Genomic DNA, 57,671 nt, shown 5'->3' with positions numbered 1-57,671 from the left:
ATAACATGCTCGTCGGGCGTGCGCATCTGCTCCTTGGCGATCGAGGCGCGAATCAGGTCGCGCACGGCCTCGGAGCGGTTGGCCACGTCGCCGCGGCGCGCGATCTGTTCGTCAAAACGGCGCAGCAGGTCATCCGGTGCGGTAACCGAAAAACGGACCAGCTCGGAGCCGGAGCCACTACAGTGGCAGCCCGCGTCACCGTCCGCCCCGTGCGGATGCTCGTGCTCGTACCCGCAGCCGTGCTCGTGTTCGGCCACCTTACACCAGCTTCACGGAGCCGACGGAGTTGTGGTCGGCCTCGATGGCTTCCTCGTAGCCCTCGAGCGCGTCATGCGCCTCGTGCAACGCGGCCATGGCGGCCTCGAGCTTGGCGCCGATGCGCTCCATGTCAAAATTCTCGGTCGCATGCAGCAACTGATGGCTCCATTCGTGAGCGAGCTCGATGGTGTCGTCGACCTGTTTGACGCTCATGGCAAGCTGGCTCATGTTCATTCCAACATCATGCATGGGAAATCTCCTTTTGTATGGGGTAGTTCAGTGGTTCAGATTTTACTACGCCCGCTTTGCGCGCAGCTGCATAAGAAAACGGGTGCGAGTCTGTGCGACCCGCACCCGTTCACTGGGGGCTGTTTGTGACTACCATACTATCCGTGGTTGCACTCGGTGCATTCAGAAGTCCGGCGAGCGGCGTAAAAGCGCTCATGGACGGCAGGCAGACGGCAACATGTAACAAGCGTATTACAGATGTTTCTCCAGCAGCGCCTGCAGCCTCGCCTTGGGCAGAGCGCCAACCGAGCGGTCAATCTCCTCGCCGTTCTTAAACACAATCAGCGTGGGGATGCTCATGACGCCATACTTCATGGCCAGGTCCTGGTTGTCGTCGACGTTGCATTTGGCAACGGCAAGCTTGCCCGCCAGTTCATCGGCAACCTCGTCAACGATGGGCGAGAGGGATCGACAGGGCCCGCACCACGGTGCCCAAAAATCGACCAGCACGGGCAGGCTGTCGCTAACGACGGAATCGAAGTTCTCGGGGGTAATCTGCTTAATGTCAGCCATGGTGACCTCCATAATGTGACGCGGCTTGGCCGCGTAAAACTCAGTACGACCGTGCTTATACCCAGCCGCCCGCAAAGCAACCACTCGCAGGCGGCTCTTTTATATAATGGTGGGCACGCAAACGATTGGAGAGCGCATGTCCACGTCACAAAGCCAGAAAAAAGAAGCCATCGCCCAGGCGGCCGAGCAGGAGCTTGCATCGCTTGCGGTCCGTGGCGTGCGTATCGCGGGCAACGCGTGCTCGCCGATCGTGCTGGTCAAAGGCGATTTGGACGAGGCCGAGCGTTCGGGTGGCGAGCTTGCCGCTGGCCCGGATGGCGCGGCGTTGCGCAAGGCGCTTGGGGCCATCGGCTACGCGCCCGAGGATTTTTGCGTGCTGGCAAGCGTCGCCGGCGTGGGTGACGGAGCGGTCGCGGTGGGCGAGACGCTGCCGTGCGAGCTGTTCCGTGAGGCGCTTGAGGCTTTGGACCCCGAGGCGGTGCTACTGCTCGACAACAACGCGGCTGACGCCATGCGCGAGACCTACGCCGATATGCTCGTGGCGATCGATGACTTCGACACCGCCATGCTCAAGCCCGGCTTGGTCGCTCATGTGCAGGGTCGCCGCGTGCTCGCGCTCGACGGTTTTGAGGCGGCACTCACCGACAAGGCCGCTAAGCAGCGCATGTGGGCCTACATCAAGCAGCTGACTCCGGCGGCCGCTCCGCTGTAGCGAGCCCGCGTCGACAAACGACCCCGAGCGGGCGAGCCGTACCCGCGGAACGCAAATCCGTCGCGCCCGCGCCCTTACATCACAGCGCGCAGCTCAAACCGATCGCCGTTAATGCGGAACTGGCAGTTGCCGTTCATGCGCTCCACGGCGAGTTTAATGCTCTTGGTGCCAAAGCCGTGACCGGCGTGCTGAGCCACGGGCATGCCGTCGACCATGTGCGGCGCCCGTCCAAATGTGTTGGAAACCGAAAGCAGCAGCTGCCCGTCCTCAAACCGCAGATCAAGATCGACAAAGCGCTTGCCCTCGGGGGCGGTGCTCGCCGCGTCAATGGCGTTTTCCAGGGCATTCGAAAGCACGCTGAACAGGTCGACATCGGCCACATGCACGCTCTGGGGCACGGCGGCGCGCAAGTCGGCGGAAATGCCGCGCTTGCTGATATCCGAGCCAAACGACGAAAGCGCGATGTTGACGGTCTCGTTGGCGCTGTAGCGGCGCACGGCGGTGCGGTCGTTGGCCTCGCATAGCGTATCGATGCGATCGAGCGCCTCGTCGGTGCGGCCTTCTTCGATCAAGACGGCCAGACCGCGCAAGAAGTGCCGCATGTCGTGGCGCAGAATCGACAGCTCGCGTCCGGACTGGCGCCATGCATCGAGTTCCTTCATGGCCGAGCTATCGCGTGTCTCGAGCATCCAGCGTTCACGCTCGGCAGCCTCTTTTTCTTCGTATTCACGCAGGTAGACGGCGAGGAACATAAGGTAGAACGCACAGAGCGCAAAGGCCAAAAACTCAACCGTCACCACCGAGCCCGAGTGGAACAGCGTGGTGTAGACGTTGGTGGCGTAGTCAAAGATGTAATAGACGAGCGGCAGGATGAGCAGAATCTCGAGCTCGGTAGGGCTTTTGACCGCCAGACGGGGTCCAATGTCACGGGCCCAATGCAGCAGGATCGCAAAGACGGCGACCGTGGTGATAATGCGCGCCACGTAGTACGCGATTTGCGAGTCAGTGGCGGCGAGCGCGGCGATGCCCATCCAGTTGCTAAACTGGCAGCTCAGGTAGGCACTGGTAACGCCCAGGATGGCGAGCAGCGGACTCAGGCGATAGCGTACGCACAGGTAGACGACAAGCGGCAGATGCACGACGAGTGGATAGGCCTGTCGGGCGAAAAGCTCGCCGCCGACGGCATTGGCGAGGCCGAATGCGCATCCGGTTACGGCGCCGACCCCCACCAGCTTCCACCGTATGCCGAAAACACCCGGACGATGCCGTGCAGATCGCTTCGCTCTGCTATAGTCTCCCAAATTCACGTTTTCTATTGGGATGGTGGTTAATATGGGCGACATACTCGAATCGTTCCTGCGCGTGGCGATGGTGGTGTTCATCGTCGGTCCGCTCACTGCATGGGTCGCCCGTCGCGGCGCGCGCGAGCGCAGTGAGGCGACGGACAGCCTCGATCGCTTCACGGTGCGCATGCCCGCTGCCATTCGCACGATCATCGCCTGCTGCGCCGTCGCGTTCGAACTGCTCATGCTGGGTGTCTACGTCTGGCAGGGCGTCTCGTTGGGCGAGTGGGACCACGAACTTGTGTGGTTCGGTCACGCCATGGCGCTCGCGGGCATGGCCATCTGGGCCCTGCTGAGCATCCCGCGCATCGACGTGGACGGTGAGCGAATTCTCTCGCGTAACGCCTTCGGCATCCGCAAGGAGACGACGTTTGGCAACATCACCCGTGCAACGCTTCACACGCAGATGATGAGGATCGACCTGTTCGAGGGCGACCGGAAGTTCTGCTCGATAAGCCTCGAGGGGGTGTGCTCGCTCAACCTCCTCGCCCGTCTGGAGGAAGAGGGCATCGAGGTCTCGGACGCTGTTGACGGCCCGATGACCAAGGCGGGTCTGTGTTGGTCTGCCATCAAGCCGTTGACGATTGTTTTCAACGGTATGGCGCTCGTCTTCTCGCTCGTGATCGCCTTCATGGCTGTTTTCACCGACGCCGGTGCTCGTCTGCTCCTGCTCGTCCCATGCCTCTTCCTGTTCATAGGGGGACTCCTGCCTCTGCTCATGCTCAGCATGCCCGCCCGTGGTATCTACGAGATCGGCAGACAGGAGCGCGAACTCGGTTTCTCCTTCGCCGAGGAGATGGCGAGCCGAGGTGCCACGGGCACCTCGCTTGTCGACGACGATTGGTTCATCGAGATCAGCAACGCCCGCGTCGTGGCGTTCCGCCGCGATTATCTCAAGAAGGTCACGGCGCACGAGAACAGCGAGAGCGGCGACCGTTGCACGGTGACCACGAAAGGCGGTCGCAAAATCAAGGTGTATGCAGCGGGCAGCACGCTCGAGGACCTGCGCTCGTGGTTCAAACAGGGTGCCAAGGCCAGAAGCACGCTCGACCGTGCAGAGGACGCGCTCGAGACGACGTCTGATTGGGTTGTCTGACCTGTATCGTCTTTTCGGACACGCATGCTAGAGGCCCAATCCTTTAGAATGCATTCATCGACGACCGAGAGGACGGTATGCTATGTCCAACCCAGCCGCCAGGTACACCGACGAGTTCAGGCGCGAGACCGTCGACTACATCATCTCGACGGGCAGGCCGATAACGGAATGCTGCGCAGAACTGGGCCTGAATTCCAAGACCGTGAACAAGTGGGTGCAGAACCGCCGGCGCGAGCTTGCCGGCGGGCCCGACCCCAAGGCCGAGGACCGCGAGCTTCGCGAGGCGAAAAGGCGCATACGCGAGCTCGAGATGGAGAACGCCTTCTTGAAAAAAGCCGCGGCCTTCTTCGCCAAAAGCCAGGCGTAGCCGCATGCTACCGGATGATGTTGGCGGAGAAGGCCGAATTCCCGGTGAAAATGATGGCCCGCGTGCTCGGCGTGAGCCGATCGGGCTTCTACTCGTGGCTCTCCAACGGCTGCCCGCGAGAAGACTGGTCGGCCGAGCGCGAGGCGGTCCGGCGCGTGTGGCTGGAGTCGGACCGCAGGTTCGGCTTCCGGTTCGTGAAATGCTTCCTGCCCGGCGAGTTCTCCGGATTGACCCTGTACAGGGTGCGCAAGCTGATGCGCGAGCTGGGAATACGCGGCTGCACGCCCAACGCCAGGAAGCGCACCGCCATCCCCGACCCGAAGGCCAGGCCCCGGCCCGACCTGGTGCGCCGCGACTTCACCAGTCCCGTTCCAACCTACAAGCTCGTGGGCGACATCACCTACCTGCGCACCGGCGAGGGATGGCTGTACCTGTCGACGGTCATCGACCTCAACACCCGCATGGTGGTGGGCTGGTCGCTCTCCGAGCGCATGACCGCCGACATCGTGGTTTCGGCGCTGGCGTCGGCCAAATCGCGCGGCTACGTGGCCGGCAACGCGATATTCCACGCCGACCGCGGCGCCCAGTACACCAGCAGGCTTCTGGCCGAATGGGCGCGCGACAACGACGTGCGGCTGTCCTGCAGCCGCACCGGCAACTGCCACGACAACGCGGTGGCCGAGTCGTTCCTCGCCACGCTGAAGAACGAGATGTACTACAGGCGCAGCTTCCCGACCAGGGATTCCGCCAAGCACGCGGTGGTCGAGTTCATCGAGGCGTACTACAACCGCCGAAGGCCCCACTCGACGATCGGCTACAAGGTGCCGGCCGAGGCCATGGCGGCCTTCTTCGAGAGAACCGAGCCCAAGCCCGAGGCCATGCCTATGGCCGCTTGATTTCTCGAGCATGCGTGTCCGAAATCTTGACACAGGTCAGAAGGCCTCGATGCCAGCGCTGCGCCGATATGGGGCAGCGGCCCCCCGTTGGCCGCCATGGCCCTGACTTCCGAGCGTATGCTGGCGCCGCTCGTCTTAAGACGTTGACCTCCATCCGGAGCCTGCGGTTCTCGCGCTCGGGCTCCAGGATCCGGTTCTACTCGGGCGTGCGGTTGTCGGCGGCGCGCGGCGAGCCGGTCTCGTTTATCGACTTGACCCGCCTCTCCACGGTGCTCTTGTCGAGGTCGCACTCGTCCATGGCCTCGCGCCTGGGCTTTCCGGCGTTGTGGAGATCGACTATCTTCCTCTTGAACTCGTCGGTGAAATGCCTCGGTCTGGGGCCGGTCGAGGCCGAGCCCCCGGTCCGGCTGGGGTAGCATGTCGCTGCGGACCATTGTCTTTCCTCTCGTTGAATATCTAGGCGCTGACGATTCTAGGCGATGGCCCTCTCTTGCTTCTTACACCTCGATTGTGCTCGCTACCCCCAGCGGGCCCGGATCGAGCGATTCGGGCCCGCTTTTGGGGCCTGCCGGAAACCCGGTGGTCAAAAAGGGCCAAATATGAGTACTGTTACCAGTTTGGTGGCAGCCAAATGGCCTCAAAAATCGGTGCCAGAGGCCAAAAGTGCATCGATTTCGTTCTTCAGAGTCGCGATCGGGCTCCAAACAAGGCGATTTTGCTGCTCTGGACCGGAAAATCGATGCTACTAATTTGGTGACAGTACTCATATTTGGCCCTTTTTGACCACTGCCCCTTGGTCCAGGACAAAACGGGCTGCCCGAATCATGGGGCGGGTCCATTTTCGGCTGTCCTCAGCTTGCCAGTTCGAAAATGGACCTGCCGCATGATTGAATCTTTATTTCAACTTTACACCTAGGTTTACAGCTGTCTTGTCAGCTGTAAACCTAGGTGTCATACTAAAGCCCCAAGATTCGCCAAAAGAGAGGGGCCTTGATGGCACAGAGCGCGAACATGGATGCGTCGGAGCTTGCACGCGATATCGCGGCCGGCCTAGCATCGGCAACGACGGCAACGGAGCGCGCGGCACTGGTGCCCGCAGAGCTCGTCGAGGCCATTCAGCAACTTAAAACCCAACGTGACGCGGTGATCCTGGCACACTATTACGTGGCGCCCGAGGTCCAAGCCGTTGCCGATTACGTCGGCGACAGCTTCTACCTGGCAAAACTCGCCAAGAGCCTGCCGCAGCGGACCATCGTGCTGTGCGGCGTGGAGTTTATGGGCGAGAGTGCCAAGCTGCTCAACCCCACCAAGACCGTGCTGCTGCCCGAGCCGGGCGCGGACTGCCCCATGGCTCACATGGTCAAGCGCGAGACGGTCGACGCGGCGCGCACCGAGTACGGCGACGACCTGGCCGTGGTCTGCTACGTCAACTCCACGGTCGAGATCAAGAGCTGGAGCGACGTGTGCGTCACCAGCTCCAACGCCGTTAAGATCGTGTCCGAGCTGCCGCAGCAGCATATCCTGTTCATTCCCGACCAAAACCTGGGCCGTTTCGTAGCCGAGCAGGTGCCGCAAAAGCACGTCATCCTCAACAACGGCTACTGCCCGCGCCATCACATCATCACCGTCGAGCAGATCGTCGACGCGACGGAGGCCCACCCCGACGCGCTCGTGCTGGCGCATCCCGAGTGCAAGGCCGACGTCCTGGCCGAGGCCGACTACATCGGCTCCACCGCCGGCATTATCAAGTACGCCGAGGAGTCGGACGCGAGCGAGTTCATCATTGTGACGGTCCGCGGTGTGCTCTACGAGCTCGAGCGCCGCTGCCAGGGCACCGGCAAGAAGTTCTACTTCCCCGCGGTGCAGCCCACCTGCGTCAACATGGATCTCATCACGCTCGAAAAGCTCGTGCGCTGCCTGGAGACGGGTGAGGGCGAGGTGCAGATCGGCGTCTCGGACGAGGCGGCAGACCAGGCCAAGCTCACGCTCGACCGTATGCTCGAGTACGCAGCGCGCTAGAACAATGTGACGTGAGGGACAGTCCCGCATGTCACATTACAAGGGAGAGGATTCCTGTGGAAACCAAACAATACCCCGACATGGAGTGCGACGTCGTCATTGCCGGCTGTGGCGTGGCGGGCCTGTACGCGGCTCTCAACCTGCCGACGAGCACGCGCGTGATCATGCTCTCCAAGGGCGCTGTCGACGAGTGCGATTCGATGCTCGCGCAGGGCGGCATCTGCGTACTGCCCGAGGGCTCGGACTACGATGCCTTCTTTGAGGACACCATGCACGCCGGCCACTACGAGAATCGCCGCGAGAGCGTCGACATCATGATCCGTTCGAGCCGTTCGGTCATCAACGATCTGCTAGCGATGGGCGTGGATTTTGAGCGCAAGGCCGACGGCAGCCTCAACTTTACCCGCGAGGGCGCGCACAGCCGTCCGCGTATTGCCTTCCATGCCGACATTACGGGCAAGGAGATCACGACCAAGCTGCTCCAGGCCGTTCGCAAGCTGGATAACGTGCAGATTTTGGAGCACGTGGCCATGACCGACATCCTGACGGGCGAGCGTGACGGCGTCACGGTGTGTGTCGGTGTCGTCGCCGTTTCCGTGGACGAGGACAACTCGGTTCGTCCCGCCGACGAGCTGGCAAATGCCGCCGAGGGCGTGCATGCCGGCGAGCCGTTTAAGATTCATGCCCGCCGCACGCTGTGGGCGACAGGCGGTATCGGCGGCGTGTACGACCATTCGACTAACTACCCGCAGCTCACGGGCGATGCATGCTACATCGCTCAGGAGCATGGCATTAAGATGGAGCACCTGGACTACGTGCAGATTCACCCCACGGGGCTGTTCTCGCCGCAGCCGGGTCGCACCTTCCTGATCAGCGAGAGCTGCCGCGGCGAGGGCGCGATTTTGCTCAACGCCGCCGGCGAGCGCTTTACCGACGAGCTTCAGCCGCGCGATGTGGTCGCTGCCGCTATTCGCGAGCAGATGAAGCAGGACGGTACCGAGCACGAGTGGCTGAGTTTTGCCCCCGTCGAGCGCGATGTGGTGACCGGGCACTTTGCCAACATTCGCGCGCGCTGCCTGGAGGACGGCCGCGACATCTTGGACGAGCCCATCCCCGTTACGCCCACGCAGCACTACTTTATGGGTGGCGTATGGGTCGATAAGGACGGCCGCACCTCGATGCCCGAGCTCTACGCCGCGGGCGAGACGGCCTGCAACGGCGTTCACGGCAAGAATCGCCTGGCTTCCAACAGCCTGCTCGAGTCCCTGGTTTGGGGCCGCCGTGCCGCCTGGTGCATGCGCACCGGCGAGTCGCTCGCCGTGGAGCAGGCGGGCGAGCCCGCGCTTGACGGGCGTCATCGCGCCCTGGGCGCCGAGACCCTTGCAATCGATGATTTGGCCCGTGCGGCCGGCACGCAGGCCGTGGAGGAGTAGACCATGAATCCCATTACCATGAAGCTCGTCGTCGATGATCTGATTTTGCAGGCTCTGCGCGAGGACATCACGTTTGAGGACGTGAGTACGGCGAGCGTGTGCCCTACGGCGCGCCCCGCTACCGTTGAGCTCATCGCCAAGGCCGATGGCATCATCGCCGGCCTGGATGTGTTTGCTCGCACCTTTGAGCTGCTGGATTCGCAGAGCTCGGTGCTGTTTGATGTTGCCGACGGTGACGAGGTGCACGCCGGCGACCACGTGGGCCAGGTGCGCGGCGACGCGCGCGTGCTGCTTTCGGGCGAGCGCGTGGCGCTCAACTACCTGCAGCGCATGAGCGGCATCGCCACCTACACGCACAACATGGCAGCGGCGCTCGAAGGTACCAAGACCGTGCTTGTCGACACGCGCAAGACCACGCCGGGCATGCGTGTCTTCGAGAAGGCCGCGGTCGAGATCGGCGGCGGCAGCAACCACCGCTACAACCTGTCGACGGCTGTCATGCTCAAGGACAACCACATCGACGCCGCCGGTGGCGTGGCGCGCGCGATTGAGATGGCGCGCGCCCATGCGTCGTTTACCACGACGGTCGAGATTGAGTGCGAGAACCTGGACATGGTACGCGAGGCCGTGGAGGCCGGCGCCGACATCATCATGTTCGACAACATGACCCACGACGACATGGCTGCCGCGATTGAGCTTATCGCCGGTCGCGCCAAGACCGAGTGCTCGGGCAACGTAGACGCCGACAACATTCGCGCCCTGGCCGACCTGGGTGTTGACTTTATCAGCTCGGGGGCGTTGACGCACTCTGCGCCGATTCTCGACCTCTCGCTCAAGCACCTGCGTCTGCTGGACGGTAAATAATGGACGCCCGCGAGCGTCGCCGTGCCATCATGGCCGTGCTCGAGGGAGCCACGGAGCCCGTATCGGGCAGCGCGCTTGCCCGCGAGGTTGGCGTGAGCCGTCAGGTCGTGGTGCAGGACATTGCCTTGCTGCGTGCCGATGGGCACGATATCGTGGCGACCAACCGTGGTTATGTGCTGCAGGAGGCCCCCAGCAGCCCCGCCGTGCCCACGCGCTTGGTCAAGGTTCGCCACAGCGTGGAGCAGGCAGGCGACGAGCTCACGAGCATCGTCGACGCGGGCGGCGCCGTGCTCAATGTGATCGTCAATCACCGCGTGTACGGTAAGATCACGGCTGACCTGGACATTCGCAATCGTCGCGATGTCGAGCGCTACCAGCACGATATCGAGAGCGGCAAGAGCTTTCCACTACTGACGGTGACCAGCGGCTACCACTTCCATCGCATCGCCGCGGAGGACGAGCAGACCCTCGACGAGATCGAGGCCATACTCAAGGAGAAGGGCTACCTTGCCGATTTAATGCCCTACGAGGATGATTTGTCCTAACCCGATACTGTCTTTATAAGTTGCGGTGAAATAGTTCCTACAATCGGCACCTAAGCAATGAGCCAGGAACTATTCCACCGCAACTGCCAAGGTAGCCCCGTCCCCAATTAGCTGCCTGTACAAACAAAAGGAGGCCTCCGCGGCGATGCGGAAGCCTCCTTTTTGTGCACGGTGTACTTTTGAGTGTGCAAGTGGGGGAGTTGTTACTCCTCGACGATCTCGGTGATCGCGCCAGCGGGGCAAGCGTCCTGGCAAGCGCCACAGGCGACGCAGGAGTCCTCGTCGGCGACGGTAGCGACGTCCTGGAGCTCCAGAACGCCAGCGGGGCAGGAGTCGACGCAAACGCCACAAGCGATGCACTCGTCGGCATCAATTACGGGATGAGCCATGGTAGTTTCCTCTCTGTTGACCGACGCTACAGGCGATGCGCGCCGGTTTGATTCGGGCAAAAACATACCACGGGAGCGACCGTTTGCAATACCCTCTGGCCGGCATCTTCATACCGTTCGCCGAGTATGCCAAGGTTTACTAAAAAACGCGCAGGTGGGGCCGTTGAGCTGCGCAAATGTTAGCTATAGGTGACTTGAAATATAGGGCGATTGAGTGTGCTTGTGGAAAGCGCATCCCATTATTTGGCCGAAAAACGGGTCGAACTTTCCCCAGGGAAGCCCGGGGCCGCCATGTGCGCTCCCAAGCCCAAACCTCAGCCATCTCTACATAGATCTCAATAGATCTGCCGAGAACTCAAACAGTGCATCTACCTGCGCATTTGAGAACCTAAACTCTCAGAGATAAGAAATCTTATATGAATTGACTTAGATTTTGTATATTCCGGCCCATAAGGGGATACACTACATCCTGAAAGACAAGCCGAAACACCGCGCGGCAGACCGCCGAGTCGGTGCAAACGCACAAGAGAGAGGGAATTTCTAATGAGTAAGATTCTTGGTATCGACCTTGGTACTACTAACTCCGCTATGGCCGTCCTCGAGGGCGGTTCTCCGACCATTATCGTGAACGCCGAGGGCGACCGTACCACCCCGTCTGTCGTGGGCTTCCGTGCTGACGGCGACCGCGTCGTGGGCAAGGCCGCTAAGAACCAGGCGGTCACCAACCCCAAGAACACCGTGTTCTCCATCAAGCGCTTCATGGGCCGCAAGTACTCCGAGTGCACCTCCGAGATCAAGACCGTGCCGTACGAGGTCAAGGAGGGCCAGGGTGGTCGTGCCGTCGTCGACATCGAGGGCAAGGATTACACCGCCGAGCAGGTGAGCGCCATGACGCTCGCAAAGATGAAGGCCGACGCCGAGAAGTATCTGGGCGAGACCGTCACCGACGCCGTCATCACCGTCCCGGCCTACTTCAACGACGCCCAGCGTCAGGCCACCAAGGATGCCGGTAAGATCGCCGGCCTCAACGTCAAGCGTATCGTCAACGAGCCGACCGCTGCTGCTCTGGCCTATGGCCTGGACAAGCAGGGCACCGACCAGCGCATTCTGGTCTTCGACCTGGGCGGCGGCACCTTCGACGTCTCCATCCTCGACCTCGCCGACGGCGTGTTTGAGGTTCTGTCCACCTCGGGCGACAACCACCTGGGCGGCGACGACTGGGATCAGCGCGTCATCGACTGGATGGCCGACAAGTTCCAGCAGGAGAACGGCGTCGACCTGCGTCAGGACCCCATGGCCCTGCAGCGTCTGAAGGAGGCCGCCGAGAACGCCAAGAAGGAGCTCTCCGCCGCCCAGCAGACCACCATCAACCTGCCGTTCATTACCATGAACCAGTCCGGCCCGCTGCACCTCAACTACACGCTGACCCGCGCCGAGTTCGAGAAGATCACCCGCGACCTGCTCGAGCGCTGCAAGCAGCCTGTCACCAACGCCCTGCGTGACGCCAAGCTTAAGCTCTCCGATTTGACCGAGGTCATCCTCGTCGGCGGCTCCACCCGTATGCCCGCCGTCCAGGAGCTCGTCAAGACCATGACCGGCAAGCAGCCCAACATGTCCGTGAACCCCGACGAGGTCGTTGCCGACGGCGCTGCCGTCCAGGGCGGCGTGCTCACCGGCGACGTCGAGGGCATCCTGCTGCTCGACGTTACCCCGCTGTCGCTGGGCGTCGAGACCATGGGCGGCATCATGACCAAGATGATCGACCGCAACACCACGATCCCGACCTCCAAGACCGAGGTCTACTCCACCGCTGCCGACAACCAGACCAGCGTCGAGATCAACGTGCTCCAGGGCGAGCGCGAGCTTGCCCGCGATAACAAGTCGCTCGGTAAGTTCCAGCTGACCGGCATCCCGGCTGCCCGCCGCGGCGTGCCGCAGATCGAGGTCACCTTCGACATCGACGCCAACGGCATCGTCAAGGTCTCCGCTAAGGACAAGGGCACCGGCAAGGAGCAGCAGATTACCATTTCCGGCTCCACCGCTCTGTCCGACGACGAAGTCGATCGTATGGTCAAGGACGCCGAGGCTCATGCCGAGGAGGACAAGAAGCAGAAGGAAGAGGTCGAGGTCCGCAACCAGACCGATAGCCTGTGCTACTCCACCGAGCAGACCCTCAACGAGCTGGGCGACAAGGTTTCCGCCGACGTGAAGTCCAAGGCCGAGGCCGCTATCGCCGATGCCAAGAAGGCGCTCGAGGGCTCTGACGTCGAGGCCATCAAGGCCGCTGGCGAGTCCCTGCAGTCCGTGGCCTACGAGCTGGCCCAGGTTGTCTACGCCGACGCTCAGCAGCAGACCGACGGTGCCGCCGGCGCCCAGCCTGCCGACGATGACGTGGTCGACGCCGACTACGAGGTTGTGGACGGCGAGGACAAGTAATCATGTCCGCCCGTAAAGCTCGCACGGAGGCGGCCGCCGCTGGCGCCGCCCCCGTTGACTCTGAGGAGAAGGACGTGAAGATTCCCGTAGAGGCCGTCGACGATACCGAGGCCAACGAGGCCGAGGCCGCCGAGGCTGCCGAGAACCAGGTAGAGGATTCCAACAAGGAGGCGACGATGACCGAGGACGAGATGGTGGAAGCCGCTATCCGCGCCGGTGAGGAAGCCGCCGACAACGACTTTAAGCTCAAGTTCGAGCAGGCCCAAAAGGAGCTTGCCGACGTGCGCAGCGAGCTCGATGCTGCGGCAGAGGCTCAGAAGGCTGCCGAGGACAAGGCGAAGGACGCCACCGAGCGCACCGCCCGTTTGCAGGCCGACTGGGAGAACTTCCGTCGCCGCACCGCCAACGAGCGCATCGCCGAGCGCGACCGCGCGACTGAGAAGCTTGTCACCGCGCTGTTGCCGGTAATCGACGATATCGAGCGCGCGATCGACCATGCCCGCAGCCAAGAGCTTGCCGACGACTTTAAGCAGTTCGTCGATGGCGTCGATGCGGTGCATGCCAAGCTGCTCGATGTGTTTGCGCACGAGGGCGTTGAGCCCATCGACCCCAAGGGCGAGGCGTTCGATCCGCTCGAGCACCAGGCTGTGGGTCGCGTCGAGGACGCATCGCAGTACGACGAGACCGTCAACGACGTGTACCAGAAGGGCTACCGCATGGCGGATCGCATCCTGCGTTCCGCGATGGTGACGGTGACCTACGGTGGCGAGAAGCGCCCCGCACCGGAGCCCGAAGCGGCGCCCGAGGATGCTTCGGCCGATACGGCCGAGAGCACCGAGGAGTAATTGAGAAGGGCCCCGGGGCAACACCCGGGGCCCTTTCTGGCCTAGTGCCATATGAAAGCATGAGCCGCCGCCCGCTGGGCGGCGGATGAAACAGGAGAGGAGCTACGATGGCTGCAGGCAAAACCTTCTATGACATCCTGGGCGTATCCAAGAGCGCCTCCGACAAAGAGATCAAGAGCGCGTTTCGCAAGCTCGCGCAAAAATATCACCCCGATGCCGGCGGCGACGAGGCTAAGTTTAAGGAGATCAGCGAGGCCTACGAGACGCTTTCGGACGAGAAGAAGCGCAAAGAGTACGACCAGATGCTCATGTTTGGCGGCATGCCGGGCGCGGGCGGCGCATATGGCGGCGGCTGCGGTGCCGGCGCGGGCGCCAGCGGCTGGGGCGACATCTTCGACAGCATCTTTAGCGGCAACGGCGCCTGGGGCAGCGATTGGGGCTCGGGCTTTGCCGGGGCTGCGGGCGCTGCCGGTGCCGGCGCGGGTCGCAGCCGCGCTCGCAAGGGCGGCGACCTGTCGCTGACCGTCGATGTTTCGGCCGAGGACGCGTTTCGCGGCGTGACGCACAAGGTCACCTATCGCATTCCCTCGACAGGCGAGCAGCAGACCATCACGGTCTCGGTGCCCGCGGGCGCGGTCGATGGCGGCAAGCTACGCTACAAGCGTCGCGGCGAGTATGGCGTTGCGGGTGGCGAGCGCGGCGACCTGGTCGTGACCACGCATGTGGAGGAGCACCCGCTGTTCAAGCGCAAAGGCGCCGACGTGACCATGGAGGTACCGGTCTCGGTCTACGAGGCGGCGCTCGGCTGCACGGTGGACGTGCCCACACCCGGCGGTGCGACGGTCCGTTTGAAAGTGCCCGCGGGTACCCAGACGGGCAAGAAGTTCCGCTTTAAGGAGATGGGAGCGCCCGACGTTAAGCACCGTGGCCGTACGGGCGCGCTGCTCGTCGAGATCAAGGTGCAGGTCCCCACGAACCTATCCGATGACGAGCGCGATGCCATGACCAAGCTGCGCGAGGCCGACACGCGCGACTATCGCGAGAAGGTCAACCGTTACAAGGCGACGTACTAGGGTGGTTGCGGCGCCCGCCCGCGTCCGCGGGCTTATGATGGACGATAACGAGACGGAAAGGGGTCAGGTAGCATGGCCGAGGACAATAGGAACAAACCGCTGTACATGATCAGCGTGGCGGCCGAGCTGACCGGCATGCACCCGCAGACTCTGCGCGTCTACGAGTCCAAGGGCCTGGTGAATCCTCAGCGCTCGGGCGGCAACACGCGTCTGTATTCGCGTGCCGATATCGAGCGCCTGGAGCTCATCAACCAGCTGACTGACGAGGGCATCAACCTTGCCGGCGTGGTGCGCATCCTCGATATGAAGGAGCGTGCCGAGGAGCGCGAGCGCGAGAACGAAAAGCTCCGCGCCCGCGTGCGCCAGCTCGAGGACGAGCTGCACGAGTATAAGATGCAGAAGAAGATCACCGCCCTGGCCCCGCGCGACGGCTCGGTCAACCCCGAGCAAGTCATGCGCAAACTGCTGGGCACGGGCGGCGACCTGTAGGCACTCATTGGGGACAGACTTAAATGAGTACCTGCAGAATGAGAGTGGATAATCTCCCGTTTTTTGCCTGTTTGCAGGCTCAAAGTGGGAGATTATCCACTCTCGTCATTTGAGCGTCTAAGTCTGCCTCCCCAGGACCTAACTCGTCCTCTGCTTTACTGAGATAAAGTGAACGCAGAGATTCGTAACCCACTCGCAACCGTTCTATGGCACGATATTGAACGAATGTATGCTATGCGCCCAAATCTTTTGGGCAGAGTGGGAGACAGTATGGTCAAGCTGTACGAGGACGGCATCTACCTGCGCGGCGGCAGCGAGGTTGTGCCTGCGGCCGAGGCTGCCGAGCGCGGTATTACGCAGACACCCGAGGATGCCAAGCGCGGCACCATCGCGTATTCGATCCTCCAGGCACACAATACGTCGGGCGACCCCGAGGCACTCAAGATTCGCTTCGATGCCATGGCGAGCCACGACATCACCTTTGTCGGCATCATCCAGACGGCGCGCGCTTCGGGCATGGAGCAGTTCCCGCTGCCTTACGTGCTCACCAACTGCCATAACTCGCTGTGCGCCGTGGGCGGCACCATCAATGAGGACGACCACGTCTTTGGCCTTTCCGCAGCCAAGAAGTACGGCGGCATCTTCGTTCCGCCGCACATCGCCGTCATCCACTCCTTTATGCGCGAGAACTTCGCCGGTTGCGGCAAGATGATCCTGGGTTCCGACTCGCACACCCGCTATGGTGCCCTGGGTACCATAGCCGTGGGCGAGGGCGGCGGCGAGTTGGCAAAGCAGCTGCTGCGCGACACCTACGATGTCGCCTATCCCGGCGTCGTGGCCATCTACCTCACGGGCGCCCCGCGCCCCGGCGTCGGCCCGCACGACGTGGCGCTCGCCATCATTCGCGCCGTCTTTGCCAAGGGCTACGTCAAGAACAATGTCATGGAGTTTGTGGGCCCGGGCATCGCGAGCATGACGACCGACTACCGCAACGGCGTTGACGTCATGACCACCGAGACCACCTGCCTGTCGAGCATCTGGGCCACCGACGAGGACACGCACGCGTTTTTGACCATGCACGGCCGCGGCGACGACTATCGCGAGCTCAAGCCCGCCGATGTCGCCTACTACGACGGTTGCGTCGAGGTCGACCTGTCGAGCATCAAGCCCATGATCGCACTGCCGTTCCATCCTTCCAACGGCTTTGAGATCGACGAGCTCAACGAGAACCTCGAGGACATCCTGCACGAGGTGGAGCTCGAGGCCGCCAAGATCGGCGAGGGCAAGACGCACTTTAGCCTGCTCGACAAGATCGTCGACGGCAAGCTGCACGTGCAGCAGGGCGTTATCGCCGGCTGCTCGGGCGGCAACTATGACTCCGTGGTCCAGGCTGCCCGCGTGCTCAAGGGCGCCAATACCGGCTGCGGCGAGTTCTCGCTGTCGGTCTATCCCACGAGCCAGCCCGTGGCGCTCGAACTTACACGCCGCGGCTACATCTACGACCTCATGGAGGCCGGCGCAATCGTGCGCACGGCATTCTGCGGCCCGTGCTTCGGCGCCGGCGACACGCCCGCCAACAACGGCCTTTCGATCCGTCACACCACGCGCAACTTCCCCAACCGCGAGGGTTCCAAGCCGGGTAATGGCCAGCTGAGCGCCGTGGCCCTGATGGACGCCCGCTCCATTGCGGCAACGGCTGCCAACGGCGGCGTCCTGACGCCGGCGACCGACCTGCCCGAGGACACTTGGGACGAGGCCTGCGAGTACACCTTTGACGACGCGCCGTACAAGAAGCGCGTGTACTGGGGCTTTGGCAAGGCGGAGCCTGCCGACGAGCTGGTCGAAGGCCCCAACATCAAGCCGTGGCCCGCGATGGAGCCGCTCGGCGACGACATCCTGCTCAAGGTTTGCTCCAAGATCATGGACCCGGTCACCACGACCGACGAGCTCATTCCCTCGGGCGAGACGAGCTCCTTCCGCTCCAACCCGCTGGGCCTGGCTGAGTTTACGCTGAGCCGCCGCGACCCGGCCTACGTGGGTCGCTCCAAGGAGGTCGACGCTGTGGAGAAGCGTCGCGTTGCCGGCGAGTCCGCGGGCGACCTGGCGGCGTTCGATGCCGAGCTTGCCGGTGTGTTTGAGGCGCTGGCCGGCGCGGGTGTCGCGGCCGATGCCAAGGCGACCGAGTTCGGTTCCATGATTTACGCCAAGAAGCCTGGCGACGGCAGCGCCCGCGAGCAGGCCGCGAGCTGCCAGCGCGTAATTGGCGGCCTGGCCAACATCGTCCACGAGTACGCCACCAAGCGCTATCGCTCCAACGTGATGAACTGGGGCATGGTGCCCTTCCAGATGGAGGCCGAGCCCAACTTTGAGGTGGGCGATTACGTCTTTGTGCCGGGTATCCGTGCCGCGCTCGATGGCGACCTGAAGGACATCGCCGCCTACGTGGTGCGCGCCGATGGTGCGGTCGAGCAGATTGAGCTTTACATTGCCGATATGACGGCAGAGGAGCGTGCCATCGTCAAGGCCGGCTGCCTGATCAACTACAACAAGTTCAAGGCCGCTGCCGAGTAGCGCACTTAATTGTCCGCCCGGGGCTTACCCTTTCCCGCCCGCTCACGCGCTTCGCGAGGGCCGCGTTCGGGAAAGGGTAAGCCCCGGGCTACATTTCTGCGTTCTCGTTGGGTCTTGAGGGACGCTAATAAATAGACTTGCTTGATGCCGCCTCTGTTATCGGGGCGGCTTCTTTTTGTTGAAAACCACCACAAAGGGGGCAGGCACCTTTGTGGTGGTGGGGACGAGCTCGATGCTGTTGTGATCGTTGAGCGGCATGTTAATGGGCGGCTCTACAGAATTTCATCTGGGCTGGCGGGTTTGGTTGTTTTGGGGATGCCGAGTTTGGATGACGCGAAATCGTCAACATTGTCCTTAATTCCGTCTTTGGTGTAGACAGTGACCATATAGGTGCTGTGTCCGAATTCGCCCTTGTCGCGTGTTGCCCAGGCATCCCAGTAGGCGGCCCCGTTTCGCCCTTTGATTTTTCCGACACGGCGGAGTTCTGTTCGCTTTAATTTCTGGTTGCTATAGATGGTTCGACCGGCCTCCTCGGTGAGCCCGCACTGTCCAAGCATCTTGTCGAGGACTTGGTTCATGTGACGCTCATCGGTGTTTGGTGCGTAGTCGTAGGCGAGGGTGATGAAGTCGAGTGGCTGGTCGTCGATTAGATAGTTTAGCGTCTGAGGTCCAAGGCAGAAATAGGGGGAGCATCCGTCGATCTGACCGAGCAGTGGCAACTTTGACTGCCAACTTCCGGTGGGAATTCCATCTTCGTAAAACACGCCGCGACAGATAAAGGAGAGCGAGGTGGCACGCGAGCCGGCGTCGACCATTCCGCATAAATCGAAGGGCGAGGTGATACCAAGGGAAAAGGGCGTGATGACGATAAGGAAGAGCATCACGATGGGTATGGCGAGAATGGCGATGACGTTGCGACCGGTGGAATGAGGCGGCTTCATATGCGCTCCTCGAGACAAAGATCTGTTGAGGATAGGCAGAAATGGATATGTTCAGAGAGCAATTCAAGTTTAATCTCATTGCGCGAGATGGTCGACCGTTAGCGTCGAAAACCACCACAAAGGTGCCTGTCCCCTTTGTGGTGGTGAGGAGCGCGCGGCTTCTTTTGGTAATAGTGTTAGCTGGCGGTATCATTAGTGCAGGTGGCGAAGGTTTGCATTGTGGGGTGTTTTGCCGTGAGCCGTTCTGCCCGTATTGGATTGATTGTCTTGGCGCTTGCGATCGCTGTGGTTGGCGCGGGCGCTGTCGGTATGGCATTTCTACCTGCTGCGGTGACGGAGCCGGTGGTCAAGCCTGTGACTCAATCTGTCGAACTTCTGACCGGCGACGACAAGCCCGAGACCATTACCGTTGATTTTGATGAGCAGCCGGCTGTGCTGGGTATTAGCAATTATCCGCGTATTCAGCTTGGGGCCATGCGCTATACCACGGATACAAGCCTGATCGATAGGGCGTCCGAGCTACTCAAGGGCAAAACATTTAAGCGTTGGTACGGATATGCGTCCTATCGGGCAAAAGCGAACGACATGGTTGGCGGATGCCACTCGTCCATCGAGCTGGACACTGCAAACGGCGCAAAGTTATGTGATGTCTCGTACGATCCGGGCTACGAGGGCAATGAGGGTCCGGGCATCTACATCATGGACGGCGATGTCGCCTATGTCATGGAGGGCGACCAGACCGAGCTCAACGATTTTATGGGTCAGTGTATCCAAGATGCCTATAAACAGACCTGCTTGCCTGACCCGCAGACTGCACGCGATAGTGGGTCTGCCCGTACATGGCTGTTCGAGGATGAGATGCCCTGGATCGTCGAATCGGGAAGTACGGGTTCGGCGAAGGAGTAGAGACCGCGACCACCACAAAGGTGCCTGTCCTCTTTGTGGTGGTTTTCGGTCTGTCTCGATCTGTAACATCTAGGATCAAAAATGGCTGCTAGATGTTACAGATCGAGACGGTAGTGCGCCTGGGCAGCGGCGGGCTGACATCTCAGTACCCTATCCATCAATCACTCAGAAAATCTTATATATAGAGACTTAGATTTGTGTATAAGATCGTACAAAGCTGGCAACAATACTTCTCGAACAACGTGAAGCCGCCCCGTAGGGCGGCCACCCCAAGAGAGGTGATTCCATGAGAATCGATAAGCTAGCAATGACGTCGCGCGAGGCGCTGCAGACCGCCATGAGCACGGCTGCCGACGCACAGGCCGGCGCGGTGGAGCCGATTCACCTGTTGTCTGCCCTGCTCGGTGCCGGCGAGCGCAATATCTCCGTGATCATCGAGCGCATCGGCGCCGACCCGGCCCAGCTTGCACGCTCCACACAAGATGCCATCGACCACGCGCCCAAGGTTTCGGGCGAGGGTCAGCAGATGGGCCTGTCCAACGAGCTCGTCCGTGTCATCGAAAAGGCCGAGAAGAAGGCCACTAAGATGGGCGACAGCTTTGTGGTGACCGAGCATCTGCTGATGGCACTTGCCGAGGACAAGGGCGAGGCCGGCCGCGTTCTGCGTGACGCCGGCGTGACCAAGGAGCGTATCGAGCAAGTCTACGAGGAGCTGCGCGGCGATGACCGCGTGACGTCTGCCGAGGACAAGACGCAGTTTGAGGCGCTGGAGCAGTACGGTCGCAATATCTGCGACCTGGCCCGCGCCGGTAAGCTCGACCCGGTCATCGGCCGTACCGACGAGATCCGCCGTACCATCCAGGTTCTGTCGCGCCGCACCAAGAACAACCCCGTGCTCATCGGCGAGCCGGGCGTCGGTAAAACCGCTATCGTCGAGGGCATCGCCCAGCGTATCGTGGCCGGCGACGTGCCGAGCACCCTGCGCGACCGCGACCTCATCGAGCTCGACATGAGCGCTCTGGTCGCCGGCGCCAAGTACCGCGGTGAGTTCGAGGACCGCTTGAAGGCTGTGCTCAAGGAAGTGCAAAAATCCGACGGCAAGGTCATCCTGTTCATCGATGAGCTCCACACCATCGTGGGCGCAGGTGCCACTGAGGGCTCCATGGACGCCGGCAACATCCTCAAGCCGGCGCTTGCCCGTGGCGACTTACACGCAATCGGCGCGACTACGCTTGACGAATACCGCAAGTACATCGAGAAGGACGCGGCGCTCGCGCGTCGTTTCCAGACCGTTATGGTGAGCGAGCCTACCGTCGAGGATACCATCTCGATCCTGCGTGGCCTCAAGGAGAAGTACGAGATCTTCCACGGCGTGCATATCACCGATAGCGCGCTCGTGGCGGCCGCCGACCTCTCCGATCGCTACATTGCCGACCGCTTCCTGCCCGACAAGGCCATCGACCTGGTCGATGAGGCCGCAAGCCGCTTGCGCATGGAGCTCGACAGCATGCCGGTCGAGATCGACGCCACCACGCGTCAGCTCACCCAGCTGCAGATCGAGGAACAGGCGCTCATGAAGGAGACCGATGACGCCTCCAAGGAGCGTCTGGAGGTCCTGCGCCAAGAGATTGCCGAGGTCCAGGAAAAGCTCAACGTGCAAAAGGCCGGCTGGCTCAACCAGAAGAACGCCATCGACCACGTGCAGGAGCTTAAGGGCCAGCTTGACGAGGCCAAGAGCGAGGAGGAGCGTGCGACGCGCAACGGTGATCTGGGTCGTGCGTCCGAGCTGCGCTATTCCGTGATCCCGGGTCTGCAGCAGCAGATTCAGGAGTCCGAGGCCGCGCTCGAGGCGCAAAAGCAGCAGGACGGCGAGGGCCTCAACGAACAGGTGACCTCCGACGAGATCGCCGAAGTCGTGAGCGCCTGGACCGGCGTGCCCGTGTCCAAGATGATGCAGGGCGAGCTCGACAAGCTGAAAGGCCTGGAGGGTGAGCTGCATAAGCGCGTCATCGGCCAGGACGAGGCGGTCTCCGCTGTCGCCGCGGCCGTGCGTCGCAGCCGTGCGGGCCTCTCCGATCCGGACAAGCCCATCGGCAGCTTCTTCTTCCTGGGCCCCACCGGCGTAGGCAAGACCGAGCTCGCCAAGGCGCTGGCCGAGTGTCTGTTCGATGATGAGCGCGCGCTCGTGCGTATCGACATGTCCGAGTACATGGAGAAGTTCAGCGTCCAGCGTCTGATCGGTGCGCCCCCGGGATATGTGGGCTACGACGAGGGCGGCCAGCTCACCGAGGCCGTGCGCCGTCGTCCGTACTCCGTGATCTTGCTCGACGAGATGGAAAAGGCTCACCCGGATGTCTTTAACGTGCTGCTGCAGGTGCTCGACGACGGCCGTCTGACCGACGGTCAGGGTCGCCAGGTGTCCTTCAAGAACACGATCATTATCATGACGTCTAACGTGGGCTCCAAGGCTATCGCCGATCTGTCCGGTAAGGACGAGGAGGAGATGCGCCATCAGGTCGACGTCGCCATGGCTCAGACCTTCCGCCCCGAGTTCCTCAACCGTATCGACGATATCGTAGTGTTCCATCCGCTCGGCATGGCGCAGATTGAGAAGATCGTCGACATCCAACTCGCCGACGTCCGCGCGCGCCTGGCCAAGGAGCGCATGACGCTTGCCATCACCCCGGCGGCTAAGCAGATGCTCGCCGTGGGCGGCCTGGACCCGGTCTTTGGCGCCCGTCCGCTCAAGCGTCTGGTTCAGCGCGAGGTCGTGGATGCCATCGCCGCCGCCATCATCGACGGCACGGTGCGCGAGGGCGATCAGGTGACGGTCGATGTCGACAAGGATGGCGGCTTTACCGTCGTGTGCGACAACACGCCGGCGGCCACCTACGAGGTCCCCGACGCCGAGTAGATTTTGGGCCATGCCTTAAAATCTGCCTTTAGAGCAAAACGCCAAGGGCGGCGGATCCGATTGGGTCCGCCGCCCTTTTTCGTGCGACAATCGATGGTGTTGAACGTGAGCACATGGCAAGGAGCTATGCAGATGATGGACAAGAACAAAACGAACACGCCGGCGACCGATGCCGTACCCGCCGCACCCAAGCCTGCGCCTAAGCCGGCACCCAAGCCGCGCGACCCCTATATCCGTGCCGAGAACGAGGACGACGACGGCTACGATCCTTATAGCGATCGTCGCCCCGAGCGCGAGCCCCTCTTCGAAGCTGACCCCTGGCGTTAAGTAGCTCATTTGGGACGGGGCTTTTTTAGCTACTTTGTTTTCGGCTAGAGGCGTTCATGCCTGCCCCCCTCGGCCGCTCGATATCCTCCGGGAGGGGCCACTAATAGAAAACTTGCTTATCCATTAATCAAGATACGCATAATCTTGCTCTCCTGCTAATCAAGAATCGCTATAATCTTGATTAGTAGGAGAGCAAGATTGGAGAATTATGGCATTCAACGACTTGGTGGCTCAAAAAATAAAGGACTTTGAGCAACAGGGGATTCCGCAGGTCTTTGAGCGCGACCTTGATCTGGGCAACCCGCAGGAGCCAAAGCGCGACAACATCGTATATGTGATTGTGGGCGCCCGTCGTTGTGGAAAGACGTATCGCCTGTATCAGGAGATGCGGCGGCTTCAGGGCCAAGGCGTCGAGCTTGACCGGATGCTATATTTCAATTTTGAGGATGAGCGCTTGCGTCCGTATGAGCCATCGCTACTAGCGGACGTGCTCGATACATTCTATGCACTATATCCTGCTGCTCGAGGCGAGGGCACCTACCTTTTCTTTGACGAGATCCAGGAAATACCCGAATGGGGTGCGTTTCTGCGACGCGTGGTCGATACGGAGAAGGCGACCGTTTACGTGACGGGATCTTCTTCTAAGATGCTGTCCTCAGAACTTAAGAGCGAGTTCAGGGGCCGTTCTCTTGTGCGAGAGCTTTTTCCGTTGAGTTTTTCGGAATACGTCCGATATAAGACGGGGAGCGTTCCTGAGTCGAACGCGCCCTTCTCCTCGAGCGATGCAGCGTTACTCCGACACCATCTGGTCGGATATCTCGAGCGAGGGGGATTCATCGCGACACTTGAGCAGACGCCCGCAGACGCGATTCAGCTGCTACAGGAATATGCGTCGCGAACGGTCGCCATGGACGTCGTTGAACGTTACGACGTCAAGAACCCCCGTTTGGCCTCGCTGTTTCTGGCGCGGTGCATGGCATCTTCGGGACGAGAGCTGTCAGTGAACAAAGTGTACAACGAGTTCAAGAGCAGACAGATATCCGTCAGTCGAAATACGCTCAGCGACTTACTTGAGTATTACGAGGACGCCTACCTGCTGTTTTCGGCGCCGGAGTTCACGCGTTCGCTTGCAAATAATACGCGGTCTGCGTCTAAGGTCTACGCCGTCGATCCTGCGATGTTCGGAGCGTTCTCCCCCGCATCGGCATTGGATCAGGGTCAGAGGCTCGAGACCGCGGTGTTCAATGCGCTCAGAAGAAGGACCCCCGCCGTGCGGCCCGGTTCGGTTTGCCGCCTGCTGATTAAAGATAAGAATAAAAGCCATGAGGTGGACTTTGTGGCTGGGGATGCACTGCTCATGCAGGCCTACGGTCTGATTCAGGTAAGTGTGGATATGACAAGCGAGAAAACGCGCGAGCGCGAAATTGCCGCGCTCGATGCCGCGATGGCCCAGTTTGATCTTGGCGAGTCGGCAATCGTTACCATGGATGAGCAGACCGATATTCCATGCAAACACGGCGTGGTACATGCTGTGCCCGCATGGAAGTGGCTCCTTTCCTAATCGTCTATGGATTTGCGAGGCCAGGACTCAGGTGTCATGGTCCGCTAGTCCTGGGCCTTGATGCTCGGCAGGAGAATCTGGGCGAGATAGTCGCTCTCGAGTTTGGTCGCGGCGTCGGCCTTGCCGTCTTTGCCGACCAGGTCGTTCTTGATCTGGCTATAGGTATAGCGGTTGCCGGTCGTAAGCTCGACAAGCTCAATGGCCGTGTCCATGGGGTAGGTCGACACGGGGTCTTGCGTGCGTCCATTAACGGTTTGCGGAATCACGTACGGATAGACAGGGCCGCTGGCGTAGACAGTGTAGCCGTTGCCTAGGCTGATCGTGCCCAAAACCGTATCGCGCTCATCGGGCGTAAAGGTCTCGCCGTCGCGCACGGCGACGAGTGTCACGAGCGGCGTATTGGCGTCGTCGCCCAGATAGATGCATAGCGTGCTGCCGTTTTGCCAAGTCGCGACTTTGCCGTACCACTCAACGGGAATATCGAGCTGATACAGGTTCGTTGCCTTATGCCGAGCATCGGCATCGCGCGCGGCCTGCGCTTCGCTTGCGCTCACGGCGTTGGCGGCGGCATCACGGCGAGCGGTTGCCGCCTGTTGAAGTATCTTGGCGGCCGCGGCAGAGCTACAACCGCCATCCTCGGCATATTTGGCCGCGGCATCGATCTGGTCGTCGGTCACTGTGTCGGCCGAAGGCACCTTGAGCTTAAAGGTGGCCTGGGCACTCAAATCCTGCCCATCGCTCTTGACTGTAACTTGGGCCTTGGTGGTCGGGACGGTGTAGATGGTGCCGTCCGCCGCGATGGGGGAGGCGGCGATGGAGAACGTGTAATCGCCGGGCAGCAGCTTAATGCCGCGACCGTGCTCGTCAACATAGAGTGTTTCGCTCACGGAAGAACCGTCGGAATCCTGCCCGCTCACCTGCACGGGAATCTTGGAGCCAGTTGAGCAGTCGAGGCCCGCGGCATGCACGCCAATCTGCACTGACATCATCGTGTGGGCGTTGGCGGCGACAGCGGCGGCCTGCTCTTGCTGATATCCGTTCCAGGCAGCATAGCCTGCGCCGCCGGCGACGAGCGCGACGGCCACGACGCCGGCGATCATCAGATTGCGGCGCTTGGGTGGCATCTTACGATGACGAACCTCGGCTTCGCGTGCCGAAGGAACGGACGGTAGGGGAATATCGCCCATGGCGATGGTCTCGTCCACGGCAGGTGCAGAGCCCAGGCCGGGAAGCTCGCGGGTCAGCGAATCTTCGGCCGGCAAGCTGTCGAGCAAGATGGTTTCTTCGCTCGTGTCGGATTCGGGCTGGTCGTCGGCCTCGCATTCGGATTCCTCGTGCCCCGCCTCGTCTTTGGTGGGCGCGGCGCCATCGTCTTTTGCATCCTGATCATCGGGCTGCGCCTCGATTTCCGGCTCATCCTGCACATCAACGCTCGAATCGTCAAATGCAATCTCGGCCAGCGTGATCTGGTCTAGGCTCTCCAGGGCCTCGGCACACGCTTCTGCATCTTGGGCCGCATCCTCTTGGCCCATCGTCTCATCTTTCATATATCCCCCAAGCTCAATATCGGGACAACACTGTACCCAAAAATGGAGCTATATAAAGCGCATGCGAAATATAAGATCCGATTTAACCCGAGTGCATCGTTTAGCCGCATCCTCGCGGCAGCAAAAAGCCCCCGGAACGCGGACGAATCACATTCCGGGGGCTCTGCAATGCGTTGAGTTGCGCGGAGCCGGCTACGCGGCTTCGTACTCAAGCGATGTTTGCGCCAGGCGCGTTACTCGGCGTGAGCGTAATCAACCTTGGCGCGACGAGCGGTGGCCTTCTCCCAATCGCTGGTGCCCTCAAAGACATCCTGCTTGTAGGGATTGCGGCCGAGCTTCTTGGCGCGGTAGGCGATGTAGATGATCGCGGCGACGTTGGCGGCCAGTGCAGCGATTGAGACCGCGGTAGCGGCGCCGGGGTCGAGCGTGGAGTGGGTCACAAAGATGGACTCCTCCTGGAAGTACGGGAACACCTGGGCAAACATGCACCAAATAGCCAGCGTAAAGGCGCGGTTCTGGATCCAGCCGCCCTTGTTCCAGATAAAGGCGGCGACGGTGGGCGCCAGCAGCAGCGCAAAGCCGCAGAACCAGGAGTGGGTGGGCAGGCAGTTGTAGGTGTAGCAGAAGTTCCAGATATCGTAGGCGATGATGTAGACCCAGGTCATGTCGGGCCACAGCATGTCGGTCTGATCCTCGGAGGCGTAGACGCTCCACCAACCGGTCATGCAGAAGATGTTGATGATGCCGGCGATGCCGTTGAACACGTTGTTCCAGCCGGCCAGCTGCGTAGCACCTTCGGAGGTGACCCAGGTGGACTCGCCCAGGACAAAGAAGTGATAGGCGCTCTCGAAGTCGGACACGACGGCGATCATGATGTTGATGGCGACGATCACAAACGGCCACGCGCGGAACCAATGCGCCTTGCCGATCTTTCCCCACTGGTACTTAATGGCAATGAAGCCCCAGCACCCGGCCAGCGCCGCGTATACCTTGGCGTAGTGGAACCAGCTGTTCTGGTACACATGGGTGGGGTTGGTGAGCGCCCACTCGGCACCCTGCGAAACGCCGATGGCGATGGCGACGCAGTAGACGGTCATGGCCAGCGGAGCCACGCCAAAGATGATTGCCGCGCCCAGCTTGGTGCGGCGGCCGACCTCGTTGAGCACAATCAGGCCAATAAAGACCATGGCCCAGCCGGCCCAGTGGATAAGGGTATCGCTACCCCAAACATCGAACAGCATGCTGCTCTCCTTTCACACGCCCGCGGCCCCTCTTCTGATCGCGGGCAGTTTGGACAAATGTCGTCAGTTCTGGGGCTTGCGCTCCTGATACTTGGCGGTATAGCCCTCGATATGGAGCGTCGAGGCGATGATTTCCTTGACTGTCTCGTCGGGCACATCGGGGTGCGTGCGGATATACATCAGCAGCCCCATGATGAGGGTGTAGAACGTCTCGTAGACATGGTCGATGCGTAGCTCGTGATGGGCGACAAAATCCACCACGGTGGTATCGCAGATATACTGCGCCACGCGCTGGACCACGTTGTGCAAAAAGCCGCCGTAGAGCGCGCCGCTGCTCGAGGTGAGCGTGCTCGGCAACTCGTGGCCGCTCACGACCAGGCGCTTAAAGAGCGGAGCAACGGTGTCGAGTGCGCCTTCGATGTCGCCAACCGTGCGGCTGGCGTTCCACTGCTCGAGCTCGGCGATAAAGCCGTCGATTGCCTCGTCCATAACGGCGGTGACGGCGGCATCCATATCGGCAAAGTAGTGGTAGAACAGCGAACGCGTGCAGCCAGCCCGCTTGGTCACGGCCGATACCGAAAGATGGGACACACCAAGCTCGGCGCTCACGGCGCGCACAGCGGCGAGGATCTCGCGACGGCGCTCGTCGCCCGTCAGGCGTTTTGCCGCGCTATCGGATGCGGGGACGGCATCGACCACAGAGATATCTGCTGCGTTGTTGCCCATGTTTTGCCGCCTTTCATCCTCTTTTGCCTGACCGTTCGCCTAACAGTCTTGAATATTGTTGACGGTTCGTCAATACTGTTTTTGACACAATGTCAACAATAGCGGGTGAACGGCATGGGGGCATGTCGAACCCGTACAAAGAGGGGCGCCGCGGTCTCGCCGGGCTGTGGCAAGAGAAGGGACGACTATGATTCTCAACGGACCGGGGATTAGCTATACCGAGCCCGATATCGGCGCGGAGTTCGTGCCGCCGATACCGGAGCATCCGCGCGAGGCCATCGTCAAACTGTGTGAGCACTGCACCAACCGCCTGCTGCACCGCGACGAGCTGCTGGGCTACGAGTACTGGTCGTTTGCCGAGGCCGCAACCGACGAGCAGGCCGAAGTGCTCTGCAAGATGAAGATGCGCCGTCCCTATACGCTGCCCGAGATGGTCAAGCTCACCGGCATGCCCGAGGCCGATATCGAAAAAATGCTCGACGACATGAGCTACACGGGTCTGCTCGAGTACAACTGGGAAAACCCCGAGCGCGCCAAGCAGTGGGTGCTGCCCATGCTGGTGCCGGGTTCCGCCGAGTTCCTCAACATGCGCGTGAGCCAGCTCGAGGAGCATCCGGTCTATGCCAAGTTCTTTGAGCAGGCGTCCAAGGGACCGCTGTCCAAGGCCACGCCGATGGTGCCGCCCGGCGGTGCCGGCATCGGCATGCATGTCATTCCGGTCGAGAAGGCCATCGATGCCGCGAGCACCTCGGTGCCGATCGAGCATATCGAGCATTGGCTCGACAAATACGAAGGTAAGTATGCCGCTAGCACCTGCAGCTGCCGCGCGAGCCGTCGCGTGATGGGAGAGGGCTGCGCCGACGACCCGGCCGATTGGTGCATCGCCGTGGGCGATATGGCCGACTACGTGGTCGAGACCGACCGCGGCCATTATGTGACGCGCGAGGAGGTCTACGACATCCTGCGCCAGGCCGAGGACAACGGCTTTGTGCACCAGATCACCAACATCGACGGTGAGAACAAAATCTTCGCCATCTGCAACTGCAACGTCAACGTGTGCTACGCCCTGCGCACTTCGCAGCTGTTCAACACGCCCAACCTGTCGCGCTCGGCCTACGTCGCCAAGGTCGAGAAGGACAAGTGCGTGGCCTGCGGTCGCTGCGTTGAGGTGTGTCCGGCCGGCGCCGCCAAACTGGGCCAGAAGCTCTGTAGCAAAAAGGCTGGCGGACAGGTGCCCGAGTATCCGCGCCAGGAGCTGCCCGATGCCACCAAGTGGGACCACACCAAGTGGTCGCCCAACTACCGCAACGACAACCGTATCGAGACGCATGAGTCCGGCACCGCTCCCTGCAAGACGGCCTGCCCCGCGCACGTTGCCGTTCAGGGCTATTTGAAGCTCGCGGCGCAGGGCCGCTATGACGAGGCGTTGGCGCTCATCAAGCGCGAGAACCCGTTGCCCGCTATCTGCGGCCGTGTGTGCAACCGCCGCTGTGAGGATGCCTGCACCCGCGGTCGCGTGGACGAGGCCGTGGCCATCGACGAGGTCAAGAAGTTTATCGCCCAGCGCGATCTGGATGCCGCGACTCGCTATGTCCCACCTGTGGTGACCCCGACGCGTGCCGGCGGCTTCGACCAGAAGATCGCCATCATCGGCGCCGGTCCGGCCGGTCTGTCCTGCGCCTTCTATCTGGCCGAGAAGGGCTACAAGCCCGTCGTGTTCGAGAAAAACGAGCGCCCGGGCGGCATGCTCACCTACGGCATTCCCAGCTTTAAGCTGCAGAAGGACGTTATCGAGGCCGAGGTCGAGGTCATTCGCCTGATGGGCGCCGAGTTCCGCTATGGCGTGGAGGTCGGTCGCGATGTGACGCTCGACGAGCTTCGCGCGCAGGGCTTTAAAGCCTTTTACGTGGCCATTGGCTGCCAGGGTGGCCGCCTTGCCGGTATTCCGGGCGAGGATGCCGAGGACGTGACCGTGGCCGTCGACTTTTTGCGCGAGGTCAACAGCGGCAAGATCGACGCGCTGCCCGGGCGCACCATCGTGGTGGGCGGCGGCAACGTGGCCATCGATGTCGCGCGCAACGCCTGCCGTCTGGGTTCCGAGCACGTTGAGATGTTCTGCCTGGAGAGCGAGGTCAAGATGCCTGCCAGCGAGGAAGAGCGTCGCGAGGCCATTGAGGACGGCGCGCACATTAGCTGCGGCTGGGGCCCCAAGGAGATTCACCTGGACGAGGCCGGTCGTGTGTGCGGTATCACCTTTAAGCGCTGCACGCGTGTCTTTGACGACGAGGACCGTTTTGCGCCCGAGTATGACGAGAACGACTTGCGCCGTGTCGATGCCGACCGTGTCGTCATGTCGATTGGCCAGTCCATTGTGTGGGGCGACCTGCTGGCTGGCTCCAAGGTGGAGCTCGGCCGCAGCCAGGGTGCCCTTGCCGATCCGCAGACGTACCAGACCGCCGAGCCCGACATCTTTGTGGGCGGCGACGTCTACACCGGTCCCAGCTTTGCTATCGACGCCATCGCCGCCGGTCACGAGGCCGCCGTGTCCATCCATCGCTTTGTGCAGCCGGGCTCCACGCTCACCATCGGCCGCAACCAGCGCCGCTACACCGCGCTTGACCGCGACGATGTTGTGATTGAGAGCTATGACAACGCAAGCCGCGAGGTGGCACGTGTCGACCGCGAGCGCGAGAAGGCTGCGCCCTTTAGCGAGTACGTCGAGACCTTTACCGAGGAGCAGGTGCGCGCCGAGACCGCTCGCTGCTTGGGCTGCGGTGCCTCGATCGTCGACCCCAACAAGTGCATCGGCTGCGGCCTGTGCACCACCAAGTGCGCGTTCGATGCCATCCATCTGGATCGCGATCGCCCCGAGTGCTCCACGATGGTCAAATACGAGCAAAAGCTCCCGAGCCTTGGCAAGTATGCTTTAAAGCGTGCAATCAAAATCAAGTTCGGTCGTAAATAGGTAACCATGGCGGGTAAGGGGACGGCGCAGACTAGATTTCGCTGTCCCCTTGCTTTGAGTTTGCATCGCATCAACCGTTGTTGAAAGGTTTCTACCTTGCATGAATTGGGAATCGTTTATCACATTATTCGCGATGTTGAGAACGTGGCGCGCGCCAATGGCGTGCGTCGCGTTTCGAGCGTCACGCTGCTGCTGGGCGAGGTCTCGGGCGTCGTTCCCGACTTGCTGCTCGACGCTTGGCGCTGGGCGGCAGATAAAAAGTCCATCACGCAGGGCGCGGAGCTTATCGTGGAGCCCGTCGAGGCCGTGACGCATTGCGAGGCGTGCGGCCGCGACTATGCGACAGTCGAGCACGGCAAGACCTGCCCCCATTGCGGCAGTGGCGATACCTATTTGCTCCAGGGCCAAGAGGTCATGATCAAGCAGATCGAGACCCCCGACGAGGATCCGGCAGACGCTGCCCCCGGCGGCCCTTCTGACGCCCCCGACGCCGTCGACGCCGCTAACCCTCTCCACATCGTCTAGCCCCTAGTCGTTGGGGACGTTCTTGTTTGACTAGTCGTTTAAGAACGTCCCCAACGACTACTTGCGCTAGAGCATAAGTTATACAATTAGTCAAGTTATGTCTGTTTAAACAAAATAGCGGCACGCAGGCGCATTGGGATTAACCTAAAAGCGGCGTTAATGAACAGAGTGTCTGTATATATCTGTGAAAGTAATTGGGAAATCACGTTTTAGTAGGCAATGAGCTGTAAATCAGCAACGTAATCAATTTGTAACAAACTTAGACGTTTAAACAAATAATGCAACCGTTTGCGAATTTAGCTATAAATCCACAAGGCGAACAGGTATACTCCTTTATTGTCGTGTAGGAAATACGTAGACAAAAAGGAGGTTATGTGATGGTAAGTATTGTTCTTGCTAGCCATGGTGACTTGGCGGCTGGAATCAAGCAGACGGGTTCGATGGTCTTTGGCGATCAGCCGTCTGTTGCCGTGGTCTCGCTCGAGCCGAGCATGGGCCCCGACGACTTCCGTGCCAAGGTCGAGGAAGCAATCGCTTCCTTCGAGGACCAGGAGCAGGTGCTCTTCCTCGTTGATCTGTGGGGCGGCACGCCGTTCAACCAGATCAGCGGGCTCATCGAGGGCCACGATTCCTGGGCTATCGTCACCGGTGTCAACCTGCCTATGCTCATCGAGGCATATTCGCAGCGCTTTGACGCAAAGAACACTGCACATGCGATCGCAAAACATCTCGTGACTGAGGCTAAGGCTGGCGTGCGCGTCAAGCCCGAGTCTCTGGAGCCCGAGGAGAAGAAGCCGGCTGCGGCCGCCGCTGCTCCTGCGGGTGCCATTCCTCCGGGAACGGTGATCGGCGACGGGCACATCAAGATCGCCCACGTCCGTATCGACACGCGCCTGCTGCATGGTCAGGTGGCCACCACGTGGACCAAGCAGATCAACCCCAACCGCATCATCGTGGTCTCCGACGGCGTTGCTCACGACGAGCTCCGCAAGACCATGATCGAGCAGGCTGCCCCTCCGGGAGTCCACGCCAACGTCGTGCCTATCAAGAAGATGGCCGAGGTCGTCAAGGACACGCGCTTTGGCGACACCAAGGCGATGCTGCTGTTCGAGAACCCGCAGGATCTGCTCAGGGCCATCGAGGCCGGCGTCGACATCAAGGAAGCCAACATCGGTTCCATGGCCCACTCCAAGGGCAAGGTCGTCGTCACTAACGCTGTCGCTATGGGCGATGACGATGTCAAGACCATCGAGGCTCTCAAGGCCAAGGGCGTCAAGTTCGAGGTCCGCAAGGTTCCTTCGGATTCCTCCGAGGATCTCGACGCCATGTTGAAGAAAGCTAAGGCCGAACTGGCCGCTCAAGCATAGTAAAGGAGGGTCCGATACATGTCTGCAATCACTATTCTGCTTGTTGCGATTGTCGCGTTGCTTGCCGGTATGGAAGGTATTCTGGATGAGTTCCAGTTCCATCAGCCGCTCGTGGCATGCACGCTTATCGGTCTCGTAACCGGTCACCTTCAGGAGGGCATCCTCCTGGGCGGTTCGCTCCAGATGATGGCCCTTGGCTGGGCTAACGTCGGCGCCGCCGTCGCGCCTGACGCCGCTCTGGCCTCGGTCGCTTCTTCGATCATCATGGTGCTCGCCCTCAACGGTGGCGCCACCGATTCGGCCAAGGCCGTTACCGCCGCCATCGCCGTCGCCGTCCCGCTGTCGGTCGCTGGTCTGTTCCTGACCATGATCTGCCGTACCCTGGCTACCGCTATGGTTCACGGCATGGACGCCTGCGCCGAGAAGGGCGACTTCGCCGGCATCGAGCGTTGGCAGTACGCCGGCATCCTCATGCAGGGTGTTCGTATCGCCATCCCGGCAGTACTTCTGTGCATCATCCCGGCCGAGGCCGTTACCAACGCGCTTAACGCTATGCCCGATTGGCTGTCCGGCGGCATGGCTGTCGGCGGCGGCATGGTCGCTTCCGTCGGTTACGCCATGGTCATCAACATGATGGCCACCAAGGAGACCTGGCCGTTCTTCATCCTCGGCTTTGTCCTTGCTGCCATCCCTCAGCTCACGCTGATCGCCCTTGGCCTCATCGGCATCTCCCTTGCCCTCATCTACCTTGGCCTTAAGGATCTGGCCAAGCAGGGTGGCGGCATGGGCGGTGGCTCCGGTGACCCGCTCGGCGACATTCTGAACGATTACGAGTAGGAGGGGAGTGATACATATGGCAGAGAACAAGATTCAGCTCACCAAGGCTGACCGTAAGAAGGTTTGCTTCCGTCATCAGTTCCTTCAGGGCTCGTGGAACTACGAGCGTATGCAGAACGGCGGCTGGTGCTTTGCAATGATCCCTGCGATCAAGAAGCTCTACACCAGCAAGGATGACCAGATTGCCGCTCTTAAGCGCCACCTGGAGTTCTATAACACCCACCCCTATGTTTCCGCCCCCGTCATTGGCGTTACCCTCGCCCTCGAGGAGGAGCGCGCCAACGGCGCTCCGATTGACGACGTCGCCATTCAGGGCGTCAAGGTCGGTATGATGGGCCCGCTCGCCGGCGTCGGCGACCCCGCCTTCTGGTTCACCCTTCGCCCGATTCTGGGCGCACTGGGCGCTTCCCTGGCCCTGTCCGGCAGCATCGCCGGTCCGCTGCTGTTCTTCTTCGCGTGGAACATCATCCGCTACGCCTTCCTGTGGTACACGCAGGAGTTTGGCTACAAGGTCGGCTCCTCCATCGCCAAGGACCTCTCCGGCGGTCTGATGGGCAAGGTCACCGAGGGTGCTTCCATCCTGGGTATGTTCATCATCGGCGCCCTGGTCGAGCGCTGGGTGTCCATCTCCTTCACCCCGGTCGTCTCCAAGGTCACGCAGTCTGCTGGCGCCTATATCGACTGGGCCAACCTGCCCGCCGGTTCTGAGGGCATCAAGCAGGCACTGACGATGTACAGCTCTGTCGGTGCCAACGCACTCGACCCGGTGAAGGTCACCACGCTTCAGGCCAACCTCGATCAGCTCATCCCCGGCCTTGCCGCCGTGTGCCTGACCCTTCTGGTCTGCAAGCTCCTCAAGAAGAAGGTCAGCCCGATCGTCATCATCCTGGCTCTCTTCGCCGTCGGCATCATCGGTCGCGTCTGCGGCTTCATGTAAGCACGCTTCGGCTTAAGACCGAGAGTTGCTAGGCAAGGGCTTTTGAGCCATTGAAACGGACCGCACCCGGTGGGTACACTGGATGCGGTCCGATTGTTTTTATTGGAGGGCGAGGCGCGTATGGCGCAATCTCAGAACAGCACGGTCGATTTGGCAACGCCGGCAACCTGCCTGATGGGGCTTACCAGTCACGGTAACGTGATGGTGGGCAATAAGGCGTTTGAGTACTATAACGAGCGTAATCCCGAGGATTATATCCAAATCCCGTGGGACGAGGTCGACTATATTGCCGCCGAGGTTTTGCGCGGCACCAAGAAGATTACGCGTTTTGCCATCTTTACCAAAGAGAATGGCCACTTTACGTTTTCGACGCGCAATGACAAGGAAACGCTTCGCGCGGTGCGTAAGTACATTGACGAGGACAAGCTCGTTCGTTCGCCCGACTTTATCGATGTGACGGCCAAGGGCGCCAAGAGCATCCCCTCCGTCATCAAAAGCCTCTTCCATAAAGGCGACTAGCTCCCCATAAGTTGTGGTGAAATAGCTCTGATATACGGCTTTAGATGCTTTAGGCAGGAACTATTCCATCGCAACTTCGAAGTCTAGTCATGCGACGTATAGCGATGCAGTAAATCTGCTACACTAGTACAACATGCCTCCGTAGCTCAGGGGATAGAGCACCGCTCTCCTAAAGCGGGTGTCGACGGTTCGAATCCGCCCGGGGGCACCAGAAAAATCGCAGGTCAGGAGTTAATTTTGCTTCTGACCTGTTCTGGTTTTAGGGTTAAGAACTGCTTTTGTTTGTAAATCTGGTAAGTAAATAATTTAACTTACCGAGTTTTCCACTGAAAACAGGAAATCACCATTTTGGGGATAAAAAGTTTTCAACAGCCGTTAGTCGGTTCCATTTTGGTGAAGCGCTTCCTCAATTTGGGTAAAAAATTTCACCATTTTGATGATTCGGCTGCTTTGAGTTTTTGATAAAAACGCCTGTTCAGAAGCTTGCGCAATACCCATTTTGGTGAAACCAATTAATAGAGAAATATACTATAAAGATATAGGGACGGCGATGCCGTCCTCTTCGCTCGCGAAGCTCGCTGCGCGGCCACGTACCGTGTCCTTGCCGCCGACTAAGCCGTCGATAAAGATAGGGACAGCGATGCTGTCCCCCTTCGCTCGCGAAGCTCGCTGCGCGGCCACGTACCGTGTCCTTGCCGCCGACTAAGCCGTCGATAAAGATAGGGACAGCGATGCTGTCCCCCTTCGCTCGCGAAGCTCGCTGCGCGGCCACGTACCGTGTCCTTGCCGCCGACTAAGCCGTCGATAAAGATAGGGACAGCGATGCTGTCCCCCTTCGCTCGCGAAGCTCGCTGCGCGGCCACGTACCGTGTCCTTGCCGCCGGCTACGCCGCCGATTTATTCGCTCACTTCGTTCGCTGATTGATGGACTAATCCGATTTATCGCTGACACCAGTCATAAGTGCAGCAATTGATATGTTGAATCCATTGGCAATTTTAGAGAGGTTAGAAAGACTGACATTTCTTCGTCCGACTTCAATGCTCGCGTAGTAGGAACGATCCATCTCAATCAAATTGGCGAACTGCTCCTGGCTGTACCCGAGTCCAGCGCGGAGCTCTTTGCATCTCATGCCGAATGATTTCTGAAGCGTCTTCGTATCCATGACAAAAAGAGTCATGGATTGTTGTATTTATGCCAACGGACTATATACAACAATCCCTGTTAAGGCGCATAATTACCTTTATTGGAAAGAGTTCTGATGCCCAGTCGGATAGGGCACGGAAAAGGAATGGAACAGCACAATGACTCAGGGAAAGCATTTCGCTGCCGGTGGCGATCACTTCGCCGCACTGCCAAGCAAAAAGATTCACACTCCGAAGGGGATCGCGCGTCTGACCGTCACCGCGGCGACCATGGCCGCCATGACCGGATCGAGCCTCATCTCACCGTTCACGGCATTCGCCCAGACCGGTGACGGGGGCACGCAGCACCCCGCCGTGATGTCGCCGATCGCCGCCCACGCCGGCGCGGCATCCGGTGCCGGCGCGAAATCCGCCGCACAGACCATCGCGGACCTGCAGAAGGCAGTCGACGAGGCGAAGGCGAAGGAGGACGCCGCCAAGGCATCCTACGATGAGGTCGCCGGCCCCTACAACGAGGCGGCTTCCGCCCGCGACCAGGCCAAGGCATCCTACGATTCTGCAGTCAACGCCGGTACGGCAGCCGACCGTGCGGCAATGGACGAGTACGCCCGTCAGGTCGCGGAGGGCAAGGACGCCGCCGATGCCGCCGGCAAGCACCTCGAGCAGGCGAAGGCGGGTCTCGCAGACGCCAAGGCAGATGCATCCGAGAAGGACGAAGCGTACCAGTCCGCCATCAAGGCGGCCCAGAATGCCAAGGATGCCCTCGATAAAGCCAAGGCAGATGCCGTAAGCGCCACCCCGGAGGCAATCAGTGCCGCCGAGCAGGCCGTGCGTGACGCCCAGGCTGCCGTGGACAGGGCACAGGCCGAACTTAACAACGCCAACACGACGCTTGCCGATGCTCAGTCCAAGCTGGTTGCGGCCCAGTCTGCAAAGGATGCCGCCGATTCTGTCCTCGCTGCAGCCAAGCAGAACAAGGACGCGGCGGATGCGAAGGCCGCAGCCGCCAGCGCCGCCTACGAGAAGGCGAAAGCCGACCTCGCTGCAGCGGAGGCAGGTGCCAGCGGTCCGGAGTACGATGCGGCAAAACAGAAGGTCGCGGACGCAGAGGCAGCCCTCGCCGCCGCACGAGCGGCACAGTCCCAGTGCGAGTCCGAGCTCGAGCAGGCACAGTCCGCTGCGGCAACGGCACAGGCCGATCTGAATGATGCCCAGGCGTCCCTCTCCGTAAAGCAGCAGGCCGCGGCCGATGCCGAATCCGGTGTGAACGCCGCCCAGTCCGCACTCGATGCCGCGAACGCCGACCTCGATGCCGCCAAGCAGGCGAACGTCGACGCCATCTCCAAGCTGGATGCCGCGAAGCAGGCTGTCAAGGACGCTGAGTCCGCCAAGGCGGCCGCCGACGTAGAGCTCGCGAACGCCAAGGCGGCGAAGGATACCGCAGACGCTGCCGTGACCGCCGCCCAGCAGAAGGTCGACGAGGCACGGGCGAAACTCGATTCCGCCGACGCGCAGCTCAAGCAGGGAGCCATCGGCTTCTTCCGTGCCATGGGTGCCGATGACGCAGTCAACATCATCCTGAACGCCAAATATGCCGGAAAGACCGAAGTCGGCAACTCCAAGGACGCCACGTCCCTTGATAACATGCTCAATGCGATCAGGTGGATGAAGTCCGTCAACGACTACCGCAAGTCGGTCGGCCTGTCCGAGCTCCATGTCACCTACAAGCTCATCGCCGGTGCCATTGCGGATGCCAACTACAGCGACACCGTGCTCGATCATGCCCGTCAATATGATTTTGCCGAAAATCTGGCATGGAATTACGGAATCGATCCGAGTGGGCAGTGGATCGAGCAGGAGAAGGGCTTTTTCGACAAGGCAACGGAGGCCCTTTATGGAGTCACCGGTCTTGTCGGCAAGGATGCCTATGATTTCTATGCAAAGAACGGCGTCGCAATCAACCATTGGATTGCAGACAACTGCCGCTGGGAGAACGGCAGCAGCGGCACCGTCGGCCATTACATGAACATCATCAATCCCGAACTCGCCGTTATGGGAATGGCAACCTGCACCAAGGGCACCATGTCCGGGCTTCAGACGCAGTGCTACACCGCAGAGATCTCCGGCTGGTCCGGCTCCGGTTGGAACATGAACCCCATCTCCGTCGACGAGTACGAGCAGAAGCTGATCTCCTATATCAACGGTCTCAAGAACGCCAAGAGCGCACTCGACGCAGCCAAGGCCGATCTCGCATCCAAGCAGCAGGCAGCCGCCGGCGCCGCCACAACCGTCCAGCAGAAGCAGGTCGCAGCGGATTCCGCACAGGCAGACGTCGATGCCGCGAAGCAGGACGTCACCGATGCCCAGCGTGCCGTCGATGCCGCAAAGGCCGATCTCGCCGCCAAGCAGCAGGGCGTCACGGATGCCCGAGCTGGGTTGGATGCGGCGAAATCGAGCCTCGATGCCGCCAACGCGGCAGTCGTTACGGCAAAGTCGACCGTCCAGCAGAAGCAGGTCGCCTTTGATGCCGCCAACGCAGCCGTAACGACCGCACAGTCTAAGTTGGATTCCGCCAAGGCGGACACCGCTGCTAAGCAGCAGGGCGTGGACGATGCGAACGCCGACCTCGCGAAGTTCTTCCAGGACGTCGCCGACGCCAAGAAGGCGGTCGATACCGCAAAGAGCGTCCATGACGCGGCGGCAGCCGATCAGGTCGAGAAAGCGACCGTCCTCGCCGCCGCCGAGCAAAAGGCGGACGCCACCGCACGCGCCCTCGCGGATGCCCAGCGTGCCGTCGATGCCGCAAAGACCGACACCGGCGTTGCCGCCGACAGGCTTACCGGCTCCCAGACCGATCTCGAGGACGCACAGTCGAACCTCGACATCCTCACCGGTCTTGCCGCGAAGCTCGCAGAGGCACAGCAGCGCGAGCAGGATGCAGTAAGGGCCGTCAATGACACCAAGGTCGAACTCGATGCCGCGAAGGCAGCCGCCGGCGCCGCCGAGTCCCTGGTCTCCGCCGCCGAACAGGCGAAGGCGCAGGCAGACGCCAAGCTGTCGAAGCTGAACTCCATCGATGCCGGCGCGGCGATCGCTTCCGGCCGTGACGCGAACGCGGATGACGCCCTCAACGCGCTTTTCGCCGCAGCAGTCGAGGCACGTGCCAAGGTCGCGCCCGCCAAGGCCATCCTGGACGAGAAGCAGACCGCGGTGGACGAGCTCCAGCCCGGCTATGATGCGGCACTCGCCGCCTACGAGTTGGCGAAGTCCGACCGCATCGCAGCGGAGCAGAAGCTTTCCGATGAGATCGCACGACAGGAGGCAGAGGAGGTCGCAAAGCAGCAGGCGGCATACAGCCCGAAGCACCTCGCCGGCACGGATACCGCCCAGACCGGCAGCCTCGCCCAGACCGGTGACCGCGCGGGACTCATCGGCGAGACGTTCGTCATCGGCGGTACCGTCCTCGTGGCGACCGGCGTCTTCCTCGACCGGAAGAAGCGCCGCGAGCAGATGTAAAAGCGAGTCGGGCGTTGGATATCGGCTAGTGTCCAACGCCTGGTTTCATGGACAGGGAGATCGGTGTGAGAACAAAGGCTATTATCGTTGCGCTTCTGGTGTGCCTTTCGGCACCTCAACTTGGATGTGCCAGCGTTGCAAAGCAAGGAAGCGGCTCTACGGAAAGGGCCGCCACAGCGGTAAAGAATAAAGACAAAAAGAAGCCAAGCGAAGAAAAGGCGGCGCAAACCTCTGGAACCAAGAACGAGGAGAAGAAAGAATCCGACGACAAGGACCAGAAGTCCGATGACTCCAAGAAGGAGGATAACAAGTCTTCCGATTCCTCGAAGTCGGACAGCAAGGGCGATTCCTCCCAGTCCAAGCAGAATTCCGGCAATTCGCAGGGCTCTGGCAGCAACAATTCCTCTTCCAACGGCGGTAGCCAGAAGAAGTGGGTTGCCGAGCAGGGCCACTGGGAGACTGATTACAGCCAGGTCTGGGTGCCGAATGTGGTATATACGCGTCATGAACGTTACATTTGTAGTGCATGCGGTGCATCTTTCGATTCTATAGCCGCTTGGTCAGCTCATAGTGACGCAATGTGGGAACAAGGTCAAGACCATGGAGCATATATCAATGATTCGTATACTACCTCTGAGGACCAGGGACATTATGAACAGAAGGCTACGGGGCAGCATTGGGTCGTCGATGTTGCCGGTCACTGGGAATGATGGACATATGTTCCTCTCCTCTTACATTCGGTAAATGTTAATTTGCGGGCGGCCGGTTCGGCCGCCTTTTTTAGACGCCCAGTCTGGGAGCAAACGATAGGAAAGCAATCAAACGAGAGGCCGTTCCAAAAGAATTCGGCGGTGCCGGATGCTTCGGGCAAAACCTTCCGCAAATCGGTAAGGTCTTCCATCAACTTGCTCCAGCCCTCGCCCGGAGTCCGCTACAGCGAATTTCTAACACTCAGCATCCTTCGCGTTAAAAATTCGCTTCCGCTCACGGTCTCCGCTGACACTACGACACCGCGAAGCCTTTCGCTCGAAACGAGGCCTCTCATTTCGTGTCTACGCTACGCTTCGCCCAATCGCCGTCCCGGTGATTGCAAGATTGGTGTTGGGCTAGATAAATGGGGCCATACTCGCCCCCTTTATCTGCCAACACATCTTGTTTAACACCTCACACGGCGATAAAGTTAGAAATGAAGTTCGCCTTCATTTCTCTAAGGGAAGCGACGGCGTCACTTCAAAAATCGGCGCGACGTCAGTCGCTCCTAAAAAGGAAAGCAATCTCATATCGGTTTTGAATCGGTGGCCTCACCGATTCGCTCTGCTTTCCTGGGGGCATGAATGATGAGTTGCAAACGTCCGTACACCGTTAAGGCGACACTCACTTCTGAAGAATACGAAACGCTTTCCGCTTTGGCAGAAAAGGCGGGCATGACGAAAGCCGAATTCATTCGCTATGCACTGATTCATTGGAATGAATCGTTCGATGATCTAGCCATTTCCAAAAATAAGAACGGTGGCCGTAGCAAAAAGCTGCAAACCGTTTCAGAGGATTCGAACGAAAAGCGCTCGGCGGTTATTTACGTCAAAGTCACCGATGGCGAGCACGAGGCGATTCGCAAGCAGGCGGATGCGCTCGGCACGACCGTCAGTGCGTATGCCCGCCGCGTGATGCTGGCCGGGAAAATCGAGATGATCGATTTCGATATGAGCCAGGTCGCAAAAATCTATCACGAGCTGTATCGCGAGGGGACGAACCTCAACCAGCTGATGTACTTCGTGCACGCGCAAGGTCTTCCGGCCTACAACGAGAAGGCAGTTTTCCGAACGCTTGAAAAGGTTTACCAGAACGCCCGCAAAGTCACTCTCTTTATCGAAGAACTCGAACAGCGCTATTTCGTCGGCGGTGATCAAAATGACCGTCGTTAAGCAGAAAGGTGTTTCGTCCGAGCGCTATGCGAAGAACGTGCGCAAGTACATTAACGGAAAGTACGCTTTGGCCCGCGGCGGCTGGAACCTCGCGAACCGAAAGTACTGGTTTTCCGAGATGGCTATGACGCGGAAGATGTTTCATCACGACAGGCCTGCGCGTGCCGGCGCGAAGAACATAACGATGCTTCATCAGGTTCTTGCGTTTCTTCCCGAGGAGTGCAGCTGCAACGGAGGCAAGATGACCCCCGATGCATGTATGGCCTACGCGGAGCAATGGCTTGCGAAACACTACCCGCATCAACAAGTGATTGTCGCCTTGCATGAGGAAAGCGATAAGGCGGGAAAACGTTACGCGGTCCATATGGCGATTAACCGCACGGATCTTTTGACGGGTAAGCGTTGCGAGACGGGTGGGCGTCGCGGAAAGTACGAACGCGCTGCGTGGGTTCGTGAAATGGACAAGGCCTGGAATCTCGCTCAGCTCGAAAAGGGAAAGAAGAACTCGAAGATTCGAGACCGACAGCCGCGCGACACTGAAAAGAAAATTGTCGATCGGGGAGAGTACAGCTATAAAAACAATTTGCGCGAGTTGATCCATATTGCAATCAACGACTATCACCCGAAGACTATGGAGCAGTTCAAAAAGTTACTTGCCTCATGGGGCGTAGAGATTTTCATTAAGAACAACCGAGTCTATGCGACGGATCTCGATATCAAGGAGGCCGGCAATCCGAAATGCACTTTCAACCTGACCCGTCTTGACGGGCGGTTTGCGATCAAGCAGCTTGAGGCGGCCTTTAAAAATAACGTGCTGGAAGCCGAGCGAGCCCTTCCTTATGAGAGGCGTTGCGAGATTTACATTCAACGGCTTAAGAAAGCGTATTCGGCGTGGGTCGAGCAGGCAGAGGCGAGCAAGGGCGTCGCCTACAATCTCTTCCCTAAGTTCATCGCACCGAAGTGCGATGAAGATCTGCTCGAGGATCCGGCGGTTCGTGATGAGCTTCTTGCCCGGCGCGGTTACGCAAGGGAGATTCGAAACCGTTACGCCGGCGCCGTTCCCGATGCTGGCGATGACCGCGTTCGCGCCGCAGGCCGAGCCCATGGTGGCAACATCGACATCTCGCCGCAGGTCGATCGTGCGGTCGACCGAGGCGATTACGCTCGCGGAGACACGCCTCGCTAGTTTTGGAGAGCCTATCGTCGGTGCCCTAGCGTGCTGCCATCCAGTGCCGATTCTTTCATGCTCGCAATTCGGCGAGGGTGAGGAGTATGAATTGATCGGCGGGAGTCAGCCGCTCTGATAGAATCGTCCTTGCTGTCGGCAGCCCTCGTGCCGGGCAGAGCCCTCCATTCGATGGGAGGTGATGCCCATGACCGATTTCACCGAGCTCGTGAAGCTCCTGACCGCTACGGTCTCGCTCCTCACGGCCCTTGTCGGCCTTTCCAAGGCACTCAAGCAGGGCTCGAAGCCCAAAAAGAAAGGCCACCGTCGCTAAGACGATGACCTAACTCTATTAAGCAACGGCTCTGCCCAGCTCACTACAACTTGGGCTGCCGTCGGCACCATTCTACCCTTCTGACGAGGAATTCGTCCATATTTCAAAAATCGAATCCTGTTCGCGCGTGGGCGCGTGGGCGTAAACTTTTAGTTGGGCAAACCCGACAGATTGGAGCTTGAAACATGAGGGATATGCACCTCATGTCGCTCATAAAACGTCTCCTGACCTCGAAGGAGAACGTTTTTTAGCGACAGAAGGAGACATAAATATGATCTGGTTTACCAGCGACACCCACTTCGGGCATGAGAACGTGCTGAAGTTCACCGACCGCCCGTGGGAGACGATTTGGCAGATGAACGACGCCATCGTCGACAGCATCAACGGCAGGGTTGCCGTGGACGACGAGCTCTACATCCTGGGTGATTTCTCATTCAAGATGACCGCCCAGGACGCCTACGGGCTGCGCAAGCGGATCGCCTGCAGGCGCATCCACCTCGTCCCGGGAAACCACGACAAGGACTGGACCCAGCCGGCGGTCGCGGGCGCCTTCACCGTGGAGCCGCCGATCTGCGTGCTCAAGATCGACGGGCAGAAGATCGTCCTGAGCCATTACCCCATGGCCGACTGGCAGGGCATGAGCCATGGATCGTGGCACCTCCACGGGCACATCCACAGCAGCGGCGGCGCGTACAACGAGTTCAACCGCAAGCAGGGCCTTCTGCGCTACGACGTCGGTTGCGATGCCAACGGGCACTCCCCGGTGAGCCTCGACGAGCTGAGGGAGTGGTTCGCCGGAGTCGGCGAGCCGTGCGGCCGGGTGAAATGGCCCTGGTGGGTCAACGAGACCGGCGACAGGCAGGTCGAGCGCGAGCTGGCGGCGTACAAGAGGGAAGAGGTGATTCGATGACGGTCTATGTGACGGGCGACATCCACGGTGGGCTCGACATGCAAAAGCTCCGCGACTGGGAGCTTGGGGATAGCCTTACCGGCGATGACTACCTCATTGTCGCCGGCGACTTTGGCTTTCCGTGGGATTTCTCTGCCGAGGAATGCGCCGATATCGCCTGGCTGGAGTCGCGCCCCTACACGGTGCTGTTCGTCGACGGCAACCACGAGCGCTTCGATCACTGGGCGGAGCGACCCATGGAACTGTGGCACGGTGGGCTGACGCAACGCCTGTCGGATACTTCGTCTATCCGCCGCCTCATGCGCGGGGAGGTCTTCGAGCTCGACGGCTCGACGGTCTTCACCATGGGCGGTGCCACGAGCGTGGACAGGGAATACCGCGTGCCGTATTCCAGCTGGTGGCCTCAGGAGCTTCCGGACGAGCGCGAATTCGATGCCGCGCGGGCCAAGCTCGACGAGGTCGGCTGGAAGGTCGACTGCGTCATCACCCATACCTGCGCCACGCGCATGCTCTCGCCGACGCTCTACCCGGACCCGGGCTGGGAACGCCCTGATGTGGACCGGCTGACCGGATTCCTCGACGAGATCGAGGATCGCCTGGACTATAAGCACTGGTATTACGGTCATTTTCACCGAGACGGCAACCCGGACGAACGGCACACGGTGCTGTATGACCGGATCGTGAGGCTCGGGGACAAACTCCTGCCGTGGGGTGCGTACTGATGACGGTCTATGTGACAGGCGACGTGCACGGCAGGGCCGAGTACGGGTCCAGCCGGTTTGCATTCAAAAATTGGCCGCTGGGCCGGACCCTGACGCGCGATGACGCGGTGATCGTGGCCGGCGACTTCGGCTTTGTCTGGGATGGCTCGAATGCTGAGAGGTATTGGCTCGACTGGTTCGAGTCGAAGCCCTGGACCACGTGTTTCGTAGACGGCAACCATGAGAACCACCACGCCCTGGCCGGGCTGCCGGTGCGGGAGTGGAACGGCGGGCTCGTCCATGAGGCACGACCGCACGTGCTGCACCTGATGCGCGGAGAGGTGTTCGATATCGACGGGCTCACAGTCCTTGCCATGGGCGGCGCCGCGAGCAACGACAGGCAGTATCGCAAGGAGGGGAGGAGCTGGTGGCCCGAGGAGATGCCGAGCGAGAAAGAGACGGAACACTGCCGCTCCTCGCTCGACCGCGTGGGCTGGAAGGTCGACTACGTTGTGACTCACGAGGCTCCTGCTGCCCTGGCTAGAGAGCTGTGTCGCGAACGCGGACGTGAGTACCGCGGGGATCCGCTGCAAACCTTCCTGGGTGAGCTCGACGGACGGCTCGGCTACCGCGTCTGGTTCTTCGGTCACTACCATCGCGATAAATGGTGCGACACCAGGCATCGCCTTATCTATCGAGACATCGTGCCGATCGAAGATGCTGCGCCCGGTTCTAGAAACCTTCTAAAAGCGCTCTAGAAGGTTTCTAGAAATCAGTTACCTGACAGGAAGGGCGCGGGACTACTCGCCCCTCATCTTGGTCATGACCTCGACCTTGGCCTCGGCCACGGTCGCCCGCCGCTCGGAGGCGGCGAGGCGGTCCTTGAGGGCGGCGACTTCGGCCATCAGGTCGCGCTGGGCCAGGAGCGCATCGCTCAGCTCGGCTTGGGCTTTCAACGCGGCGTCACGCTCGACGCGCAGACGCTCGATCTCATCGGACATGGCCTCAGCCTCGGCGTGGAGCTGGACGACCTGCCTGCTGAGCTCCCTGGCATCGGCGAGGTATCTGACGCTCGCGGCATGGAGCTCATTGTTTTCGAGCTCGATGCTCGCGGTGTCGAGCTCGAACTTCTCCTCGATAAAGGCGACCCGCTCATTGCAGTCGGCCTCAAGTCTTTCGTTCCGGTCTCTCGCCTCGACGAGCTTGCGGTTGAATTCGTCGAGCTGGGCCCTGAGTAACGCGTTCTCGGTCTTGAGATCGGCGGTCTCGCGCAGCAGCTTCTCTCGCCAAGCCTTTTCAATCTGCTCGGCGGCCTCATCGAGGACGTCCTTCGCGCCGGGCGTCTCGCTGATTTTTCTGTCGTTCGGGTTGTCTGTCATCGTGCGGCACTCCAATCAACAATGGGCATGGCTCCGCCATGCCGTACGGCTGGGAACAAATACGCGGCCGCTGTTGAGTTGTGTTTGTCCTGCGCTTGGTGAGTTCTAAAAGCGTCTCAAGTCATACGTTCACGCAGGTTTTCGATTGGAGAAATACCGCACGTTTTCATGGTATCACGTGCCTTAAAGAACATGAATGGGCGGTCATATCGATTCGTTGAAAATAGCACCTACGACGTGCTGGTGGCGGGAGAGTGATGGCGTTAAAGATGTCGAGAATGATTATGGGAGTATTTTAGATGCAGGTATGAGAAAGGGTCGAATCGAAGTGTCTGGCCGGACGCCAATTGTCCGGGAACTGTTTCGGTTCGACCCTGCTTCATTTTACATCCGCGGCATGTTTTTGTAGACGCCTGGCGATTACCGACCTTCACGACCTCGATGACGGTTTCCCCGTCCTCGATTCTTGCCAGATTGCGGTAGACATGCTGCGTGAATGGTCGGATATCATTTGAGCCAGAATCATCTTCTATTGAAGCGGATTCTGGCTCAGTGGTTTTTAACTCGGTTGTTTGACAGAAGCCCACGTCGATAGTCGGGCTGTGGACTTAAGATTTCGGGGGCTCCCAAGCGTTTTCGATCGCGGCGCGGTAGATTGCAGCGTAATTAAGCATCCAGCTGCCATCACCAGTTTTTTGAATATACCCCTTATCCTTTAGAGAAGTATAGGCTCGGGATATCGTGTTCTTGCTCAAGTGGTAGTGATCCTCAATCCATTTGCTTCTAGCGCAAAAGCCCATGGGCCGTTTGTTTTTGGAAGGTTTTCCAAACTTCCATACGAGGCCGAGGATGAGACGCTCGGCGGCAACGGTGGTGACGCAGCACGCCCACTCGGGCACTGAAATAAAAATAGCTTTATCCATTTTCTCTATAATCTTTCGTTGCTCGGTAACATCATCGTTGAATATGTCGGAAATTGACGGTAGCTCGCTCATGTTTACCGCCTAGTCAAGGTGGGCGGTACGACCTTCAAGCTGCTTGAAAAGCTCATAGAATGAGCTTTCAAACATGTAATTCGAGCGATGGATTTGGATGAGCTTGCCGGACTCGCGCATAAACTTGCGCGCGGTGTTTTCGCTCCAGCCAGTGAGTTCGCGGATATCGTTAACGCGGAGTAACCGATCGCACTGAGCGGCACCAGTGGGGAAAGTCGGTGTGGACGCCTGAGTGCTAATCTGTGGAGTAGCCATGATGAGCTATCCTTTCAATGAGGGCCCTCCCTGTGCTTGTAAGACTTACCAGGTTCATAAGCACTTGGGGGGCCGGTTTTTATGACTACATGCGTAGCCATCTGACAGCTTTAGAATCTATTAAAACTCATTAGATGTCAATCAAATAAAGCGTCTACCTGCGGAAATAGTAGTATAGTACCGTAATATTATTGATGAAACGATGAATGAATGACATGCTATTTCTCGCTTTTCTGTATATAGGCGTTGATGAAGTCTTCGTAGCCTTTAACTGCTTTTATTTCTGATTGTTGAACGAGGCTTGTATACGTTTTGAGCGTGATATTGGGGTCCGCGTGGCCAAGAATACCTTGCACGCTTCTAACGTCCGATCCGTTCGCCAGCATAAAAGTGCTTACACAATGCCTGAGCTGATGCGGGCAGATGCCCTTATATAGTTTTCCGCCAGTCGAATTGTTCGGCTCATAGATTCCAAGATTACAGCTAACTGCGAAATCGCGAAACCAATGGTTGAAGATGTAGTTTTTCATGTGACAGACAGTAGGGACCCCCTGCTTGACAGCAATATCGCTAATGATGGGAGTGCTGCCAGTCTGGGACAGCCCCAGAGAGGCCAGGAGCTCTTTTTGTATGGCTGACCATGATTGAAGGCGTTCGGCCAAGGTTTCTCCAACGGGGATTTTGCGTTGGCTTTCTTGTGACTTGGGTGCCCTCAGTTCATGGTCGTTGGTGTACTGCCTGTCAATTTTCAAGGTTTTATTGGCAGGGTCCCAATCGCGCCATTCGAGGCCCAGCATCTCGCCTTTCCGCATACCCGTATACACTAGTACTAGCGTACCAACAGCTTCGGCGGTGAGCTCAATGTGTTGAAGATGTGTGCATAGGGTAGCTACTTGGTCGATTGTCAGTGATTCTCTTTTGTTGCGTGGTCTGCGAACATGAACGGTAGCGCAGGGGTTTCGGTCAATTATTCTCTTTGCGACTGCATTCGACAGAATCTGACGCAGTTTTGAATTGATTCGTACAAGCTCTGATGGTTTGTATTTTCCCGTACGACGAGCTTCGGCATATGCTTCTTCGATTAGATCGGGAGTTAGCCCCTCAATTGTCTGAAACGCACCGAATAGGTCTTCGATATGCCTGCAATCGTACGCTTCTCTTTCATAGCTCGTTGGCACAAGCTCGGTGTCCCTATTTTCATGAAAGGCCCAGCAGTAGGACGCAAGCAAAGTGGGCTTTTTAGTTTTAGTGATCGTGCCAGAGGAGTTGATTTCAGCCAGCTTGGCCTGCATTGCAGCCTTAGCTTCTGTTTTAGTCTTGCAACGAACCGTATAAGTTGGGGATCGTTTGTAGCGCCCTGTCTTCGGGTCCTTGACTCCAAGGGAAAAATAATAGCGATAGGTGTTAGGTGATCTCTTGTCTTTCCAACACGTGCCTCTTCCGCTAATGAGTGGCTGTTCTGACATCTTTGCACTCCGTTTCTTTGAATAGTTTTCAACAATTCATTGAGTGCAGTTTAGCTAAAGCCGTTAGTAATATGTTTGTAAAAGCATAGGCGCAGCTACCGGAGGCAAAAGACGCAAACTGCTATGTTTATCTGCGGTTATATGATGTTCAATGATGCTTGATGAATGGTAGGGGGTAGCATTAAATCATATCTCCTAAAGCGGGTGTCGACGGTTCGAATCCGCCCGGGGGCACCAGAGATTTGCCGAGCCCGGTACCACCACGGTGCCGGGCTCTTCTGGTCTAAGGGCCGGATTCGGACCGTCGACACCCGCGTCACTCATTTCCCCGCGGGGGGAGTTTTCGAATCCGCCCGGGGGCACCAGAGATTTGCCGAGCCCGGTACCACCACGGTGCCGGGCTCTTCTGGTCTAAGGGCCGGATTCGGACCGTCGACACCCGCGTCACTCATTTCCCCGCGGGGGGAGTTTTCGAATCCGCCCGGGGGCACCAGAGGAATATCGAGCCCGGTACCGCTACGGTGCCGGGCTCTTCTGGTTCATGTCATGTCAAAAACGAAGCGCCCGCTTGCTGGGGAAGCAAGCGGGCGCCTGTGAGCGAATATGTTTGCGGCGAGAGCCGAAATGAGCGGTGGGGTGGCGACTTAGTTGGTCGTACCGGAATCGCCGCCCGTGCCCGTGCCCGAACCCGAATCCGAGCCAGAAAGTGCAACCGTCAGCGTAATCGTGCTGTCGGTGGACTGCTTGCCGGTGGGGGAGACGCCCGTAACGGTGGCATCCTCGTTACCGCTCACGGGATTGCCGTTCTGGTCACAGAAGCCAATGTTATAGAAACCGGCGTTGTTGAGCGCGGTAACGGCGGCGGAAATGCTCTTGCCGTATAGGTTGCCCGGGACGGAGGCCTTGCCGGACTTCTTGGCAATGACTACGGTAATCGTGGCGCCGGGCTTCTGCTTGCCGCTGGGGTTCCAGCTGATCACGGTGCCCTCGGTAACCGAGTCGTTCTCCTGGTAGCTCACGTCGACGCCAAAGCCTGCCATATCGAGGGCGTTGCGCGCCTGGGCCTCGGTCATGTCGGTCAGGTCGGGGACGGACGTGGTATCCGGGCCGCTCGAGACCTTATACGAGATGGTCGTGCCCTTCTCGACTTCCTTACCGGCTTCGGTGCCCTGCTCAAAGACCTGGCCCTCATCGGCCTCGTTGGCCTCCTCGGAGGCGTTGCCCTTCAGGCCAACGCTTGCCAGCGCGGCTTCTGCCTGGTCCTTGGTCAGGCCGACAAGCCGGGGAACCTCAACCTTCTCGGAGGGCTTGGGGCCCTTGGAGATCACCAGGTTCACCTTGGTGCCCTTGGCCTTCTTGGTGTGGCCGTTGGGCGTTTGCTCGGCGACCTTGCCTTCGTCGACATCGTCGTTGTAGCTTTGGTCGATGGTGCCGACCTCGAGGCCGGCTTCCTTGATCAGCTCGACGGCAGTCTGCTGGTCCTTGCCCAGCACGTCGGGCACGGGGACCTGCTCGCCGCCAAAGAGCCCAGTAGCAAAGGCCACAACGATGCCGATGACGGCAACAGCTGCCACCACAGCGGCGATGATCTTGTTCTTGTTGGATTTGGGCTTTTCGACCTCGTAGGAGCCGGTGGAGCCCGAAACCGAGCTACGGGCGGTATTCTGGCCGCTCACGCCCGAGACGGGACGCACCATGGCGCGCGTCTGATCGGAAAGCTCGCGAGTCTTGGTGGCGCCCAGCTCACCGGGGGCACCGATGATGCGCGTGGGCTCCGAGATGTTGACGGCACGGCCCGACAGGTAGCTGTTGAGCACCTGACGCAGCTCGTCAGCGGTCTGGAAGCGGTTTGCCGGGTCCTTCTCCATGCACTTGAGGATGATGCGCTCAAGGTCGGCGTCGACACCGGAGTTGATCTGGCTTGGCGGAATAGGCAGCTCGTTGACCTGCTTGAGTGCGACCGAGATAGCGTCGTCACCGTCAAAGGGAACGCGGCCGGTGGCGCACTCGTACATCACGACGCCCAGCGAGTAGATATCCGAGGTGGGGCCGAGGTCCTGACCGCGGGTCTGCTCGGGGCTGACGTAGTGGGCAGTTCCCAGCACGTTGTTGTCTTGCGTGAGGTGGCTGTTCTTGGCGCGCGCGATGCCAAAGTCCATGACCTTGATGTTGCCGTCGGGCAGCACCATGATGTTCTGCGGCTTGATGTCGCGGTGGATGATCTCGTGCTTGTGGGCGACCGAGAGTGCAGAGCTGATCTGCGATCCGATCTGGGCGACCTTCTTGGGGTCGAGGGCGCCGTGGCTCTTGATTCCGCTCTTAAGGTCAGTGCCGCGCAGGTACTCCATGACGATGTAATAGGTGTCGCCGTCCTTGCCCCAATCGTAGACGCCCACGATATAGGGGGAGGAGAGACCGGCTGCTGCCTGGGCCTCCTGCTTAAAGCGTGCGGCGAAGGTTGCGTCGCCAGCATACTGCGGCAGCATGATCTTGACGGCCACCGTGCGGTCGAGGACCTGGTCCTGTGCACGGTAGACGGTCGCCATACCGCCTGTCCCCACCTTATCCTTGAGGAGGTATCTTCCCCCGAGGACCCTCTGTTCCATTCCTGCTCCTAACATAACTATTCGCTCAACGATGTGTGTAGTACCTACGATGTGGCCGCTGGGGCCGTGTGGCGCGTTGCCGCTAACTCTTCGGCCGCGGCGCGCCTCGGGTGTCCGATTCGATCATGGGCATCACGCTCCCTGCGCGGCAAGCGCCGCGGTCAGGACGATGCCGGCGATCTTGGCGGCCTTGACGTCATGCTTGTCGTAATCCTCTAAGGCCACCGAGATAGCGACCGTGGGTGAATCGTAAGGTGCAAAGCCAACGAACATCGAGTTGACGTTGGTGCCGCCGGTCTCGGCCGAGCCAGTCTTGCCGGCGACCTTGACGCCGGGGATCTGGGCATCGGTGCCGGTGCCGGACTGGACGACGGCAAGCATGGCCTGCTTGACCTGGTCGGCCGTGGCGGAGCTGACGGCCTGACCCAGCGAGCGGGACTGCGTGGTCTTGACCACGGTTCCGTCCGGGGCGAGTACCTGGGCTACAAAGTACGGGTCCATGACCACGCCGCTGTTAGCGATGGCGGCGGCAATCACGGCGTTTTGCATGACGGTGGTCTGCGGGCCGGGCGTGTGGTCCATGCCGACAGGCTGGCCGGCGCCGGCCCAGGCGGTCTCCCACTCGGTCATGAGCGACGGGTCGGCCATGATGGAGGCCGCGGAGGTCAGGTCCTGGCCGAGCTTTTGGCCGTAGCCAAAGGCGTTGGCAAACTGCACGAGCGTGTTTGCGCCAACTTCGTTTGCCACCTGGCCAAAGACGACGTTGGAGGACACGGCAAAGGCCTGCTGCAGGCTGATGGTGCCGTAGCTCTCGTTGGCATAGTTGGTGACCGGCGCGTTGCCGATGTCCATGGAGCCGGGCGCCTGGTAGGTGCTGGTAAGGCTGGCGGTGCCGGTCTCGAGTGCCGCGGAAAGCGTAACGACCTTAAACGTGGAGCCCGGCGTGTACAGCGCGTCCATGGCGCGATTGTACATGGAGCCGTCCTCGCCGCCGCCCGTCTGCAGCAGGGCATCGATGTTGGTGTTGTCGTAGGTGGGCGAGCTGGCACATGCGAGCACCGCGCCGGTACGCGGGTCGATGACCACTACAGCGCCCTTAAAGCCCTTGAGTGCCTGCTCGGCCGCCGTCTGGATACGCGAGTCGATGGTGAGCTTGGCGGTGTTGCCCGGCTGGGTCTGGCCCGCGAGCGACGCGATGGCGTTGTTCCAGCTGGAGTAATCCTTAGAGCCGGTGAGCGTGTCGTTCATGACGCTCTCGATGGCGGTGGTGCCATACTGCTGGCTCACGTAGCCAACCACGTGCGCTGCCAGGTTATCGTTGGGGTAGGAGCGTACGTAGGTGCCGTCCTCCTGCTGCAGCGACTCGGCCAGCGTCACGCCGTCGGACGTGATGATGGAACCGCGCTGGATGTACTTGGAGCGGGCGATGGTGTGGTTGTTGGTCGGCATATCCTGATAGTCCTTGGCCTTGATGACCTGGACATAGGTGAGGTTGCCGATAAGGATGGCGAACAGCGCCGTAAAGGCGAGCACCGCACGGGTTAGACGGTTGGCGAGCGCGACGCGGCCGAGCACACCGGATTCAGGCGTGTCGAGCAGGCGACGGCGCATGCGCGAGCCGACGGAATGGCTGCCGCTGCCGTAGGAAGACGAGGTGGCAAAGCGCGTGCCCGTCGGGGCGGCGGCAGATGCGACCTGATCATCGGTGATGGCGGCCATGGTGCCGGTGCCGGTAAGCTCGGCCTCGCGTCCGGTCGCCTCGTCACCGGCGCGCAGCAGGAGCGCGACGATGATAAAGCTCGCCAGCAGAGAGGAGCCGCCCTGGCTCATAAAGGGCAGGGTGACGCCGGTCAGCGGGATCAGGCGGGTTACGCCGCCAACGATCAAGAAGGCCTGGAAGCTGATGGCGGCGGTAAGGCCCGTGGCACTAAAGGCTGCGAGGTCGGATTTAGCGCGGGCAGCCGTGGTGAGGCCACGCACGGCAAAGAGCATAAACAGGATGAGCACGGCGCCGCCGCCCAAAAGGCCCATCTCCTCGCCGATAGCCGAGAAGATAAAGTCGGACTCGACGACGGGGATGTTGTTGGCCATGCCGTTGCCGATGCCAACACCGACCAGGCCGCCATCGGCAAGCGAGAAGAGCGACTGGACGATCTGGTAGCCCTGGCCCTGGGCGTCCTTAAACGGATCGACCCAAACCTGGAAACGCACCTGAACGTGCGATAGGAACTTGTAGGCGCCCACAGCTCCAACGGCTAAGAGCGCAAGGCCGATAACGACATACGAAAAGCGCCCCGTGGCAACGTAGAGCATCAGCAAGAAAATGGTGTAGAACAGCACGGCCGAACCCAGGTCGCGTTCGAAGACGACGACGAGCAGGCACACACCCCACACGGCAAACAGCGGCAGCAGCAGTCGCAGGCGAGGGATCTTAAAGCCCAGGATCTTGCGGTTGGAGATGGAGAGTAGCTCGCGGTTCTCGGCCAGGTACCCGGCCAGGAACAGGACGATAAAGACCTTGGCGAACTCGCCGGGCTGGATGGTAAAGCCCGCGATGCGAATCCACAGCTTGGAGCCCGAGATCGTGGTGCCGATAAAGATGGGCAGCATCAGCAGAATGATGCCGATGATGCCAAAGGTGTACTTGTAGCGCATAACCACGTCGAGGTTTTTGACCAGTGCAAGCGTTCCCACCATGAGCGCCACCGAGACAAACAGGATGATGAGCTGTGCGATGGCGAGAGCGGGGGCGAGGCGTGTCACGAACGTGATACCGATGCCCGAAAGTATAAATACGATGGGTAGGATGGCGGGGTCGGCGCCGGGCGCCAAGATGCGCACGGCGATATGTGCCGCGGCGAAGGCGGCAAAGAGGCCGATCGGCACGGCGAGCGTCTCAAAGGAGATGGCGGCGCCCGCGGTGAGCACGTACATCGCATACAGCAGGATGACGGGGAACGCCGAGGCGATGAGCAAGAGCAGCTCGGTGTTGCGGCGACTCATAAGCGGCACTCCCTTTCTAGTTCTTTTCGGAGGCTTCGGCCTCGGCGGACTGTTCGGCGGTTTTCTCGGAATCTGATTCGGAGGTCGATCCCTGATTGGTGTTGTCGCGAATCGTTTGCGCGTCAATCACCTGGCGGGTCTGCTCCTCGTCGATCTGGTGGCGGTACTTGGATATCGTGTCCTGCGCATCGTCGACACTTGTTTGCGGAATGCCCGCCTTGAGGCGGTTTTGCGTGTCTTCGGGCAGGTCGGACAGCTTAATACTGGTTTCGCTTTCGAGCCAGTGGAGCTTGAGTCCGAGTGGCTTGCCGGGCAGGCCGCGCCAGACGGCGACATTGCCCTGGTAGGTACCCAGGTAGTACGAGCCGGTGACACCCGTGTAGGCCCAGATGCCAGCTGCCAGCACAAAGACGAGGGCCAGAATGGCGGCGATAGTAATGTTGCGGCGACGCACGCGCTGCGCCTCGCGCATAACGCCATCGTCAACCAGGTCAACGACTACTACGGTCACGTTGTCGTGGCCGCCGGCGGCAAGCGCAGCGTCCACTAGGTTGTCGACGCAGATTTGCGCGGTTGAGGACTGCGTGGCGATGTTCTCGATATCGCTATCGGGAATCATGCTCGAAAGGCCGTCAGAGCACAGGATCAGGCGGTCGCCTTCCTCGATATGCAGAGTGAAGTGGTCGGCATACATGGCGGGGTCCGAGCCCAGCGCACGGGTGATGACCGAACGGTTGGGGTGGACGCGAGCCTCGTCTGCCGTAATCTCGCCGGCGTCCACGAGTTCTTCCACATAGGAGTGGTCGCGGGTCACGCGGATGAGCGTGCCCTCGTGGAGCAGGTAGGCGCGCGAGTCGCCCACGTGGGCGATGGCGAGCGTATCGTTTTCGATATAGGCGCAAGTGGCTGTGCAGCCCATGCCGGGCTTGCCCAGGCCATTCAAGGCGGCCTCGATTACGGCGGCGTTAGCGGCCTCGACGGCTGCCGCCAGGCGTGCGGCGTCGGCGGACTGCGGGGCCGTCTTGGCAATAGTCTCAACGGCGATGGAAGAGGCCACCTCGCCGGCAGCGTGACCACCCATGCCGTCGCATACGCAAAAGAGCGGCGACTGCACCAGGTAGGAATCCTCATTGTGCGGGCGCACGCAGCCAACGTCGGAGCGGGCGCCCCACATGAGTTGCGTGGTGGTGCCGGCATCATAGGTCGAGTCGGTCTCGATGCGCTCCTCGGTCAGGGGTTCAAAGCTCATGGTCGAGCCGGGGTCTTTGAGCTTGGCTTCAACGGCGGCTACGTCGATCTCGGCTGTGTCACCGGGAGAGACGGTGTCGGTCTCGGCGTTTGATTCGGAATCGCCGGTGTCCGGGGAGTCGGGCTCCTCGGACACGCGGGCGGTCGACTCGTCGTCTTGCGGGCTGACGTCTATAGGCTCGGGCGCCGGCGTAGACGCGGGCGCAACCTCGGATGCCGGGGCTATGGGAAACGCCGGCGCGGCGGGCTCGGGTGCCGCAAACACCGCAGCGCTCTCGTTGATTGCCGCGGCGACGGGCTCTGCAAAGTGAGCCGGCGCCGGGGTTGCTTCGGGCGCTGTGGGCTGTTCCGCAGCATGTGCGCCGATGGGCGCCGCTACGGCATCCTCTTCGTCCTCGTTATCGGCGAGATCCGAAATATCATGCGTTACATGCGAAAGAGGCAGGGAGAACACGGTGTCCTCGGGCTCCACGGGTGCGGAGCCCGCCGGAGCGGCGTGGGCCGGCGCAGCTGTGGCGGCGGCCGGTGCCTCGGTCATAGTTGCGGACTTGTTCTCCTCGTCGATCATCGACGGTTCACCTTCATGACCACGTCGCCAATCTGGACTTCGTCGCCCTCACGCAGCGTCGCGGGCTCCACGAGCTGGCGGCCGTTGACGAGCGTGCCGTTAAGCGAGTTGAGGTCCTCGATGATGAGCGCCGGGCCCTGCAGCGAAAAGCGCGCATGCGAGGCCGAGACGAACGGTTCGTTGATGCAGATGTCCGAAGATGGCGAGCGACCGACGATGACGGGGCCGAGCATGTCTACGTGGATGCCGCGGATACCGCGCGGACCCTTGTCCACATCGATCGTCCAGATAGCCGAGTCGCGACGCTGCCCGCGCACAAGTCCCACGCCGGTCTTCATGACGGCGAACAGGAAGATATAGAGCAGGGCGACCAGGACGATGCGGCCTGCAAAAAGGACGATATCGATGTTCATAAGAGACTATCCCCTAAATTCAAAGGTGCTCAGGCCAAACGTCAGCAGATCGCCGTTGCGCAGCGGGCAGCGCGTAATGCGGCGGTTGTTGACGAGCGTGCCGTTGGTGGAATTGAGGTCCTCGATCGACCAATCCGAGCCCGTAAAGGTGAGCTGGGCGTGGCGGCGCGACACGTTGGGGTCGCGCAGGGCAATATCGGAAACTGAGCGCTCGCGACCGATAGTCACCTGTGCGGAGGTGATGCTATGGCTCTCGCCGCTCACGACGTCGACGAGCTGGGCGAGCGGGCGCTGTGGGGCGCGAGTGCTCGCCATGTTGGAGGCGATGCCGGCTGCGGCGCCTAGGCCCACGGCGGCACCGGTCGCGGCGGCTCCGCCCATGCCGGCAAGCGCGTCGCGCGAGACGGTCTGCGGCACCGGGATGGGTGCGGCGGCGGGGTCGGGGACGCTAGGCGCGAAGGGGTCTGCCACGGAAAGCGGGTCGGGAGCGGCGGCGCGAGGCGTCGGCTGCTGCTGGGGCATGGCGGCGGGGCGCTGCTGCTGCGGGGCAGCAAACTGCTGCTGGCCGGCGCGCGGGGCGCTGGCGGCACGGCTTTT

The 57,671-nt window shown here is 60.4% G+C and carries 49 protein-coding genes, 1 tRNA gene and 1 pseudogene (1 of these 51 only partly in view); 32 read left to right on the top strand and 19 right to left on the bottom strand.

The window, feature by feature from the left end; translation table 11 throughout:
- From nikR to trxA, 3 genes are all read right to left on the bottom strand, one after another.
- Positions 1–257, bottom strand: partial view of a nickel-responsive transcriptional regulator NikR gene (gene nikR, locus DW850_RS03585; RefSeq protein WP_199574629.1) — the 5' portion only. Its footprint begins 256 nt before the window's first position; only the first 257 of its 513 coding nucleotides appear in the window; the start codon lies at positions 255–257; its stop codon lies beyond the left edge, outside the window.
- Position 258: 1 nt separating this feature from the next.
- Positions 259–507, bottom strand: coding sequence for a hypothetical protein (locus tag DW850_RS03580; RefSeq protein WP_006235225.1), 249 nt, complete (start codon positions 505–507; stop codon positions 259–261).
- A gap of 231 nt (positions 508–738) precedes the next feature.
- Positions 739–1,059: a thioredoxin gene (trxA, locus tag DW850_RS03575; protein ID WP_117758617.1), complete on the bottom strand. Its 321-nt coding sequence runs from the start codon at positions 1,057–1,059 to the stop codon at positions 739–741.
- A gap of 136 nt (positions 1,060–1,195) precedes the next feature.
- Here trxA and DW850_RS03570 point away from each other — a divergent pair, with 136 nt between their 5' ends.
- Complete coding sequence (locus tag DW850_RS03570; protein WP_117786248.1) at positions 1,196–1,771, top strand: hypothetical protein; 576 nt, start codon at positions 1,196–1,198, stop codon at positions 1,769–1,771.
- A gap of 74 nt (positions 1,772–1,845) precedes the next feature.
- Here DW850_RS03570 and DW850_RS03565 read toward each other — a convergent pair whose 3' ends face one another.
- Positions 1,846–3,000, bottom strand: a complete 1,155-nt coding sequence (locus DW850_RS03565; RefSeq protein WP_158565214.1) for an ATP-binding protein — start codon at positions 2,998–3,000, stop codon at positions 1,846–1,848.
- Positions 3,001–3,103: 103 nt separating this feature from the next.
- Between DW850_RS03565 and DW850_RS03560 the strand changes: the two genes are divergently transcribed.
- The 7 genes and pseudogenes from DW850_RS03560 (at position 3,104) to DW850_RS03530 (ending at position 10,334) form a co-directional block, all read left to right on the top strand.
- Entirely contained in the window at positions 3,104–4,210 is a 1,107-nt protein-coding gene (locus tag DW850_RS03560) for a hypothetical protein (RefSeq protein WP_233540602.1), read from the top strand.
- Positions 4,211–4,292: 82 nt separating this feature from the next.
- A pseudogene (locus DW850_RS10380) lies at positions 4,293–4,520 on the top strand (transposase); the annotation flags it as partial.
- Positions 4,421–5,473 carry an IS3 family transposase gene (locus DW850_RS03555; RefSeq protein ID WP_158565213.1) on the top strand — a complete coding sequence of 351 codons (1,053 nt, stop codon included), beginning with the start codon at positions 4,421–4,423 and terminating at the stop codon, positions 5,471–5,473. The pseudogene DW850_RS10380 and the gene DW850_RS03555, both read left to right, overlap by 100 nt.
- Positions 5,474–6,466: 993 nt before the next feature.
- Positions 6,467–7,492, top strand: coding sequence for a quinolinate synthase NadA (gene nadA / locus DW850_RS03545; RefSeq protein WP_117786245.1), 1,026 nt, complete (start codon positions 6,467–6,469; stop codon positions 7,490–7,492).
- Positions 7,493–7,548: 56 nt separating this feature from the next.
- Positions 7,549–8,925 carry an FAD-binding protein gene (locus DW850_RS03540; RefSeq protein WP_233540029.1) on the top strand — a complete coding sequence of 459 codons (1,377 nt, stop codon included), beginning with the start codon at positions 7,549–7,551 and terminating at the stop codon, positions 8,923–8,925.
- Positions 8,926–8,928: 3 nt separating this feature from the next.
- The gene (gene nadC / locus DW850_RS03535; RefSeq protein WP_117786243.1) at positions 8,929–9,789 is read left to right on the top strand and encodes a carboxylating nicotinate-nucleotide diphosphorylase; all 861 of its coding nucleotides are present in this window, start codon (positions 8,929–8,931) and stop codon (positions 9,787–9,789) included.
- On the top strand, positions 9,789–10,334 hold the full coding sequence (locus DW850_RS03530; RefSeq protein WP_117786242.1) for a transcription repressor NadR: 546 nt from the start codon (positions 9,789–9,791) through the stop codon (positions 10,332–10,334). The genes nadC and DW850_RS03530 overlap by 1 nt, the downstream gene beginning before the upstream one ends.
- A gap of 203 nt (positions 10,335–10,537) precedes the next feature.
- Here the strand turns inward: DW850_RS03530 and DW850_RS03525 are convergent, their stop codons facing one another.
- Positions 10,538–10,723 carry a DUF362 domain-containing protein gene (locus tag DW850_RS03525; RefSeq protein WP_006235216.1) on the bottom strand — a complete coding sequence of 62 codons (186 nt, stop codon included), beginning with the start codon at positions 10,721–10,723 and terminating at the stop codon, positions 10,538–10,540.
- Between the two features lie 543 nt (positions 10,724–11,266).
- On the opposite strand from DW850_RS03525, the gene dnaK reads away from it, so the two are divergent.
- The 5 genes from dnaK (at position 11,267) to DW850_RS03500 (ending at position 18,137) form a co-directional block, all read left to right on the top strand.
- Complete coding sequence (gene dnaK / locus DW850_RS03520) at positions 11,267–13,159, top strand: molecular chaperone DnaK (protein ID WP_117786241.1); 1,893 nt, start codon at positions 11,267–11,269, stop codon at positions 13,157–13,159.
- 2 nt (positions 13,160–13,161) lie between these two features.
- Positions 13,162–14,004 carry a nucleotide exchange factor GrpE gene (locus DW850_RS03515; RefSeq protein WP_117776389.1) on the top strand — a complete coding sequence of 281 codons (843 nt, stop codon included), beginning with the start codon at positions 13,162–13,164 and terminating at the stop codon, positions 14,002–14,004.
- A gap of 107 nt (positions 14,005–14,111) precedes the next feature.
- Positions 14,112–15,077: a DnaJ C-terminal domain-containing protein gene (locus DW850_RS03510; protein ID WP_117786240.1), complete on the top strand. Its 966-nt coding sequence runs from the start codon at positions 14,112–14,114 to the stop codon at positions 15,075–15,077.
- Between the two features lie 72 nt (positions 15,078–15,149).
- Positions 15,150–15,566 (top strand): heat shock protein transcriptional repressor HspR, encoded by a 417-nt coding sequence (locus DW850_RS03505; RefSeq protein WP_055250809.1) that lies wholly within the window; start codon positions 15,150–15,152, stop codon positions 15,564–15,566.
- A gap of 270 nt (positions 15,567–15,836) precedes the next feature.
- On the top strand, positions 15,837–18,137 hold the full coding sequence (locus tag DW850_RS03500) for a hydratase (RefSeq protein WP_117583636.1): 2,301 nt from the start codon (positions 15,837–15,839) through the stop codon (positions 18,135–18,137).
- A 272-nt stretch (positions 18,138–18,409) separates the two neighbouring features.
- Here the strand turns inward: DW850_RS03500 and DW850_RS03495 are convergent, their stop codons facing one another.
- Positions 18,410–19,078, bottom strand: coding sequence for a hypothetical protein (locus DW850_RS03495; protein ID WP_117583635.1), 669 nt, complete (start codon positions 19,076–19,078; stop codon positions 18,410–18,412).
- 234 nt (positions 19,079–19,312) lie between these two features.
- Here DW850_RS03495 and DW850_RS03490 point away from each other — a divergent pair, with 234 nt between their 5' ends.
- From DW850_RS03490 to DW850_RS03475, 4 genes are all read left to right on the top strand, one after another.
- Positions 19,313–19,984: a hypothetical protein gene (locus DW850_RS03490; protein ID WP_147349585.1), complete on the top strand. Its 672-nt coding sequence runs from the start codon at positions 19,313–19,315 to the stop codon at positions 19,982–19,984.
- Between the two features lie 286 nt (positions 19,985–20,270).
- Complete coding sequence (gene clpB / locus DW850_RS03485) at positions 20,271–22,898, top strand: ATP-dependent chaperone ClpB (protein WP_117786238.1); 2,628 nt, start codon at positions 20,271–20,273, stop codon at positions 22,896–22,898.
- Between the two features lie 132 nt (positions 22,899–23,030).
- Positions 23,031–23,225, top strand: a complete 195-nt coding sequence (locus tag DW850_RS03480; RefSeq protein ID WP_233540601.1) for a hypothetical protein — start codon at positions 23,031–23,033, stop codon at positions 23,223–23,225.
- A 208-nt stretch (positions 23,226–23,433) separates the two neighbouring features.
- Positions 23,434–24,786, top strand: coding sequence for an ATP-binding protein (locus DW850_RS03475; RefSeq protein WP_117786237.1), 1,353 nt, complete (start codon positions 23,434–23,436; stop codon positions 24,784–24,786).
- A gap of 44 nt (positions 24,787–24,830) precedes the next feature.
- Here DW850_RS03475 and DW850_RS03470 read toward each other — a convergent pair whose 3' ends face one another.
- The 3 genes from DW850_RS03470 to DW850_RS03460 form a co-directional block, all read right to left on the bottom strand.
- Positions 24,831–26,333, bottom strand: a complete 1,503-nt coding sequence (locus DW850_RS03470) for a hypothetical protein (RefSeq protein WP_117786236.1) — start codon at positions 26,331–26,333, stop codon at positions 24,831–24,833.
- Positions 26,334–26,566: 233 nt separating this feature from the next.
- Positions 26,567–27,574: a DUF5692 family protein gene (locus DW850_RS03465; protein WP_117786235.1), complete on the bottom strand. Its 1,008-nt coding sequence runs from the start codon at positions 27,572–27,574 to the stop codon at positions 26,567–26,569.
- A 63-nt stretch (positions 27,575–27,637) separates the two neighbouring features.
- Positions 27,638–28,300 (bottom strand): TetR/AcrR family transcriptional regulator, encoded by a 663-nt coding sequence (locus DW850_RS03460; RefSeq protein WP_117583630.1) that lies wholly within the window; start codon positions 28,298–28,300, stop codon positions 27,638–27,640.
- A gap of 187 nt (positions 28,301–28,487) precedes the next feature.
- Here DW850_RS03460 and DW850_RS03455 point away from each other — a divergent pair, with 187 nt between their 5' ends.
- From DW850_RS03455 to DW850_RS03425, 7 genes are all read left to right on the top strand, one after another.
- A complete protein-coding gene (locus tag DW850_RS03455) occupies positions 28,488–31,265 on the top strand; it encodes an FAD-dependent oxidoreductase (RefSeq protein WP_199575514.1) in 2,778 nt (925 codons plus the stop codon).
- A gap of 96 nt (positions 31,266–31,361) precedes the next feature.
- Positions 31,362–31,790 (top strand): hydrogenase maturation nickel metallochaperone HypA, encoded by a 429-nt coding sequence (locus DW850_RS03450; protein ID WP_117736762.1) that lies wholly within the window; start codon positions 31,362–31,364, stop codon positions 31,788–31,790.
- 377 nt (positions 31,791–32,167) lie between these two features.
- Positions 32,168–33,157, top strand: a complete 990-nt coding sequence (locus DW850_RS03445; RefSeq protein ID WP_089573275.1) for a PTS sugar transporter subunit IIB — start codon at positions 32,168–32,170, stop codon at positions 33,155–33,157.
- 18 nt (positions 33,158–33,175) lie between these two features.
- Positions 33,176–33,994 carry a PTS mannose/fructose/sorbose transporter subunit IIC gene (locus tag DW850_RS03440; protein WP_089573274.1) on the top strand — a complete coding sequence of 273 codons (819 nt, stop codon included), beginning with the start codon at positions 33,176–33,178 and terminating at the stop codon, positions 33,992–33,994.
- Positions 33,995–34,010: 16 nt separating this feature from the next.
- Positions 34,011–34,931 carry a PTS system mannose/fructose/sorbose family transporter subunit IID gene (locus tag DW850_RS03435; protein WP_117564942.1) on the top strand — a complete coding sequence of 307 codons (921 nt, stop codon included), beginning with the start codon at positions 34,011–34,013 and terminating at the stop codon, positions 34,929–34,931.
- 120 nt (positions 34,932–35,051) lie between these two features.
- Positions 35,052–35,450 carry a DUF956 family protein gene (locus tag DW850_RS03430; protein WP_117736764.1) on the top strand — a complete coding sequence of 133 codons (399 nt, stop codon included), beginning with the start codon at positions 35,052–35,054 and terminating at the stop codon, positions 35,448–35,450.
- Between the two features lie 135 nt (positions 35,451–35,585).
- Positions 35,586–35,661: transfer RNA gene (locus tag DW850_RS03425), tRNA-Arg, on the top strand.
- A 718-nt stretch (positions 35,662–36,379) separates the two neighbouring features.
- Here the strand turns inward: DW850_RS03425 and DW850_RS03420 are convergent.
- A complete protein-coding gene (locus tag DW850_RS03420; RefSeq protein WP_233505692.1) occupies positions 36,380–36,580 on the bottom strand; it encodes a helix-turn-helix domain-containing protein in 201 nt (66 codons plus the stop codon).
- A 172-nt stretch (positions 36,581–36,752) separates the two neighbouring features.
- Between DW850_RS03420 and DW850_RS03415 the strand changes: the two genes are divergently transcribed.
- The 8 genes from DW850_RS03415 (at position 36,753) to DW850_RS03385 (ending at position 45,899) form a co-directional block, all read left to right on the top strand.
- Positions 36,753–40,109, top strand: a complete 3,357-nt coding sequence (locus tag DW850_RS03415; protein ID WP_117629687.1) for a hypothetical protein — start codon at positions 36,753–36,755, stop codon at positions 40,107–40,109.
- A 65-nt stretch (positions 40,110–40,174) separates the two neighbouring features.
- Positions 40,175–40,819 (top strand): hypothetical protein, encoded by a 645-nt coding sequence (locus tag DW850_RS03410; protein ID WP_233540600.1) that lies wholly within the window; start codon positions 40,175–40,177, stop codon positions 40,817–40,819.
- Positions 40,820–41,443: 624 nt separating this feature from the next.
- Positions 41,444–42,031 carry a ribbon-helix-helix protein, CopG family gene (locus DW850_RS03405; protein WP_117629688.1) on the top strand — a complete coding sequence of 196 codons (588 nt, stop codon included), beginning with the start codon at positions 41,444–41,446 and terminating at the stop codon, positions 42,029–42,031.
- Positions 42,018–43,217, top strand: coding sequence for a relaxase/mobilization nuclease domain-containing protein (locus DW850_RS03400; RefSeq protein WP_117786234.1), 1,200 nt, complete (start codon positions 42,018–42,020; stop codon positions 43,215–43,217). Before DW850_RS03405 ends, DW850_RS03400 begins: the two co-directional genes overlap by 14 nt.
- Positions 43,218–43,404: 187 nt before the next feature.
- Positions 43,405–43,530, top strand: coding sequence for a hypothetical protein (locus tag DW850_RS10485; RefSeq protein ID WP_255413310.1), 126 nt, complete (start codon positions 43,405–43,407; stop codon positions 43,528–43,530).
- Between the two features lie 271 nt (positions 43,531–43,801).
- On the top strand, positions 43,802–44,440 hold the full coding sequence (locus DW850_RS03395) for a hypothetical protein (protein ID WP_117629690.1): 639 nt from the start codon (positions 43,802–43,804) through the stop codon (positions 44,438–44,440).
- Positions 44,437–45,162: a metallophosphoesterase family protein gene (locus DW850_RS03390; RefSeq protein WP_117629691.1), complete on the top strand. Its 726-nt coding sequence runs from the start codon at positions 44,437–44,439 to the stop codon at positions 45,160–45,162. Before DW850_RS03395 ends, DW850_RS03390 begins: the two co-directional genes overlap by 4 nt.
- Positions 45,162–45,899 (top strand): metallophosphoesterase, encoded by a 738-nt coding sequence (locus DW850_RS03385; protein WP_117629692.1) that lies wholly within the window; start codon positions 45,162–45,164, stop codon positions 45,897–45,899. Before DW850_RS03390 ends, DW850_RS03385 begins: the two co-directional genes overlap by 1 nt.
- A 42-nt stretch (positions 45,900–45,941) precedes the next feature.
- Here the strand turns inward: DW850_RS03385 and DW850_RS03380 are convergent, their stop codons facing one another.
- The 9 genes from DW850_RS03380 to DW850_RS10375 form a co-directional block, all read right to left on the bottom strand.
- Positions 45,942–46,520: a hypothetical protein gene (locus tag DW850_RS03380; protein ID WP_117629693.1), complete on the bottom strand. Its 579-nt coding sequence runs from the start codon at positions 46,518–46,520 to the stop codon at positions 45,942–45,944.
- A gap of 608 nt (positions 46,521–47,128) precedes the next feature.
- Positions 47,129–47,515 carry a hypothetical protein gene (locus tag DW850_RS03370; protein ID WP_117629695.1) on the bottom strand — a complete coding sequence of 129 codons (387 nt, stop codon included), beginning with the start codon at positions 47,513–47,515 and terminating at the stop codon, positions 47,129–47,131.
- Between the two features lie 9 nt (positions 47,516–47,524).
- Positions 47,525–47,770 (bottom strand): hypothetical protein, encoded by a 246-nt coding sequence (locus tag DW850_RS03365; RefSeq protein WP_117629696.1) that lies wholly within the window; start codon positions 47,768–47,770, stop codon positions 47,525–47,527.
- Positions 47,771–47,988: 218 nt separating this feature from the next.
- The gene (gene xerC / locus DW850_RS03360; protein ID WP_117629697.1) at positions 47,989–49,236 is read right to left on the bottom strand and encodes a tyrosine recombinase XerC; all 1,248 of its coding nucleotides are present in this window, start codon (positions 49,234–49,236) and stop codon (positions 47,989–47,991) included.
- Positions 49,237–49,880: 644 nt separating this feature from the next.
- On the bottom strand, positions 49,881–51,842 hold the full coding sequence (gene pknB, locus DW850_RS03355; RefSeq protein ID WP_117786233.1) for a Stk1 family PASTA domain-containing Ser/Thr kinase: 1,962 nt from the start codon (positions 51,840–51,842) through the stop codon (positions 49,881–49,883).
- A 132-nt stretch (positions 51,843–51,974) separates the two neighbouring features.
- Positions 51,975–54,845 carry an FtsW/RodA/SpoVE family cell cycle protein gene (locus tag DW850_RS03350; RefSeq protein WP_117786232.1) on the bottom strand — a complete coding sequence of 957 codons (2,871 nt, stop codon included), beginning with the start codon at positions 54,843–54,845 and terminating at the stop codon, positions 51,975–51,977.
- Between the two features lie 16 nt (positions 54,846–54,861).
- Positions 54,862–56,661: a Stp1/IreP family PP2C-type Ser/Thr phosphatase gene (locus tag DW850_RS03345; RefSeq protein ID WP_117786231.1), complete on the bottom strand. Its 1,800-nt coding sequence runs from the start codon at positions 56,659–56,661 to the stop codon at positions 54,862–54,864.
- Positions 56,658–57,074, bottom strand: coding sequence for an FHA domain-containing protein (locus DW850_RS03340; protein ID WP_006235180.1), 417 nt, complete (start codon positions 57,072–57,074; stop codon positions 56,658–56,660). The genes DW850_RS03345 and DW850_RS03340 overlap by 4 nt, the downstream gene beginning before the upstream one ends.
- A gap of 6 nt (positions 57,075–57,080) precedes the next feature.
- Positions 57,081–57,671: FHA domain-containing protein (locus tag DW850_RS10375; RefSeq protein WP_233540599.1), on the bottom strand; the 591-nt coding region annotated here is incomplete at its 5' end.

The sequence above is a fragment of the Collinsella sp. AM36-4AA genome, assembly GCF_003467795.1.
In the GTDB taxonomy this organism is placed as follows: Bacteria; Actinomycetota; Coriobacteriia; order Coriobacteriales; family Coriobacteriaceae; genus Collinsella.
This window is presented reverse-complemented; position numbering and strand designations above follow the sequence as displayed.

What these genes read in the sequence shown, in the direction of transcription:
- DW850_RS03390 (WP_117629691.1), top strand. Translation starts at nt 44,437, where the DNA reads ATGACGGTCTATGTGACGGGCGACATCCACGGTGGGCTCGACATGCAA.
- xerC (WP_117629697.1), bottom strand. Translation starts at nt 49,236, where the DNA reads ATGTCAGAACAGCCACTCATTAGCGGAAGAGGCACGTGTTGGAAAGAC.
- DW850_RS03465 (WP_117786235.1), bottom strand. Translation starts at nt 27,574, where the DNA reads ATGCTGTTCGATGTTTGGGGTAGCGATACCCTTATCCACTGGGCCGGC.
- DW850_RS10485 (WP_255413310.1), top strand. Translation starts at nt 43,405, where the DNA reads ATGACCGATTTCACCGAGCTCGTGAAGCTCCTGACCGCTACGGTCTCG.
- DW850_RS03480 (WP_233540601.1), top strand. Translation starts at nt 23,031, where the DNA reads ATGATGGACAAGAACAAAACGAACACGCCGGCGACCGATGCCGTACCC.
- DW850_RS03495 (WP_117583635.1), bottom strand. Translation starts at nt 19,078, where the DNA reads ATGAAGCCGCCTCATTCCACCGGTCGCAACGTCATCGCCATTCTCGCC.
- DW850_RS03570 (WP_117786248.1), top strand. Translation starts at nt 1,196, where the DNA reads ATGTCCACGTCACAAAGCCAGAAAAAAGAAGCCATCGCCCAGGCGGCC.
- DW850_RS03385 (WP_117629692.1), top strand. Translation starts at nt 45,162, where the DNA reads ATGACGGTCTATGTGACAGGCGACGTGCACGGCAGGGCCGAGTACGGG.
- DW850_RS03400 (WP_117786234.1), top strand. Translation starts at nt 42,018, where the DNA reads ATGACCGTCGTTAAGCAGAAAGGTGTTTCGTCCGAGCGCTATGCGAAG.
- DW850_RS03580 (WP_006235225.1), bottom strand. Translation starts at nt 507, where the DNA reads ATGCATGATGTTGGAATGAACATGAGCCAGCTTGCCATGAGCGTCAAA.
- dnaK (WP_117786241.1), top strand. Translation starts at nt 11,267, where the DNA reads ATGAGTAAGATTCTTGGTATCGACCTTGGTACTACTAACTCCGCTATG.
- DW850_RS03530 (WP_117786242.1), top strand. Translation starts at nt 9,789, where the DNA reads ATGGACGCCCGCGAGCGTCGCCGTGCCATCATGGCCGTGCTCGAGGGA.
- DW850_RS03345 (WP_117786231.1), bottom strand. Translation starts at nt 56,661, where the DNA reads ATGATCGACGAGGAGAACAAGTCCGCAACTATGACCGAGGCACCGGCC.
- pknB (WP_117786233.1), bottom strand. Translation starts at nt 51,842, where the DNA reads ATGGAACAGAGGGTCCTCGGGGGAAGATACCTCCTCAAGGATAAGGTG.
- nadC (WP_117786243.1), top strand. Translation starts at nt 8,929, where the DNA reads ATGAATCCCATTACCATGAAGCTCGTCGTCGATGATCTGATTTTGCAG.
- DW850_RS03405 (WP_117629688.1), top strand. Translation starts at nt 41,444, where the DNA reads ATGATGAGTTGCAAACGTCCGTACACCGTTAAGGCGACACTCACTTCT.
- DW850_RS03470 (WP_117786236.1), bottom strand. Translation starts at nt 26,333, where the DNA reads ATGAAAGATGAGACGATGGGCCAAGAGGATGCGGCCCAAGATGCAGAA.
- DW850_RS03415 (WP_117629687.1), top strand. Translation starts at nt 36,753, where the DNA reads ATGACTCAGGGAAAGCATTTCGCTGCCGGTGGCGATCACTTCGCCGCA.
- DW850_RS03430 (WP_117736764.1), top strand. Translation starts at nt 35,052, where the DNA reads ATGGCGCAATCTCAGAACAGCACGGTCGATTTGGCAACGCCGGCAACC.
- DW850_RS03395 (WP_117629690.1), top strand. Translation starts at nt 43,802, where the DNA reads ATGATCTGGTTTACCAGCGACACCCACTTCGGGCATGAGAACGTGCTG.
- DW850_RS03460 (WP_117583630.1), bottom strand. Translation starts at nt 28,300, where the DNA reads ATGGGCAACAACGCAGCAGATATCTCTGTGGTCGATGCCGTCCCCGCA.
- DW850_RS03340 (WP_006235180.1), bottom strand. Translation starts at nt 57,074, where the DNA reads ATGAACATCGATATCGTCCTTTTTGCAGGCCGCATCGTCCTGGTCGCC.
- DW850_RS03445 (WP_089573275.1), top strand. Translation starts at nt 32,168, where the DNA reads ATGGTAAGTATTGTTCTTGCTAGCCATGGTGACTTGGCGGCTGGAATC.
- DW850_RS03510 (WP_117786240.1), top strand. Translation starts at nt 14,112, where the DNA reads ATGGCTGCAGGCAAAACCTTCTATGACATCCTGGGCGTATCCAAGAGC.
- DW850_RS03440 (WP_089573274.1), top strand. Translation starts at nt 33,176, where the DNA reads ATGTCTGCAATCACTATTCTGCTTGTTGCGATTGTCGCGTTGCTTGCC.
- DW850_RS03350 (WP_117786232.1), bottom strand. Translation starts at nt 54,845, where the DNA reads ATGAGTCGCCGCAACACCGAGCTGCTCTTGCTCATCGCCTCGGCGTTC.
- DW850_RS03500 (WP_117583636.1), top strand. Translation starts at nt 15,837, where the DNA reads ATGGTCAAGCTGTACGAGGACGGCATCTACCTGCGCGGCGGCAGCGAG.
- DW850_RS03420 (WP_233505692.1), bottom strand. Translation starts at nt 36,580, where the DNA reads ATGAGATGCAAAGAGCTCCGCGCTGGACTCGGGTACAGCCAGGAGCAG.
- DW850_RS03365 (WP_117629696.1), bottom strand. Translation starts at nt 47,770, where the DNA reads ATGGCTACTCCACAGATTAGCACTCAGGCGTCCACACCGACTTTCCCC.
- DW850_RS03505 (WP_055250809.1), top strand. Translation starts at nt 15,150, where the DNA reads ATGGCCGAGGACAATAGGAACAAACCGCTGTACATGATCAGCGTGGCG.
- DW850_RS03525 (WP_006235216.1), bottom strand. Translation starts at nt 10,723, where the DNA reads ATGGCTCATCCCGTAATTGATGCCGACGAGTGCATCGCTTGTGGCGTT.
- nadA (WP_117786245.1), top strand. Translation starts at nt 6,467, where the DNA reads ATGGCACAGAGCGCGAACATGGATGCGTCGGAGCTTGCACGCGATATC.
- DW850_RS03435 (WP_117564942.1), top strand. Translation starts at nt 34,011, where the DNA reads ATGGCAGAGAACAAGATTCAGCTCACCAAGGCTGACCGTAAGAAGGTT.
- DW850_RS03560 (WP_233540602.1), top strand. Translation starts at nt 3,104, where the DNA reads ATGGGCGACATACTCGAATCGTTCCTGCGCGTGGCGATGGTGGTGTTC.
- DW850_RS03455 (WP_199575514.1), top strand. Translation starts at nt 28,488, where the DNA reads ATGATTCTCAACGGACCGGGGATTAGCTATACCGAGCCCGATATCGGC.
- trxA (WP_117758617.1), bottom strand. Translation starts at nt 1,059, where the DNA reads ATGGCTGACATTAAGCAGATTACCCCCGAGAACTTCGATTCCGTCGTT.
- DW850_RS03475 (WP_117786237.1), top strand. Translation starts at nt 23,434, where the DNA reads ATGGCATTCAACGACTTGGTGGCTCAAAAAATAAAGGACTTTGAGCAA.
- DW850_RS03370 (WP_117629695.1), bottom strand. Translation starts at nt 47,515, where the DNA reads ATGAGCGAGCTACCGTCAATTTCCGACATATTCAACGATGATGTTACC.
- DW850_RS03380 (WP_117629693.1), bottom strand. Translation starts at nt 46,520, where the DNA reads ATGACAGACAACCCGAACGACAGAAAAATCAGCGAGACGCCCGGCGCG.
- DW850_RS03515 (WP_117776389.1), top strand. Translation starts at nt 13,162, where the DNA reads ATGTCCGCCCGTAAAGCTCGCACGGAGGCGGCCGCCGCTGGCGCCGCC.
- clpB (WP_117786238.1), top strand. Translation starts at nt 20,271, where the DNA reads ATGAGAATCGATAAGCTAGCAATGACGTCGCGCGAGGCGCTGCAGACC.